The following is a 54892-nucleotide window of genomic DNA, read 5'->3' as shown; positions in this document are numbered from 1 at the left end:
CTGATGTACGACTCGCGGCTCAACGGCGAGACGAACGTCGTTGTCTTCGACAGGGCTTTACCAAAGCTGGTGGCGGTCGCGACGCCACGCCTCGTCGATTGCCGCGGCGATCTTGCGACGATCCTCACGGATTTGGATCTGGCCATCATGTGAACTGCGGGCTCTGTGACTTACCGACTGGAGCCCACGCCCCATGATCAGAAGCCTTCTAAGGTTGTGCAACCGGTGAGCGAACCGTCGCGCAATGGTGCTTTGTGACCATACCGCTCCGATTCGGTTCATGACCAACTCGGCTTGTCCCACAAGCTGAGGAGTCTTCAATGCTCATGGTCATTCCTGGCTCGGACATCAGTCGGCACGCCTCGCTGATGGATCGAGTCTTCCGTTTCCGTCATTCGATCTTTGTCGACGAGAAGGGCTGGATGGACCTGCGCCAGCCGGACGGCCTGGAGCGCGACCGCTTCGACGATGTTCATGCGATCCACCAGATCTGCCTTCGTGGCGACGAGATCGTCGGGTATCAGCGTCTTCTGCCGACAACGAGGCCGCATCTCCTCAGTGACGTCTTGACCGATCTGTGTCATCGCCGGCCGCCGCGCGGTCCGCGCGTCTTCGAGTGGACGCGCTTTTGTGTTGCCCCCGGCAGCCGCGAGATGCGGCCGCGTGCGGATGGCCCCTTTCTCGAGCTCGCGCAAGGCGTCGTCGAATGGGGGATGGCACACCGGGTCGACACTGTCACGGTCGCGATCGATTGGCGTCTGATGGTGATCGCCATGCAGTTGCGGTTCTTCGTACGACCTCTGGGTTTTCCCAAGCGCATCGGCCGCGATGAGGTGGTCGCGCTGCGCATGTCCTTCAATCGCGAAACGCTCGCTACGATCCGCCAGGCACGCGGATGTGACGACCCGGTGCTGCCAGACCTGCTGCCTTCGGCGGCTTAGCGCCGCGCGTCACGTCGCATCAAGAAAGGATAGGAGGAACGTCAAGTGATTCGAACCGCCGATACAAAGATCGTCGCTCAGGAACTCCTCACGCGATACGACCATGCACGTGCTGTGACGCTCATTGGACGAACGCTACAGAAAGCCTTGTTCGCGGGGCGCTCCGATGAAGTCGTCTTCTGGGCCCTTGTCCATGCGCATTATCGCGGCGGCGATCTTTGCGCGCCAATGGAAGAGCAATTAAACGCCTTCTCGCGCTTTATCATTCGCGATCCATCCGAAACGAACTGAAGAGAGGCAACATACTAGCGATCGATAGCGTCAGTAGCATCAAACCTGGGAAGGGCTGACGACGATGTTTGCCTGATCGGCGGTTGGAGCATTCGAAGCGAGACCGGTTGTTGTCGGAAAGTCGCCTGGGCCGTTGTTTGCACAGACCGCGTTCGAGCAATTGGCAAATGTGTTCGGGTTATTTTGCATAGCGAGCCGGGCTTTGTCGCCCATTGTGCAGACGTTGACATGATTATCGCCACCCTGACCGAGGGCGGTACTACTGCAGCCATTTTTGATCGCGGCAGCGCAATTCCCCGTGCCCATTTGCATGCAGGCTATGACCGTTTCCGTGTCGACTTGATGGCCTCCGAGCGTCTGGCCATTGGCTTGCATATTCTTCAGCGTTTGTACGCTCGGATCATTGGCAAAGCTCACATTGACATATTTCGCGTAGACGTCGATCTGCTGCTGGGGACTCATGGCGCCGTATTCGGCGCGCGTGCAGCCACAGATGTCCGGATTCCTCAGATTACCGGTATTGATCTGCATCAGGCCGGTGCAGCATGACCCGTTGAACGTTCCCGTTTGGCCGTTCGGGTCCTCCACGAAATGCGACATGGCCGCGAAGTCCTGGGCATGCGCGTTGAGATACGGATCGCTCGTGTTCGCAAAGGCGTTCGACACGTCGCACGGACTCGCCTGGGTGCTGCCTGGAAACACCGACGCAAATGCGCCGGCCGAGATACCGGTAACGATCAGGATGATGAGCATCGCGAACGGCGCAAGGCGGCGAGGTGAGAGAACGAGCGAATTCCGCATGGGTCAGCCCCGGGGATGAGCGTTAAAAGGGAACGGTCACGGCGCACTCGGGCTGTGCGTGATCCGACTGCAGGGTGGAAACAGCAATGCTGTTGCCCTTCGTGATGAGGTTGGAATAGGTGCCGGTGGTTTTTGGATCGGGCCCGGCCGGCGGCGGATCGAGGTCGAGCACCGATCCGGGGCGCGCATCTAGGAAACAGGCCTTGGCGTTCTTGACGGTCTGGATCTCGGCACCCGAAACCACCGCGACGCGGAGCGGACAGCTCGCATAGAGCGCGGTGCTGGTCGCGCTGTTCGGACCCGCATCACAGAACTGGTTGAGGAAGATCGTCGAAACCAGGATGGTGCGGCCGGCAGAACTGTATTCGTTGAAGAGAATGCTTTCGGGCGGATTGCTGTGACCCGTGCTGGCGAAATGCTCTTCGTTCTTGTTGATTAGATCGGACCACAGCTTGTAGAGGAGCGGATTGGATTGCCGTGCTGTTTTGACGGCGACGGCCTGCATCATCACAGGCTTGCCGAATTCGGCAGACAGCGCCGGCGAAGCAAGCGCCAGCGTGATCGAACCAGCCAGTGCCGCAAGCCGAAGATTGATCATGGGACGCTCCTAAAGAAATCTGATACCGATGCCGGCGTCGGTACGTGTGTCGACGGTCGCTTCATTGCGGATAGAGCGGGATGGACTTGGAACATTCGTCCACAGCCTGATGGTTGACAATCATCCCGATCTTCACCGTCTTGGAAGCGATGTCGTAGGACGCGTAAGCTGCGGATGCTTCTCGATCGGATAGTGGCCCGCCTTCGAGTTCGAGGAAGCAGCCGCTTCCGCCATCCATTGTGCGCACCTGCAATCCTTCATAGATCGCGATCCGCATCGGGCAGAGCTTGACGGTTGCGCCTGCGTCAGGCGCGACCTGCTTGATCGAACACGCGATGGCTGTATTGAGGACGCTGAGAACGACCGAACGACCGGAGCTCCAGATCACGAAATGGGCTTCCGAGACGGGGGCGTTACCATCGGAGAATCGCTGGTCGCCACGCGCCTTGTAAGCGCGATTGTTGGCGTCGATAGCGTCTTTCCAGATGTCGCTGTAGGTCGCGCTCTGCGGTGAAGGCTTCTGGAGGTTCGCATACGACATCGGCCGCCAAGTTCCCGGGTCGGGCGTGAGCGATTGAGCGTGAGCGCCTATAGAAAGATTGGCCATCATCATCCCCGCGATCAGAGCGCTCGCGCAGCACCATCCAGCCTGCCAGCTCCGCCTCCGCGCGTCAACGTAACATCTAATATATTGTCTTTGCCTTGTCGACGCCAAGTCGCCACGCACCACCCGCCTCCTATTCGTAGCGGGGCCGGCCGGGGACCCACCACCAGAAGTCCTTGGGCGACCGCTCGCGATTGCGCCACGGGACGGCGGTATGTGGCGGGTAGACGGGCTGCATGTTCCACACGGCCCCATAGTAGTAGAAGTTCGCCGTCTCGCGCCGCGAGCGCCGCCCGGAGCCGTCCAGGAAATCCGTCGCGCAATGGACCACCGGGCCGCGGTAGCGGGTCACGCGCGCGGTCTGTTCATCGAGCGCGCCGGGCTTGCAGCCAAAAAGCCAGATCGAGGCGGGGTAGGCGCGATCCGCCGGCGCTGCTGCGAGCAGACGACGATAGGCGGCGTTCGCCTCGGGCTGTGTCGGATACGGAAATCGTTCGGTCAGCACCGGCGCGAAGGTCGATTTATCCGGCGCATATTCGAGGCGGCCGGGCTTCACCTGCTCGGGGCTGTAAAGCGCCTCCGGTATCGGCGGCCCATTGTCGACCACGGGCGCAACCGGGGCGGCGCAACCGGCGAGCGCGATCAGCAATGGTGTCACCAGATAATGTCGTCGCCGGATCATGGTGTGGCCTCGCCGCGCGCCATCGGCTGCCGCTTGACGTCACGGCCGGCGCGCCACTCCCACGGCATCTGGAAGGTGCTCGACCACAAGCCGCGGTACGCTTTGCGCGCGTCCTGCTCGGCTAGCGCATAGCTGCGAATCCCAGGGTCGTCTTGCGTAGCCGGGATCGTCACCGCCACGCCTTCACGGACCATGTCGGCGGCAATGTCGGGATGACCGGCGGAGGCGCAACGCACCAGATGTTCGCCGGCGTCGTCGCGCAGGGTGGCGCAGGCAAGCCATGTGTTGAGCGTCGCGGTCACGAGCCATGCCGTCGCCATCGTGCCGCAGGGCCAGGCCTGGCGGCCGAGGCGTGCGGATTGATCGGGCGCACAGGTGTCGATTCCGTAGAGCCGATAGGCTTCGTGCGTTTCAATATCGCGGAAGCGCGTGCCGTCGATCACCTCGACGCGCAACGGCGGCGATTGGACGGCGGCCTTGGGAGAATACACGCCTGGTGAGGCGGAAGGCGTTTGAGCCACCCCCGCCTGAGTGCTGAAGATCGCGAAGCCCCACACCATCCCAACGACGAGCTCACGCTGCCGCATCGTCGCGCGATCCGAGATCGAGCTTGTGGAAGACGTTGGCGATGATGTCGGTCGTGTAGACGGTTTCACCATCTTTCTTATAGGAACCGTCCGCAATCCGGCATTCGGCGTAGACCGCGTCACCTTTGGCGATGTTCGCGATCGCCCATTCGGCGGCCTTTTCATTGAGGATCGTGACCGTCACCCAGTCCGTTTCCTCGCGCCGCTCGCCTTTGCCGTCGGTCCAGGAGCGGTCAGTCGCGACGTTGATCTTGGCCGCCTTGTTGAAGGCTTTCGGCGCCTGGCCGACTCGGCCGCGCAGGATGAACAGGTTTGTTGTTCTCAAGGTTCGTCTCCTTCATTGCTGGTGCTGGCGGGACTCTGCGGAAGATTGCGGTTGCGTCGGCTGCCCCGCCTGCTCGTGAAGCGCGCGCAGAATGATGGCGTTGGGCTCGGGCAGGTCAGCAAATGCCCACAGGCCGGCCTTGGCGCGCTGCGCAACGAGTTGAGCGACGAAATAGGGCTCGTGGACAGGCTGACCGTCCGGCTTCAAGGCTGCGAAGGCGAATCCGGTCGCGATCAAGGCCGTGCCGAGATCGATCCGCGATCCCGCGCCCGCCCCGATCACGCGGGTCGCGACACAGAAGACGAAGACGGTCTTGGTCTCCGGCTGCTCGGCGGCGTCGTAGCACTGCGGCCGCAGGTCGCGGGTGAGAGCCACCAGCATCGCAAGCGAGGCCTCGCCGCAATCGCGCGCGAGGCCGTGTGCGTTGGTGAAGCGCGTACCGCGAAGGCAGGACTGCACACCGTACAGTCGGTAGGTGACGCCTGCGTCAGACCAACTGTCGCCGGTGAGGTAGCGCGCGCTCGCCGGCACCGGAAACCAGCGGGAGGCTGGCGCTTCCGCGAACGCCGCGTTGAGCGTGAGCCACGGCGCGACAATTCCGGCGAAGACGTGGAAGCGTCTCATCTCAATAGCCCTGCAGGGAGAAGTAGAAGCGCTGCGCGCCATTCGCCGAGTTGATGTCGACGAAGTAGGGATCGCTGCGCGAATCTCGCGCCGATGTGGGATAGGTCGTGGCGCAGCCACCATCGCCGCCAGAACAGACCTGCTGCGGCTTCGAGAGATCGGCGCAGAGATTCCCATTGGGCGCGGCGGAGACGCCAACCCGGCCGTCCGACCCTGACTGGACCGGTGTCAACCCAGTCGGGCACGCCTGATAGGGCTCGTAGCCAACACCGCTGGCATTGCCCTCAGAACAGGATGGCCAGCCGCCCCCCTTCGCCAACTGGCGGAACAGGATCTGCATAACCGGCACGCAATAGGGGATGCCCGACCAGCCGGGCGCGCTCGCCGCCGCGCACAGCAAGACCTTGCACCCAAACGACGCATCCTGCGCGTGCGCACGTTCGGCGCCACGCGCGCACAACAGGCCGACGGCCACCAACAGAGCTGCACTACGCTTCATCCATCCTCCGGACGTGAGAGCAGGGGACGCATCGCTTATCCTGTTGCCAAGGTATCAATATCTAATATATTGTCTATTGGAAAATGGAGGCGGGTGGCATGTCGATTCGCATTACGGCGATCGGGTTCAGCGTCCTGGCGGCTCTCGGCTGCGCCCATGCGCAGGATGCCGGGAAGCCGGCCCGCCTGGCTGCCGTCGATGCCTCGGGCAGGGTGCTGCCGATTGAGTCAGCCCCGGATTCGATCGAACGCATCGACAGCGCCTTCGCCGCCGCCGCGCCCTGCGCGGGCGTCAAAGCGATAACGCCGGACGACGCGCGCGTCCTCGTCGTGCGCATTGCCACGGAGGAGAATTTTTATCCCGACTTCGTCCAGGCGGTCGCCAAGAACGAAAGCCACTTCAATTCGATCGCCCTCTCGGACAAAGGCGCGTTCGGGCTGATGCAGTTGAAGCCGGAGACGGCACGACGCTTCAAGGTGAACCTCTGCGACCCCGCCGACAATGTCCGAGGCGGGGTTCGCTTTCTGCGCGCCCTGCATGAGAAATACCGGAATCCGCTCTTCATCCTCGCCGCCTACAACGCCGGCGAGGGCGCGGTGGAAGAGAGCCGCGGCGTCCCTCCCTTTCCCGAAACCGTGCGCTTCGTGGCGCAGGTCATCAACGACTTCTACGTCTGGCCCGGGCCACGCGGCCGAGGCCGCCGCGATGAGCGGAGCCCGATGGGCGAGCCGGATCTGATCGAGCCGGGAGCGCAAAGCGCCACCGCGGCTTCGCCGACGAAAGCCGCGCCGCAGGCGCGCTGGAACGACGGGTTTGTCATGCATGTCGACTGAAACGGAGGATCGGATGAGGAGATCGATGTCGCGTTGGCCCATCGCCGGGACGCTCTTGATGATGGGCATCGCCGACGCGTCAGCGCAGTCCAGCGGCGGAACGCTGCAACCGGTGCAGTCGACGTTGACGCAACTGGTGTCGGCGCTGACCGGGCCGATAGCGACCGCGCTTGCGACACTTGCCGTCATCGCCTGCGGTTTCTTCGCCTGGTCCGGTCGACTGACCTGGGGCATCGCCGGCAGCGTCATCTTCGGCATCGTGCTGGTGTTCGGCTCAGCGCAAATCGTCCAGTTCTTCCAATCGGCGGTCGGGCAATGACAGAAGACGACCTCGAGGAACCGCTGATCACGCCGCTCGTCAAGGCGTTGACGCGCGCGCCGACGCTGATGGGCGTCCCGTACATGTATTTCATGTTCAACGGCGTGGTTTCGAGCGTGTGCTTCTTGATCTCTCACAATCTCTTCATGCTGCTGGTGGCGATCCCGCTGCACCTGTTCGGCTTCGTCATGACGCTGCGGGACGACCGCATCTTCGAAATCCTCTTCGTCAAATCCACCAAATGTCCGCCCCGGTCGCGCGCCTTCTGGGCCGCGGACAGCTACTCTGCGTGAGGAAACGGCATGGTCGCGCGTGCTCTGCTCGATGAACTGACCTACGGCGGCGTGTCGCGGCGCGAGCGCCCCGTGGCGTCGCACGTGCCCTATACGCGCCACGTCGACGACAACATCATCAAGACCCGCGACGGTCTCGTCCTCACCATCCTCAAACTCGACGGGTATTCGTTCGAGACGTCCGACATGAGCGAGGTCAACGCGCGCCTGCTGGGCCGCAACGACGTCATTCGCACGCTCGCCAACTCCCGGTTCGCGCTCGCGGCCCACATCGTGCGGCGGGAGGTGCAGCCCCGCATCGAATCGACCTTCGACAATCCGCTCTGCCGCGAACTCGACGAGCGCTACGACGCGGCGCTTTCGCAGCGGCGCATGTTCGTCAACGATATCTACCTGACCATCGTGCGCCGCCCTCTGCAGGGGCAGGCCGGCACCTTCGACGTGATGCTCACCAGGCTGCTCGGCCGCAAGGACGAGGCCGGCGAGTCGGTCGCCGTGCAAACCGCCCTGACGGAGCTTCGCGACGCCGCGACGGCAGTCCGCGAAAACCTGGCCGGATACGGCGCCCGCCAGCTGGGGGTGGTGCGGCGGGAGGGGGTGTGGTTCTCCGAGCCGCTGGAGTTCCTGGTGCAGCTCATCAACGGTGGCCTCCCTCGCCCGATGCATCTGCCGCGCATGAACATCGCCGATGCGCTGTCGATGAAGCGCATCTTCTTCGGCCGCAACGCCATCGAAATCCGGGGCGCGGGACCGCAGGACACGCGCTTCGGCGCCATGGTGTCGATACGCGATTACCCGGCGCAGACCGGACCGGGCTCCTTCGACAATCTCTTGCGCGTGCCGCACGAGTTTATCGCGACGCAGACCTTCGCCATCGTCGATCGGCCCGAGGCAGCCAAGCAGATCGACCGCGTCTCGCGCCAGGTCGACATGTCGGACGAGGCCGGCTCCATCGTCGCCGAGCATCTCGACGGCGCGCGTGACGAGCTGCTCGCCTCGGAGGCGATCTACGGCGAGCACCACATGACGGTTATGTGCCTCGGCCGCGATCTGCCCGAGGTGGGGGCGGCCGTCACCGCGGTCGGCGCGGCGTTGACCGATCGCTCGGTGATCTGGACCCGGGAAGACCTGAATTGCGAGCCCGCGTTTTGGGCGCAGCTTCCCGGCAATTTCCAATACATCGCCCGCAAGGCCGTGATCTCCTCGAAGAATTTCGCCGGCTTCACCTCGCTGCACAACTATCCGAGCGGCCGGCCGGACGGCAACCACTGGGGGCCCGCGATCTCGGTCTTCGAGACGACCTCGCAGACGGCTTATTATTACAACCACCACGTCCGCGACATCGGCAACTTCACCGTGGTCGGCCCGACCGGATCTGGAAAGACGGTCTTCCTCTCCTTCATCGCGGCGCAGACGCAGCGCGTTCAGCCGCGACCGAAACTGCTGTTCGTCGACAAGGATCGCGGCGCCGAGATCTTCATCCGGGCGCTCGGCGGCCAGTATGAGACCTTGGTGCCGGGCGAGCCGACCGGCTTCAACCCGCTGTCATTGCCCGACAGCGCGCCCAACCGCGAATTCCTCTACCAGCTGTTCGCCTTCATGCTGCGGCCTGCGAACGGCGCGGACCTGACCGCGTCCGAGGAGCAGGTGATCCGCAACGCGATTGCCGCGGCGCTCACCGGCGGCCCGGCGGGCCGCACCCTGAAAGCCTTCTCGACTCTGTTGCGAGGGCGCATCAGGGCAGGGGAGGGCGATCTGCTGGCACGCCTCGAAAGCTGGATGCGCCCCGACCAGCGGGGTTGGCTGTTCAACAACGAGGAGGATCAGTTCTCGTTGTCGAGCGTGTTCGGATTCGACATGACGCGGGTGTTGGACGATCCGGCGATCCGAACCGCGGCGCTGATGTACATCTTTCACCGGACGGAGGAGCTCCTCACCGGCGATCCCGTAATGATCTTCCTCGACGAGGGATGGCGGCTCCTCGACGACGACGTCTTCGCGTTCTTCATCCGCGACAAGCTCAAGACGATCCGCAAGCAGAACGGCATCGTCGGGTTCGGCACGCAGTCAGCAGCCGACATCGTGCGATCGAAGGCGTCGAACACGCTGATCGAGCAGACGAGCACGAACATCTTCTTTCCGAATCCGAAAGCCGACGACGAGAGCTACCAGAAAGCCTTTCGCCTCTCCGGACGCGAGGTCGCCTGGATCCGCGGCACGGTCCCGGAGAGCCGCTCGTTCCTGATCAAGCACGGCCGCGACAGCGTCGTGGCACGGCTCAATCTCGTCAACCAATATCTAATACACTGAATGTTAGACACTCAGCGCATGAAGGCGCTTGCGTCCAAAAAAGCTGTCCGAATGAACTCTCCAACCTTCTGGCGCGCAGTGCCATCCACAAGCTCCTGATTGCGGCAAGACCGCAATTCGGCAAGACGGTAACGCCGGAGAACGGGAATGCCTCAACACCGTAACAACCTCATCCGACATCCCGGCAACGCGGCATCACCGCATTCGCAAAATCACCGATTAACGAACCAGTGCATTGCGACAAAACCGCAATCACGATCTACCGAAAAGAGATATTGCGTGATTGCCGCAAGTTCATTATGTTGTATGTTGTCATTCCGCCGACGGAGCTCACCGCCTAAGGAGGACCAAGTGCCGAGCATCTTCGCCGTGGCAAACCCGAAAGGCGGAAGCGGCAAGACGACCGTCGCGATCATCCTCGCCGGCGAGTTCGCCAAGCACGGTTACTCGGTCGCCATTGTCGATGCCGATCCGCAGGGATCCTCTTACCAATGGCATGCGTCATCGGTCGCGCGGGGCTTGAGCCCGCAGGGCGTCGACCTCGTGCGCGCGCCTGATGAAAAGGCTCTCGCCCAGGCGATCGATCGGCTGGACGGCTATGACGTCGTCGTCGTCGACACCCCCGGCTATTATGGCGATGTCTTGATCCAGTCGGCGCTCCGCGCCGACCTCGTTGTCCTTCCTTGCAAGGTTCACACCTTCGACGCTTCCCAGGTCGTGCGCACCATCCGCAATCTCGAACAGCATGCTGCCAGCTCAAAGCTGCCGATGAGCCAGCATCGTGTTCTGTTCAACGAATACGACAGCCTCGACCGCAACACCCGGCCCCTGAAGGAGGTCGTCGCCTATCTCGATGCAGAAAAAGTTCCCGTTTGCGCCAACGCGCTGTACCGGCGCGTCACCTATCGCACCATGACAAGCGGACACGGCACGTTGTACCAGATGAGCGACAAGGACGAATCGGTCCGCAAGGCCCGTTACAACGCCGATCAGGTCGTCCGCGAATTGCTCGCTGCAAGCCAAGGTGCCGACCAGGGCGACGCCGCATGACGGATCCCGACTCTGCACAGAAACCGGATCGCCCCGCCCTGCCCCGCGACGCCTTCCGCGCTCATCGCGTGAACACGGCGCCGATCGATACCCCCGCGGCAAAGCCGGTCGTGGTAACACCCGCCTATGAAGATCAGGTCGCTGCGCCAGCAGCACATCCGACCTCGACGGAAAGCGCGTCGACCCGCAAGCCATCACGCCCTCAGAAAGCCCGCGATCGAAATCCATTCGATGTCTACGGCGAACGATCCTCATCTCGGCCTTACGCGTTGCGCTTCCCCGATGCGATCGACCTTGTGGTCCGTCAAATGGCCGCCGAGGAGCGAACACAGCCGCTTCGAATCATCGACCGCATAGTTTACGACCACCTCAAACGGATCGGCCGGCTGCCGCCGTCGCACGAAACCTGACAGAGATGTCCGCGCTGAGGCCGCATGTTCGCGGCCACGCGACGCACCAAATGAGGGAAGCGACACAAGCAGGATCACCTTTACGAAAAGTCGTCCGGGAAGGAAGATGAGGGTGGGTCTCTGTCACGGGCAGCTTGCCCTTGCCGCCGAAGCGCCATCAGCATCGGCCAGACTGAGAATTTGCCCGCTGCGGCGCGCCGGGCCAGGATTCGGAGATAGCCTCCTGGATTCTTGATGGCGTTGCCCCGTTGCAGAATGGCCGAGAGCACTACACTGGCTTGTCCATCGCCCATTGCGATGCGGGCTTCCTCCCAGGCGCTTGGACTAATGCCGAGCATGGAACGAACGGTGGATGCGGTCGTAATGAGATCCTGCGGCGTGCGGATGCCACTGCGCGCATAGTCGACGATGTCGGGACAGAGTTCGACCACCATGCGAATAGGGATTGCGCTGGCCGTTCGAGCGTTGCTGGGGTCAGCCATCTCATGGGCGCCCGGTGCCGGGTCAGGTTCGGATGAACTAGGCTCCTCCGGGCCTGAGTTCTGAGTCCGATCGGCCGATGAAATTGGCGGGACGGGCTCGATCGGATCAAGGTGTTGTTCGAGAGCTTTGACGATCGCTTTTGCCAAGCTCACTAGTTCGACAACGATGGGCTCAAGAATCTCACATTTCGGGACGCGAGGAAGCCGGGTCAGGATCTCTCGGAACGTCCGATGATAGGAGGCCCAATCGGCGGCGACACCCTGCTCCACACCAGTCGCAATCATCTTGGCGATGTCACGCCGCGCCAAGGTCATCCGTTCGCGAAGAATGCCGAGCGCCTGGCGCTTGGCGATGGCGGCTTCGGCCGCGGCAGCGAATTCGTCGGATCGGGCCACGATCGGTCCGAGATCGAAGCCAAACGCCTGTTCGATATCGCCGGAAGGCGTCTTGCGTGCGTAGCGTTTGCCATTCGGACTATCCCTTCGGAGAACGAGTCCGTGATCGACAAGCGCCGCAAGATGGCGGCGCAAGGTCGAGGCTGCCATCCCATGCGCGCGCAAGGCAAGAAGCCGATTTGAGGGAAACACGACCAGATCGGTCGCGCCGGCAGTCAATACTGTGTCGGGATGAAACGAGAGCAGTGCGTTCAAAACCATAAGCGCGCGATCGGAGATGGCGAGCGATGCCCGCGCCTCACAGATGTTTCGGAACACCTGCCATTTGTGCGCGGGCTTGCCCTCGGGGAATTCTCTCACGCCGCGTTGCGCCTCGACGGTACTGAGCGACAGCGGTCGCCGCCCAAACGGCGTAATCGGATTTTGGTCAAGCATCTCCATTCGCGTCCTCTCGTTAGCGAGAGCGCGGGCAAACAAAGACCGTGGCGTAAAAACGCGAGTCCCCTTGAACTGTCGGATGGCGCGGGCTAAAATGCCTCTATGCGATAGGGGCATTGTTGGCGATTGGCGTCGCCAGCCCGTTCATCCTCATGAGAGACCCGGCTCTGCCGGGTTTTTCTTTGTCCGAACGCACCTCTCTTGGTTGAATCGAATCCGTCTATTATATTGAATGTTGACCGGCCGTCCAACATGGAGGCTTGACCGGCGGAGCGGCGGAACCGTTTGCGTTTGGAACTGCGAGGAATCAGCGATGGGTGAGAAGTGTTGCCGCCGAAAGGCAGCTCACGCAGCGCAAGGCAGCACCTTGCGGAGTGCGTTCCACGCAGGATTGGAAGCGCTCAGGCTGGAATCGGGGCTGAGCCGGCGGGAATTCGCGGAGCGGCTTGGCATTCCGCGATCGAGTTATTTCCACTTGATGACATCGGCAGCCAATCCCAGCCTCGATTACATCGAGCTCATAGCCGAGCGGGCGGGTATCGACCCGCTGAGATTGCTTCACCGGCAGGTTAGCCCCACGGCCGGACGCCGCGCGGACATCAGGGATACTCGGGCGGCAAGATGAGTCGTTTCAAAGATTTGCCTGTAAAATTCTCCAACGTCCAATATACTGGACCTCGGGCTTGGTGTATGTTCCCCGGCGTTTCTCCCGGTGGACCCGAAAGCCAACCTACCATGTCACCAGTCCGCAAACCCCAGGCGACCGATCATTCTGTTCTGAGTGAAATGCTTGCAGCCCGGCTCCAGCAACTCGAAATCGAGAACGGTGGGACGGAACGCTTCCAGCGAAAGCTAGGCCTTGCGCGCGGCACCTACTACACGATGGTGCGTGGTAGAGGAAATCCGACGCTCCGAACCATCGAACGCATCGCATCGAGCCTCAATATGAGTGTATTCGAATTGCTTGGCTTCAACGATACCGATGCCCGTCGTGCGCTGAATAAAAGCGGTATCGATTACGATGAGTTGGTTTCCGCAATCGAAAAGAAAAATCAAGCCGAGCGTAGCCTTGCGCGTCAGACGCGATCACGCAAATTGCCATACTGAAATTAGCACAACCGGAAGGCGGAAAGCGGCGGGGAGGCCAAAACCTCCCCGCCGATCCGCTATGCGGCGACGCGCTCGCTGGCTTGCGCCAGCCGGCCCAACTCCAGACCGATGAGATCGACGGTGTAAACCCGCTGGCCGTCGCGCTCAAAGCTGTTCTGCCGAAGTCGCCCGCGGACGTGGACCAAGTCTCCCTTGCTGATGTGCTCGTTCACGTAAGACTGGATCGCCTTTGTGAAGATTGTGACCTCGTTCCAGTGCGCGTCGTCCTTCCACTGACCTTTGTCGTCCTTGAACGGGTAGTTGGCGCAGATGCTGACGCGAACAGTCTTGCCGACCTGCTTGATGGTTCCGACCCGACCGATGAGAGTGAATTCGGCGATATTGCGCATTATCTTTCTCCATCTTGTGGGGCTGTGCCCCGTTGCGATGGCGATCCGTTCATGGCCGGGAAGACGAAACAGAGCCGGAGCCGCCAGAGGCGAGCGGAGGGCAAGCGCAGCGCTGCGCCCCGGCCGGAGCCACGAATTTTGGCGCTGCAGGCGCATGCGCGAGGAATGCTGGTCGGGGTCCCCGCTTGCGGGGGAAACCGGCAGGGGAAAATTCTTGGCTCCAGGGGCCGACGTGCCGTCGACGGCCATAGGAATCCAGCCATGCAACCGGGAGCGACAGCCCGAACAGGGGAAAGATCTGCGATCGTCGCCAGCGCCCGGATCTTCGGCGGACGGATCAAAAGGGACGGCCATGTGATCGTTGCGGCGTTTCGCACATTTGCCGACGGACGACATTTCGGAAGCGCCGACCTGTCCTGACGAGTACGATCGTCTTGGCGATTCCCAGGATGCGTGCGGCCCGCGCGGAGAGACCGAGCACTGCGGAACGGCCGCGCAGTTTCAGTTTTCCGCGACCCCCGGGGCGCTCGATCACCTGCTCGCAGCCAAGTGCGTCCATGGCTAAAGCTCAAGAATGCCAGGCAAAGCGAGGAGGTGAAGATGAGGTCGACCATTACGTCACGCCCGCCGCTTTTCGCTGAGACGCGAATTGATCTGCGACATCAAAATCGGGCCAAGCGAAAACTCTCCGGCCTCCGCTTTCCGGGTCAGTCCGCGGAGATAGCCGCCGGCGGATCTGATCGCAGCGCCGCGCTGCAGGATGCAGGCGACGACAATCGCAGCCGGCGTCTCGCCCAGCACAGTTTGCGCCTCTTCCCAGGCGCTCGGACTGATCCCCAGCATCGATCGAACCACTGCGGCGGTCGCGAGCAAATCCCGCCAGTTCGAAATCCCGCCCTTGGCGTAATCCACGATGTCTGGGCAAGCGTTCAGCACCATTCCCAACGGATACGTCCCTTCCGCCACCCTCGGTGGTTGAGGTTTGGGCTCCGCCCTCGCCGCCCTGCCTTCTCGAAGGCTAGGTTCAAGATCAATTAAGGGATCTGTATTTGAATTCTGTATGTGGCGCTCAGTATGGGACTCATTGGCGCTTGAATCAGTGGATTTGATGTGTGTTTTCAGAAGATTGAGGACGTCATCTGCAAGCTGTGACAGCTCTTCGGCGATCGGCTCGAGTTCTTGCCTCGTTGCGGTGCGTGGAATCTGATCGACGATCGAGCGGAAGGCGGCATGGACTTCCTGCCAATCGGCCGGCCCCTGCCCGTCTCGACGTGTCGGAACATCTTCCTCGATGCCGGTGGCGATCATCTTGGCAATGTCCCGCCGGCACAGCGTGATCCGCTCCCGGACAAGCTTGAGCGCCCGCGCTTCTGCCTCGATGTCGGCCGCCAGGCTCTCGAACTCCTCCGATCGAACAACCAGTGGCGAAATGTCGAAACCAAACGCCAGTTCGATCTCGCCGGCGCTGCCCTTCCGCGCATAGCGCTTGCCGTTTGGACTATCGCGCCGAACGACCAGGCCGGCGTCGACGAGAACCGCGAGGTGACGCCGCAGTGTCGATGCCGGCATCCCATGCGCCCGCAGCGACAACTGATGGTTCGACGGGAAGACGATCAGGTCGTCTTCGCCGGTAAGCGCGGTCTCGGGGTGGAAGGTCAGCAGCGCGTTCAAGACCGATAACGAGCGCTCGGAGACGCCCAGGCGCGGCCGCGCCGTGCAGATGGCATGAAATATCTTCCATTTGTGCACGACCTTCTCGGGCGGCCGCGCGGTGGCCACCATTTGGCTTGCCACATGGGCAAGCGTCAGCGATCGCCGCCCAAAGGGCGTCGTTGGGGAGTGTGACTGCATGTCTTTGCCTCAGCCGGGCAAAGAAAATCCGCTCGCCGAAACGACGATTAAATCGCGTTGAGACTCTTGACTGCGATTCGCGAAAGTGATTCTCTCTCAGTCGCCAAACTTGAAGAGAAGGCTTCCGGAACTCCGTTTCGGGGGCCTTTTTTCTTTTGCCGTGTTGCTCCTAGTAGATGGTTGATGGATGAGGCAGTTACGCCTCGTTGGCCTCCTTACGCTCGCTCGACTTGGAGAAGGTGTCGAACAAGTGCGGGAGCTGTTCGACGAGAAAGTCCGCGAATGAGGCGGGCACCTTCTTGTCGATGGAGAGTTTCAATTCGCGGTCTGCACGTTGAACTTGAGCGATTCGCTGTCCGTTAGCAGCCAGTACCGCAGCCGCGCGTTCGGTCCGGGAGGCATGTTTCGCGGCAGAGCGGCTAGCCGCAGAAAATGCGGCGAGAAATCTCCCATCCGAATCTCGGCCGGCAAATGCCGGGTCGCTGATTGTAGCTCTGATGCGTTTGACCACCGCGGGGTCCGCAAGCAGTTCCGAAAAGGTTTGCCATCGGCCACGACCGATTTTCGGAGCCTTGCCAATCGCGTCGACAATGTCGTGCGGGATCGCCTTCGCAACGGTGATCAGCTTCGACGCCTCAGCTCTGTCGATGGCGAGTGCATCTTGAACCACCGAGCGCTTGTGTCCGGCGTCTTCGATGTGCATCGCAAACATTGCGCGCTCGACGAAACTCAAATCTTCGCGCGGACCGTTCTCAAGGCCCTGGGCCACCACGAGCTCTTCATCCGAGAGGGGCTTGAGGATCGCTTTCACGAGAATGCCTAGCTCACGCGTAATACGAACGCGACGATGGCCATACGCGCTTTGATATCGCCCGGGCGCCGTCGGATGCTCACGGACGAGGATCGGTACTTCCTGCCCCCTTTGTGCAATCGATTGCTTTAGAACCTCGTCGGAGCTGGCGTCGTCGTCTCGAAAACGATCAGCGACCGGAGAAGGATCGACAAGGAGCGGGTTGATCTCGATGATCGTCGCGCCCGCGGCAATTTTGTCCCGGAGTTCTTGGTTTTCCTTTTCGACCTCCGAAAACGAATCCTTCAGCGATCGCACGGCGCCGGCTGAGACTCGCGCTGGCGCTGCGGAAGTTTTGTTGTCAGCAGACAACGGGACCGTGTGAGGGGCGGTGAAGAGGCTTTTGATTGTGTCAGTGCGCTTGCTCATCGCCCCCACACCTTCTTTATGAGTTGCGTGATCTCACCGTTGACAGCATCCACCGATTCCAGGGCTCGGTCGTATGCCCCTCTGCCTACGGATCCGCGATCTAGTTCGTAGAGTGACTGTTTGGTTAGGCCTGCGTTGGCGACTGCCGTCGACTTCCACACCGTCGCTTGCAGTACGTCCGACCCGAACAGGTTTCGTAGGAGCGCAACGATCTGGGCCTCCGGCACGTCATTTGGATCGTGGCGCGTGATGACGTAGCGAATGAAATCATGGTCGAGGCGGCCGCCCGCTTCCTCGATGACCGCCATCAGGTCGGAGGTCATAAGCAGAAACTGGCTCATCGAAGCGACATCCACCATTTGGGGATGGATTGTCACGAGCATCGCGGTGGCGGCGTTCAGCGCCCCCATCGTGAGGTATCCGAGCTGGGGCGGGCAGTCGATCACGACGACATCATAATCGTCTGCCACTTGATCAATCGCGGAAGCCAATCGACGGAAGAATAGGTCATGTCCCCGCTCCCGACGCTCGATCATCGCTCGGGGCGTATGGTGCTCGAACTCCATGAGTTCGAGATTTCCTGGCACCAAGCCAATTCCTTCGAAATATGTGGGGCGAACAACCTCACGCAGGGGCCGGCGCTGATCGTCGTAACGGATGGCCCCATAGATCGTCTCGTTTGGGCCGATATCAAATTCGGGTTGATAGCCGAACATGGCCGAGAGAGAGGCCTGGGGGTCGAGATCGAGAGCCAGTACCCGAAAGCCCGCCAGTGCGAGATACTGAGAAAGATACAGAGCTGTTGTCGTCTTCGCTGAGCCACCCTTGAAGTTCGCAACGGTGATGATCTGCAACTTTTCGTCGTCCCGGCGGCGCGGAAAAAACTCAAGCCGTTCCCGCGGACGCGCCTCGGCAAGGTAGGCGCGCAGCTCATTTATTTGCGCCAGTGTGTAAGACCGCCGCCCGCCATGACCGGTAGAGGGGATCGGGCCTAGGCCGTCCAACGAGAGCTGCCTGAGATATCCGTCCGATACGCGGACGATTTTGGCGACCTCGCCTGAGGTGAAAGAGCGGAGTGATTTGCTGGCTGCTGGAGGGAATAGCGTGGTGCTCAGCGAACGGAGCTGACCCGAGAGGATGCCCGCGTGTCGCGTGATCCGCGCGCTCGCCGTCTCATTTTCCTCGTCAACGATGCTCATTATGGCGACTCAAGACGGTTTCTCTGCGTCAGACGGTATTTGTCCGTCTTGAGAGAAGACACAATTCCCGAGTCGCCGCAACAAATTAAGGGTTAACGAGACCTTAACGTCCGATAGGTCACGCGAGGTCGACAGCATTTGTTGTCAGCAGACAACATCCGACTTCAGACGGGACGTTGTCTGCTGACAACGTTCTTTGGCCGCTCCGGGGCCTCACCTCTCTACCGAATATAGGCGAGATGCCCTGCCCTGGGCTCGCTCGGCGTCATTGTAGTAGCTCGCCGCCTGCTGCACCGACCGGTGCTGCGATTGCTGCATCGCTTCTTGCAAGGCCACCCCCTGGCGGGCCGCTTCCGTCAGATATCCTGACCGTAGCCCGTGCGCGGAAAACTCCCGCGGCTCGAGACCCGCTATCGCACAGCGCCGCTTGACGATGAGGTTGACCGATTGCGGTGTCAACGCCCGCTCCTCCAAGGCCTCCCAACGGTCGATAGCGCGGAAGATCGGCCCCTTGCCGATATCGGCACGCTCGAGCCATTCGCGCAATGCTTCGACCGGCGGACCGACCAAAAACACCCTGCCCGCCTCGTCCGCGACCCCGGTTTTGGTCCGGCCGAGCTGGATCGCCACGCACGGCAAAGTTGGGGAATGCGGATCCTTGGGGTCGAGCGGCACCGCGGGCTCGTCGGTGATCTGCTCGACCCGGAGTCGCGCCACCTCGCTCCGTCGGCGTCCGCCCGAGGCGAACGCGAGGAGCAGGATCGCCAGATCGCGGGTGTCGACGAGCCGGTCGGAGCAACATGTCGCGAGCAGCCGGTCGAGCACGTCGCGGGTCACCGCCCGCTTGCTCTTGCGCTGGCGCGGCCGGACGCTGGCCCGGACCGCGAGCCGTAAGGCCGCGCGAAGACTGGGGGCGTGGAACGGACCCTCCTGCCCTTTCCAGCGATGCAGCGTCCCCCAGTTCGCCAGCCGGCGCTTGACCGTCGATGGCGCGTGCGGTCCCTCAGTGCGAAGTAGCAACGCCGCTCGCAGCTCTGCCGCGACCTCGGCCGGCATGCCGTGTTGCGGGTCGGTTTCGCGCGCGGAAGGATCCCAGAGGTGATGCGCCACGTACTTCAGGGCCAGGCTTTCCGGCGCCGGCCACGGCAGCGGTGCTCCGGTCGCGGCCCTCGCCCAGCCCTCGAGGTAAGCCAAATCGGAGGCGAGCGCCCGCAGGGTATTTTCGCCCATGCCCTCGCGCGCGAGATGTTTCAGGGTCGCGACGTCGTCGTCGGTCAGGAGCTCGGCGAGCCGATCGCGCCGCTCCATCGGCAAGATTGCCGAGAGCGCGTCGAGCTGCAGGGCGCGCCGGGCTTCGGGGTCGGAGACCAGCACGCGGGAAGTGATGTCGTCCATCGGCGGCGCTCCGTCAGAAGCCGTAGCTTCGATCTGCCCAGCGCAATAGCACGCGGGCGTCAGGGTCGGGCAGGCGGACGCGCTGGGCCTTCAGGCCCTCAGCGATGGCGCGTCCGACATCGGGGTCAACCCAGTGGCCGTGGGTCATCAGGAAGAACCAGCCGAAGGGCAGGCCGATCGCGCGGTCCACGGCCTCGATCCGGTCCATCAGAAGGTGAACCGAAGCTTTGGGCGTCATGAGCAGCCGTTCCTTTGGTGGCTTCAATGGCCGCGGGATGAAGCCGACATCGCGCTCGTCCTTGTGCGTATAGTCGCGGGCGTCGAGCGCCCAATGGGCGAAGACGCGCTGCGGCCTGGCGCTCGATTCCTCCCAGTCCTGAAAGAACCGCAGCTCTCTTGGGACAAAGCCAAAATAGTCCGGAACCGCCTCCAAGAACGGCGTCTCGCGCGTTCCGCTCGGCCCGCTTTCGCGAATGACACGCCGCTCCAATTCGGGCCGCTTGGCCTCCCGCTTCTCCCGTTCAACGCGGCCGCAGCGATCGAGGAAACTGCGGACGTGTATCACCGCGCCGCCGGCGCGGCCGAGGAGCCGGTAGACCGGGCCGGACAGGCGATCGGAGTCCGGAAGCTGATCGGTCCGAGGCCAGCTCGGATCGAGCAGTTCCGATTCTCCCCAGGGTCGATAGTCCGGGTTGACGATCGGGCCGGCGCGCCATTCGATCTCGCGGCCGAGCGCTATCTGAAGATAGTCGGCCGCGCCCGGCCCGGTCGGTGCCGACACAAAGGCGCCGGAGCCGCGCCACTCCGTGATCTGCAGATCGGTCTCTTTCAGGCGCGACCAGACCGCCTTGATGTCGCCGCCGTCCTTGGCAATTTCGGCCGTCATCCACGGCCGTAATTCGCCGAGCCGCGTGCCGTCCGGCTGGAGGACCGACCTTGTGTCGCGCCAGTAATCGTCGTCGACGGGGGCGAACCCGAAGGCAAAGCCCGGCAAGGCGGCAGCCAGCGCCGGGAAGAGGTCGGCGTCGGCCGAGGCCGGATTGAGCCCGGCCAGGACGGTTTCGAGCGAGGCGGCATCCGGGAGGCGGGCAGGGGTGGTCATGCCGGCGCTCCTTCATCGATCCAGGGGTTCAGCAATGGCAAGCCCAGCGGCGCAAAATCCTTGGTGTTGCGGGTCGCCAGCACCAACTCGCGGTCAAGAGCGGTGGCGGCAAAAAACCCGTCCATCACCGAAAGCGCAAAGCCGCTGCGGCGGGCCTGCGCCATCAGATCGCCCCAGCGTTCGGCGATCCCCGGATCAATCGGCAGGATCCGCCCGGCGAAGCGCGCCGGCAGATCCTCCGCGAGCCAGGCGGTCAGCGCGTCCCGGCGGCGGCCATCGTCCATCAGGGCGATGCCGCGCCGGAGCTCGGCGATCGACGCCACGCTGATGAAGGCCCGGTCCTCGTCGATCGTATCGAGCCATGCGAGCACCTTGGAGTCCGGCGCCGGCCGGCGAACCTCCGAGAGCACGTTGGTGTCGAGCAGGACATTCATAGATCGAGGTCGCGCGGCTGGTCGCGGACCCGGTCGAGGTCGAGATCGGCGTCGCGCAGCGGCGAGGCCATCAGGAACTCGGCCAGCGTGCCCTTGCGGACGGTCTTGCGCGACCATTCCTCGGCCGAGACGATGACGACGCTCGGCTTGCCGTGGCGGGTGATGATCTGCGGGTCGCTCTGGGCGCGCTCGATCACTTCGGAGAGACGCGCCTTGGCGCCAGCGACCGTCCAGTGATCCGATTCGTGAGCAGGGGTTTTTCGGGGGATTGTCATGACTTGCTCCTGTGACCATAATGACTATCGTGACTATATGGCGAATCGCGGCGATTTTCAACGGGCGGTGTGCGGGGAAGACGTCCTTGCGCTAGTATCGGGGGCGAACGGAGGGAAGCGTCATGGGCGGTCACGCGAAACAAAACCAGCCGCGGCCGGCGCCGGCCGACGAAGCCAGTACTACCGGGCGCAATCGTCGGGCCGTTCGGACCGTCGATCTGACCGAGGAGGACATTGCCGCGATTGAGGCCAGCGAAATGGCACCCGGCTTCGAGCACCTTAACGCCGAGCTTGAGCCGGAGCCGGCCAAGGCTTTTCGCGACAATCTCTACGACGAGCCTTGAGCTCGGCCGACACGGATGTCGATCAGCGCCACGACGTCTGACGCGCCCAGCGAGCCCGTTCGGAGGAGGGGAGGGGGCTGGCAGCGGTCGTGTCCTCTCGTCGATCGGAGCCCCGGCGGGGTGATTTGCCGGGCTGAGGGCGCTCAGAATCGCTGATTTGCGCGGTGCCGTCCATGACTATCGATAAGAGGTAGTTATCGATAGTGAGAAGCATGCGCCAGAAGGCATCGCTATGACGGAAGCCAACGCCGTGATAGCTTCCGTTTCACCGATTCACGTTAAGGTTATCAAGACCTTGCCCTCCGCCTACCAGATCCCGGATCCGCTACCTTGGAGCCAGATCGCCGGCCCGCTCGCGGCGGCCGAAGACGCGCTGGCCCGCCTCGACGAGCGGCTGGCCAGGAGCCCGGTCCGCGACGGCTGGATCGCCCGGACCCACTTCTCAGACGCCGCTGCCGCCCTGTGGCTGGAAGGCGAGCTCGTCCATCTCGACGATCTCGTCCTCCACGACGCCGGCATGGACGTCCGCGCCCCGACCCACGAGCTCACGCGCGCCCACGCCGTTCTGCGAACGCGACGGCGCATCGCCGACGCCAAGCCCGACTGGGCGCTGTCGGTGGCCGGCCTGGCCGGGCTGCGGGGCAGGGGAGAGCAGGGCGACCGGGAGGAGGAACGCGGCAACCGGAATGAGGAAGAGGATGAGGTGCGCGATCGCGAAGACGAAGACAGTGAGGCGGATGCGCCCGAGCGGTTTCGCGTGGCCCCAGCCGACGACCGGATGGCCGACATCTTCGCGGCCGTCGACGCCGCGATCGCCCAAGCCGACCGCACGCTGGCCGGCGAGACAACCGATCGGCGCCCGAAGCGACCCGAGCGAGACCCGCTGGTCTACGATCTCGACTGGGACGAAGATGAACGTCTCGACGCATGGCGAGCGGTCGTGGACCAGACACGCAACCTGCCGCCGGCGCTGGCGACGGCGATCGCCGCCGACGCGTGGCACGCGCTGGAACCGCTACAGCACGCGCCATGGCTCGGCCGGCTGCTCGCCGCCGCGCTGCTGCGGGCGCGGGGAAAGGCGCGCTCGCACCTGCCTTGCCTCCATGACGGCCTCAAAGCGATCCCGCGCGAGCGGCGGCGGCCACGCGACGCGGCCTCCCGCCTCGCCGTTCAGTTGGAGGCGATCGCGGCCGCGGCCGAGGCCGGGCTCAAGGATCACGACCGCTGGCAGACCGCCCGCACGCTGCTGGCCCGCAAGCTCGACGGCCGCCGCTCGACCTCCCGGCTGCCGGCGCTGATCGACTATGTGCTGACCCGGCCGATCGTCTCAGCGGCCATGATCGCGAAGGAATTGAAGATCACGCCACGCGCCGCCCAGAATCTGGTCGCTGAGCTCGGCCTGCGTGAGGCGACTGGAAGAGGAAGATATCGTGCCTGGGGAATCCTGTAGCGACGGAAGCTCGCGCGGGCGAGATGGGTTTCCCACGCGCGATGTGCGCGCTCCAAGGAGCACTTGATCGACACGCGGCGAAAGGTCTGATAGCCATTTCTTAAAACAAGATCGGGTACGTTACCCGATCTGAGGGAGCGATCTTGCGCTACGTCACAACGCCTCACGCCTGCCAGCTCACCGGTCTTTCCACCGAAAGACTTCGGGAATGGACGAGCCGCCGCGCCTTGATTCCAGCCGACGTGAAACCCAGACGGAAGGGGTCTCCGGCCGAGTATACGTGGCAAACCATCCTTATTCTAAGGCTCGCAGTGACCCTGCGGGAGCAATTTCATATCGAACTCCAGGCTCATAAGAGCCTTTTCAACAGCCTGCGACGGGAGCTGCGCACCAAGTCGTTTATCGCCCTCTGGGGACAGAACGTGGCGCTCCTCGGCGGCGATCGATGGACATTCGTAGAGGACGCAGCCGATCAACTTCCGGCAGGCGACGTGCTGCTCCTTCGCCTGAACGCTCACCTGGATGTGTTGTCGGCGGGATTCGCATTGCCAAGTCCGGCTACCGTTCCCGGCCAATTCGATCTCTTCCCGGTCCAGGCCGTCGCTGGCTTGCCAGTCAAACAAGTGCGGCGGCGAGCCCCGAGCAAACTGACCGTTCTGGCACGGAGGCGTTCGGCATGAGGCGCGCCATTGACCGGGACAACCCGGGTTGCTCGCCCTCAGACCGCTTCACCACCAACAAATGTTCATGATATGTTCTCATTCTCGGGGCATGAATATCGGAAGGGACCAGCGTGACAATTTCGGCCCTGCAGAACTGGCTTGAAAGGCTCGGCTATGCCGCCGAGCCCGCCGTGCTGCATCGCCGGGGTGAGGACGTTCCGGAAGTTCACCCCTATGCACTGGAGATCAAGTCCCTTCTCAAGCCGGATGGGGTGATTCGCGCCCAGGCCGTCTTTGAGGTTGAGGGCGTCCCGACGGTGGTCTTTGTCGGCGATACGGACGAGCCACTCACCGCCGCCGCTTTGGACGAGATCCGCAAGCGGATATGGAACCAGAATCTCGCCACGGTGGTGATCGAGATCAAGGGCGAGACGGCAGTTGCCGTGCCGGCCCGAAAGCTCCGCAACGCGGAGGAAAGGCTGACGCTCGGCGAAGCGCGTCCCGATGGGCCGTTCTCGGCGTTCGACATCGCTTCGGCCAATCTCTCCCGCCGCGCACCCAAATGGTTTGACATCAAGGCGCGTGTCGATCGCAAGTTGCTCGCCAATCTCTCGAGCACCGTACTCAAGATGTCGAAGGTCGGATTCCGGGCAGCCATCGACGCATCGCTGCGGCGGCGCCACGCCGAGTTGCTGATGGGGCAGGTGCTCTTCATCTCATATCTCGAACATCGCGACATTGTCGGTGCGACCTATCGTCAGAGACGTGAGGTCGATCAACTCCATGCGCTCGTCGGTCAAGCCAACCGCAGTGGTGTCCGCAGCCTCATCGACGCGCTTCGTCAGGATTTCAACGGCGATTTCTTAGGGGGCGATCGGCACGATCCTTGGGCGGCGTTGAATACAGAGGGGTTCGCGCTGCTCGATCAATTCCTGCGCCGGACCGACATGACCACCGGGCAGGGCGATTTCTGGAATTACGATTTCAGCTATATCCCGGTTGAGCTGCTATCCGGCCTCTACGAATCTTTCCTGTCTCCCGACCAGAAGGCAAAAGACGGCGCTTACTACACGCCGCGTCACCTCGCGATGCTGGCGGTTGATCAAGCGTTCGTCACCTCGGCCGATCCTCTTTCCGAGACGATCTTCGACGGCGCTTGCGGATCTGGAATTCTGCTTACCACGGCCTACCGCCGTCTCATCGCGCTATCGGAGGCGCGCGACGGCCGCCAACTCAGTTTCAAACAGCGTCGAGAGCTTCTGGTCAAACGCATATTCGGCGCCGACATCAATCTGATGGCTTGCCGCGTCACGGCCTTCAGCCTCTATCTGTCGTTGCTGGAAGGTCTCAACCCCGCCGATATCATGGAGGCGCAGGAGCGCGAAAACGAGAAGCTGCCACCGCTGGACGGCAGCAATCTGCGCCACGGCCCAACGGCCGACTTCTTCGGACCCAAGCACGGGTTTGCGGACAAGCGCTTCACCCTCATTATCTCCAATCCGCCATGGTCGGAGCCCGAAGGCGAAGACGTCACGTCGGCCGACGTTTGGGCGGAGCGCGCTGGCGCCCCATTCGTTCGACGCCAGATCGCCGGCGCATACGCGCTGAGAGCGAGCGACTTTCTTGCCGAGCAAGGGCGCGTCTGCCTCATCCTGCCGATTGGACAGTTCTTAGGACCGTCCAGCGCATCCTTCGTCGCGCGCCTGTTCAGCCTGTTCCAGCCTGCGCGTCTTATCAACTTCGGTGATCTTCAGGGACTGCTGTTTCCGACCGCCGAGAACACCTGCCATGTATTCCTCGGGCAACGCCGCGCCGTCGAGGCGCAAATTCCATTTGGCGAGACTTTCGATTACTGCGTCCCGAAAGCGGACATGAGCCTGGCCTTCGGCCGCCTCACCATGCAGTCCGCCGATCGACACGTTTTGCAAACCCGCTCCGTCGCCCAGGATCCGCAGCTTCTCGTCACGCTGATGTGGGGCGACGCCAACGATATGACTCTGTGGACGCGCCTGACGGCGCGCGGAACGTTCAGCGACTTCTGGAAGGGGCCGCAACCATTCCGGCGATGGGTCAATCGCAAGGGCATTCATCTTAACGACAAGAGCCGCACGGAAGTCAGCGCCGGCCGGTTGCGCAAGATGCCGTTCGTGCCGGTGCCCGCGCTCAGCGCGGGGTCGCCCGTGTTGCATCCCGATCTCTTGAAGCCGTGGCCGAGGACGCAGACGACAGTCGTTGGCCTCAACGACGAGGTGATGGCGGTTTTCGACGGTCCCCGCGTGCTTTTCCCGGACGGGTTCTCGAAACTCGAACATACAGTCCGCGCGGTCTATTACGATGGCCCGGCCACTTTCACGCACAGCATCGGCGTCATTTCCGGGTCGAGCGAAGATGCGGCGCTGCTCCAGTTCGCCGCGGTCTATCTGCGATCGAAGCTCGCCCGTTACTTCCTCATGATGCGCGGCTGGAAGATGCTTTGCGAACGCAATGGCGTCCATCTGTCAGATGTCGAAACCTTCCCGTTCTTTGACGTCGACGCGGCACCCGATCCGAAGGCCGCTAAAGCGGCGCTCGCGAGGGTCGGCACTTATATGCAAAAGCTATCCGATTTGCCGGAACTCGATCAACGCCGCCGCTACGGCGAAATCCAGATTGCCCTCGACAAGGCCGTCTTCAAATATTTTGGCCTGCACGAGAGCGAGCAGGCGCTGGTTCGCGAAACCGTCGACATCCTGATGCCTTCGATCCGGCCGCGAAGTTTCAAAAGCCTCGACACGCCGGCTCAGGCCACCGCCCATCTGGAGGATTTTCGGACATACGGCGACGCGCTGGCTGCCTCCTTGACCACTTGGCGCGAACGGACCGGTGGCGGCGGACGGTTTCATGTCGCCGTTGTCGCCAGTGATCCGGCTCGCCAAGGCCCGTCGGGAATCGTTCGGGTGAGCTACGCCAAAGAGACAACTGCGCCGGCCACTTCCAGCGCTCAGCTTAATGACGATCTGGTCATCACGACGCTCGCTCAGCTTCGCGCAGCGGGGCTGATGGCGATTTCATCGGGCGATGCGCTTCAACTTGTCCCCGATGCACATGTTTGGATCGACGGGTCGCTCTATCTGGTGCGCCCGTTGTCTCGACGCAGTTGGACCGTACGGCAAGCGCTTCGCGATGCCGAGCACATCGTGATATCTGTTCAGAGCCGGTTGTCGCCCGTGATCCGTTCGGAGGTCGCGTGACAACCGGACATGATTGGCTTTCTGCCTTCCCGATCCGACCAGCAACCGACGCGGTCGATGCTTTACGAGAGAGTTGGCGGATTCTCGCCGAACAGCCGAGAGCCCATTTCCATCCGGGGATGAAGGAGCCCACGCTCACGAAAGCATTGAAGGCTTACGTCGAGAACGTCACCGCTCGGGAGCGAGGCTTGCTAGGTATGTGGGCTGCTGAAGGGGTCCTCCACAATATTGATATAGAAACGGCGAAACTCACCCAAGAACGCCGCACCGATATCGTCTACGGATGGAACGATGATACGCGACGGATCGAGCTGGTTTTCGAGTTCAAGAAGGTCGGCCGGCAAAAGAGCCACCGCACGCATTACCTTCGTGACAAGGGGTTGGGTCGTTTTGTCACCGGCATCTACAGCCGACGGCAGGCTGTCGCTGCCATGGTCGGTATCCTGATCGACGCGGAAGATGAGGTGGTCCCGCCGTTGCGCGATGCGCTCGCCGACAAGAAGCTCGTTACAGAATTGAGGATCCGGGCAAACGCATCGGGCAGTTCATATGAGCGTCCATCAGTATTATTTTCAACTGCGGACTTCGACACTGAACACGAACGTGACCCAGATCTTGCACCGAGCCACGGTACGATTCGCGTAGCCCATTTCTTTCTCGCTTTTGGTTATCCCACGAATACAAAGAAATCGGCAAAGCCTCGCGAGTGAGAATTTTCCGCTCTCAAGCGGATGAAACAGCGCGGCCGAAAATACCAGCTAATCCCTCGTACCGACCAGATGGAGGGTCCGGCAACCTTAAGGAGCACTTTAATTTTTCCTTCGTCAGAAGCAACCCAAGCCCCAGCGATCGAGGGTGATGGTTTTCTTTTTGCCGCAGACACCGCAAGAGGTTGAAGCGGCACAATCGATTCTGTTGACTCTCCCTGCAGGAGAAGGTCGCGGTGTGCGAAACGGACGTGCACAATATGCTTGGCGTTCCCCACTATGCCAGTGGCACAGTGAAGACGATCCGGAAGAAATCGTCGCGGCGAACAGCCGCCTCCGCGGGCATCTCGTGTGTCACCTTCGTTTGGGCGCTTGCGATGAGGTTGGGCTTGACTTACAATGCAAATGCATTGCATCGGCTAACATGACGACGCAAGGAGCCGGTTATGGCCAAAACGGCTGAAATCCTCGAAATCCCCGCGACCATCACGGAGCGCGGTCAGACGACCGTGCCCGCGGCCATCCGCAAGATGCTCGCCCTTGGCAAGCGCGACCAAGTGGTGTTTCGCGGGCTGGCTAACGGCACCGTCGTGATCGCGAAGAAGTCGGCGGACGACGGCGATCCGGTGATCGGCACGTTCCTCGCATTCCTGGCGCGTGATATGGCAAACGAGCCATCGCGAATTCGGCCGGTGCCGAAGTCGCTGGTCGCGCGCGGCAAGTCCCTCGTCAAGGGCGTCAAGGTCGATCTGGACGGGGCTCTGCCGGAAGATGAGGCGTGAGCAACGACACCTTCGCGGTCAACGGTTGGACGATCTACGCGCATCCGCTGTTTCTCGACCAGCTCGAGGCGATGATCGCCGCAGTCGAGAAGGGGCGCAAGAAAGACCCGAAGGGTTATAAGAAGAAACGCGCTGCAAAGCTACTCGCGGCCGTCTTGAAGGTGGCGTTCGAAGATATCCCAGGTGACCCGACCCGCGACGTGTATCGGCAGGGCGGCACGCTCGGCGACGACTACAGGCACTGGTTCCCCGCGAAATTCCTGCAGCAGTTTCGGCTGTTCTTTCGCTATCAGCAATCGGCGGATTCCAAGATCATCGTCCTTGCCTGGGTGAATGATGACTCGACGCTGCGCGCCTATGAAAGCGCCAACGACGCCTACGCCGTGTTTCGGAAGATGCTAGACCGCGGAAATCCGCCAGACACCTGGAAAGAACTCGTGGCAACAGCGTCGAGTGATGACGCCAAACGACGTTTGTCCCGCTCAACACGCGGGAGATAAAGATTGGGTCTCGCCCAAAGGCTGGTGAGTGGTGACAATCACAGCGCAAGCAGCATTCGAGCAAGAGCTGGAAATCTTCCGCAAAGAGGAGGAGACGGCGCAGCAACACTTTTATGCCTATCTATCCGTGCGCGAGCTCGCAGCCTCCGACTTGGCGGTTCTCAGGGCAATGAACACGACGCCACTGTTCTGGCTGACGACTCATCATGCCATGCTCATATCGGCCTTCATCGCGCTCGGTCGCATCTTTGATCAGAATTCCGCTCACAACATCAATAACCTGATGGCGCTCGCTTCAAAGGACCTTTCGGTCTTTTCGAAGCCAGCTCTGGCGAACAGGAAAGAGAAAGCCGGTTTGACGACGGGCGAAGCCGCAGCGTATGTTAGCGACGCGTTCGAGCCGACAGCGAGCGACTTCAGGGCGCTGCGCAGGGAGATCAAGGCGCAACGTGTGATTTACGAAGCGCGGTATCGGAACATTCGCGACAAAGTATTCGCCCACAACGAAATCTTCGATCTCGACGAGACCAATCAACTTCTTGCAAACACCCGCGTCGACGAGATGAAAGCGCTGTTCGGCTTTCTGCACGCACTCCATGAAACTCTGTGGCAACTCTTTCAGAATGGCCGAAAGCCGGGATTGAACGCGAGAGCGTTCGTGCTACCGCCAACGTCGATGACAGGTGCTCAGATGCTGCCCGGGGAGAAGGTCTTTCGAGAAGGCCAACGTGTCCTCGCGCATGTCGTGCGGGGCCTCGAAGCCGAAACAAAAAGCAGCCGATCCATGTAGCCCAAAGGAGACGGTGCGACATGCCAAAGATCCAGCTTTCTGCAACCCCGAAAGGCAATGGCTATCAGGCGACCGTGACATTTCCCGACGGAGTGTCGATGAGTTCAGAGGAAACCTATCCGACCATCGCCGAAGCCGTAACCGCCGCGGCGATCAAGCTGCTCGCCATGCCCGAACGTCTGGCGGCATTGGATCGAACAGGTGCGTGATCAGCGCCTCTTGGCAGGTTCCACCAGCACGTCGCCGTGGCACGCGAGCGGTGCGCACCAGCAAACGAGGTCGCGGCTGCGCAGCTCGCCGAGCGCATTCATCAGCGCGGGCTGCACGACAATCCAGGCGCGATATTTCGCGATGACCTCGGCGCGCGACCCATCGCGCCCGATGACGAACGGGTTGCCCCATTTGCTCGGGCGCCCAATGTAAACCTGCGTCGCACTCGAGCGCTTGCCGACAGCGCGCGCGTTCAAGACCTTGCACATGATCGTTCTCCTTTCTGCTCACGCGGGAAGGCCCCGTCTCGCGGCGGGACCTTCTGCGCGGCGTCTCAATCGCGGTTCGGACGAGACCAGATGAGCGAGTGGCCTTCCTCGCCTTCCACCTCGACCAGCGTGGCGTAGATCGGAGCCGCGAAGCTCGGGTCGTCCAGCTTGACCGAGAGATAGTCCCGGTTCTGCTCCTGGGACTTCTTCTTCCACGCGGCGCCGAACTCGATAGTTCCCGCGAAGATCCGGTAATCAGGGGCCTTTTCCGAGGTCCGCTCGGCCGGAACGATCTTGGCCTTCACGGTGCCGAGGGCGAGGGTCTTGACGGTGCCCACGAAGCCGTTGCCGTTCACGGTGAAGTTGCCGATGGTAGCCATGTTCGTGTCCTCTTTGGTTTCTCGGGCCGCGACCATCGCGACCTCGATGGCTGTCGTTGACCGGAGGCGATCGGACCGCTCCCGAAGGGCCGCCATGCAGTAGAGGGCGGCCAGGGCGAGGCTTTCTTGTCTCGCGAGGAATGGGCGCGCAGCGGCCAGGGGAAGAAAGCCGAGAACGGCCGTTGCGGTCTTGTGATCGAGGCGGAGCGCAGCGACGACGGCCTTCGGTTAGACATGCCAAATCGAGGACGCATTGGGCGCGTCAGGCCAAACGACGGGGATACGACTGAGCGACCGGCACGCCACGCTGCACGACGGCGGTACAGGGCGCGTTTGTGAGAGAGACTCGCACGCACCGCGTAGGCTTGTCTCCGGTCCAGCGGCCTCGACGGCAACCCGGGCGTCGCGTGATGACATCAGGCTCGGCCGCTGCAGGAAGGGCGTTGGCCCAAGGAGAGACCGGCATCTCGGACAGCCAGGCTCACCCGCCCGGCGCATCTGGCCTATGCGGCTCGATCAGGCGATGGACAAGCACCGCCATCCCGGTCGCCGGCCATTTCGCATGATGATGCACGCAAGAAAGGCCAGCCGCGAGGCGGGGCCTTCATCTTGTCGCGAAAGGTGAATTATGAAGCGCAGGGCATCCAAGCCGCGGATGGGTGCGCCTCATGCCGCTTGGTCGATCTCGGCCGACTTGGGCTGAAGCTCGTGCAGGTAGATCGCCGCGCGTTGCGCGTGCGCGGCCGCCGAGAAGATGTAATGCTTGTCGTTGGACAGTGCCTCCAAGCCACGATGCAAGGTAGCTCGCGCGATCCGCGCGCGGCTTGAGCTCGGGCACGATTGCCGAGGTCGGCGCTGAGGAAACACGCGCCAAGCTCGGCGCGTTATCTGAACAGCCAAGCTGTCTCAGTCGAACTCGCGCGCTGAAAGGCCGGATTTTCCCGAGCTTCCGACGGATGCACGTTCGTGAGACAGATCTTGTGCTTAACCAGCGCAGCAGGACAGCTTGGCGACATCCTTGCCGAACGACAGCGCCGCGAGCTTCAGGCCCTCGACGGTGGTGAGATACGGAAAGATCGTATCCGCGAGGTCCTCGACGGTAAGGCCCTGCCGGATCGCAAGCGCCGCAGTCTGGATGCTGTCAGCCCCTTCCGGCGCGAGGATATGCGCGCCGAGCAGCCGGCCGCTGCCGGCGTCTGCCACGAGCTTGATCAGCCCGCGGGTGTCACGAGCGGCGAGTGCGCGTGGTACTTGGTCGAGACCGATCGTCGATACGCGAATCGCGTGTCCGGCCGCGCGCGCGGCGGCCTCCGTCAGCCCGACGCTCGCCACCTGTGGATCTGAGAACACGATGGCGGGCATGGCGCTGTTGTCATAGCGCAGGCTGTCGCCGTTAAGAGCATTCTTGGCGGCGAGCTTGGCGCCGTAGGCGGCCATATAGACGAACTGGTCGCGGCCGGTGACGTCGCCGGCGGCATAGATGCCGGCCCCGGTGGTACGCATGCGGTCGTCGACGACGATGCCGCCCTTCGGCGAGACGGCGATCCCGTGTTCGGTGAGCCCAAGGCCTTCGATGTTGGGCGCGCGCCCGGTGGTGATCAGCACCTGATGGGCGTCAATCGTGGTGTTCTGTCCGTCGCGCGAAATATCGAGCGCAATGCCGTTCTCGGTCTTGCGGATCGCACGGTAGGCGATGCCGGAGATCACGGAGATCCCTTCGTCCTGGAAATATCCCGTCAGCGCCGCGCCGATCTCGGGCTCGGCCTCGGGGAGCAGACGAGACCGGCACACCAGCGTCACCTTGACGCCCGCGCGGGCGAACATCTGGGCGAGCTCCGCCCCGATATAGCCGCCGCCGATGACGAGCAACGATCGTGGTAGCTCCTCACGATCAAGCGCGGTCGTGCTGGTGAGATACGGCACGGCTTCGATGCCGGGGATGGCGGGTATCGCCGGCCGCGCGCCGGTCGCGATGATGATCTTGCCGGCGGGAATGCGCGCGCCGTCCACCTCGACACCACCTTCTATGAGGCGCGCCGCTCCTTCGCGATAAGCAATGCCGTTATAGGCGGGCAGCAGATTCGTGTACTTGGCATGGCGCAGTTCGGAAACGAGGATGTCCTTCTGACGAACGGTGCTGCGCCAGTCGGTCAGTTCGGCCTCCGCCGCGAGGCCGGCAAAACGTGCTGCTACGCGCGCATTGTGAAGCGTCTCGGCGGCTCGGATCAGAGTCTTCGACGGCACACAGCCGATATTGACGCAAGTGCCGCCGATGGTGCCGCTGCCGATGAGCGCCACCTGCGCGCCCTGATCGGCAGCTGCGATGGAGGCCGAGAAGCCGGCCGAGCCGGCGCCGATGACGACGAGATCGTAGGCGCCGCCATTGCGACAGTTCGTGCGAAAGCGGTCCACCACGACAGCGCGCTTCGATGTCGAGCCGACCGACCACTGTGCCGCCGTATCGAGGCCGGCGAGGCTCGGCCCGAACAGAGCGCGGCCAGCCTCGAGCCCTTCCTCGACCGACAGCCGAAATCCGGCCTCGTCCGCGGCCTGTTCACGGCGCCAGGCGGAGAGATGGTCGTCCGAACAGAAGAAGGCGGTCGTCGCGCACAGCGAGTTCGCAGCACACGCGCCTTCGTAGCGAACGCTTTGCCACACGACAGCGGTCCGCGGCTCGATCTGCGCCAGCGCCCGCCCTTGGTCCCGCGTGGCGATCCGGATTTGCGCACCGCAATGGCGGCAGCGCGATGCAATCGTGATATCGCGATCAGTCATGGCGCCAATGCCGAGTGCGTCGACCGCACACATTGCGTTGAGAACACGCCCGTCGAGTGTGACCCGGTAGCCCGCGTCCCTATCGGTGAAGGGATAGGAACCGACGATCCGCTCGCCGTCGAGCACGACCAGGTCGCGACGGCGGAGCTCTTCAAGCAGTGTCCGGACGGACGTCTCGTTCAATCCCGCTCGCTCCGCAAGCGCGCCCGTGGTCGGGGTTCGTCCATCTTCGGAGTAGAGTTCGAGCAGCGCAACGCGAACCCGATCCGTGGCGGGATCGTAGCCACTCCAGCGATCGAACACATGGTCGGACCCGACCATCGCTTGCAGCGCATCCTTGACCGCTGGTGATTTAACCACAGACCAATCCGGAAACGTCACGCCCGGCCGCACGGCGTAGCTCGGCAGTGTCTCGGGCGTAAGAATGACAGCCTCGATTCGCGACGAGGAGGAGGCACAACAATCGTTCATGGCTTCACGCCTTCCTTGTGAATCGTCGTCTCGCAATGGGCGGCCTCTGCGTGGCGACGATGGATCCAGGCGATGAGGCCGAAGCTCGCAGCCATCAGCGGAAGCACTACAAGGCCCTTACCGGCTAGCCACGCGCCAAGGCCCACAAAGGACAGGCTGACGGCAAGGAGCGGCGCGGCGCAGCGGATCGCGACCAGGACTGCACCGGCCATGCCTATACGGCTTGTAGTGCGGTCACTCATCTTAGCTGCCCCGCTGCCTCAGATGGGCTGGATAGCCCGCGTTCGTGCTAGCGGCCGCGATGGCGTCCGGGTTCGTCTTCGCGTCGTCGAAGGTCACGGTCGCCGTCTTTGCCTCGAAGGAGACGGTCACGTTCGCTACGCCCGGGACCACCGCCATCGAGGTCTTCACAATGTAAGGGCACGAGGCGCAGGTCATGTTGTCGACAGCGAAGGTGATCGTGCGTTCTCCGGCGAATGCGGTCGACGCCGTCATCATCGAGGCGATCAGGGTGAGTGCGCTCAAATATTTGTTCATTGGACGGGTCTCCTTTTGGTCTCAGGCGCCAAGCAGCAGCGGGGCGATGTAGTCGAAGGCGAAGGCGGCGATCACAAGTGCGGTTGCGATCCAGAGCGCGAGCTGGACGAGACGGTTGGAAATGGGGCGCGCGCAAGCGGCGCCCTCAGCGCAGACTCGCCGCGGCTTCCAGTAGACGAGATAGAAGCCGTAACCGAGAAGGCCTGCGGTTCCGGCGACGAAGATCGGTTTGTAGGGTGCAAGCGCTGTCAGATTGCCAATCCAGGCACCACCGATACCGACACTGAACAGGATCAGCGGCACGATGCAGCAGGACGAGGCGGCGAGCGCCCCGAAGATACCGCCAACGGCGATCAGACGCTGCCGTCCAACCTCCCTGCCTTCGGGCGCGGAGGGATCCGCCGCACGAGGCGCCATGCTTGCCGTTCCGGATCGCGATGCGACCATGTCCACTCTCTTCCTTGTCGAAATCCTAAGCGTGCCGTAGCATGCGGTCTGTAGTCGCTACAGGGTCAAGAAGGATTTTGCGATGCGCGATCACGCCGGGGTGAAGGGGCTGCAGCGGGCGGAACTCGCCCAGCGAACGGGCTGCAATCTGGAGACGGTGCGTTATTACGAGAAGGTCGGCCTTCTGCCCGAACCGCCGCGCACAACGAGCGGCTACCGCAGCTACGACACGTCGCATGAGCGGCACCTTCGCTTCGTGTTACGGGCGCGCGAGCTCGGCTTCTCCCTTGATGAAATCCGTGAGCTGCTGCGTCTCGTCGACGAGCGCAACCAGCCCTGTGCCGAGGCGCGCGCGGTCGCCGCTGCACACCTTGAGGACGTGCAGGCGAAGATTGTCGATCTGAAGCGCATGGAGCGGGTGCTCAAGAAGGTTGTCGCGCAATGTGCTGACGGCACGTTGCCGGAATGTCCGCTGATCGAGACGCTGTTCCGGGAGGGTGCGGTCAGCTGATCGCACCCGGTGGATTCTTTGAAACGGTCCGCTGAGGGGGCGCCTATGCGGCGCCCCTGACGTCGTGCCCATGAGCATTGGCTTGCAGGGCGTGCATCCAGTCGGTGATCTCTTGTGCCTTGCTCGCCGCGGTGAAGATGGCGCGCTTGTCGGAGCGCAGCACTTCGAGCCAGGAGGCGATGTAGCGGGCGTGGTCGGGTCGTGGCTCAACACTGAGGTTGAGGTCGGCGCAGATCATGGCGCTGAGAAGTTCGACCGTGCATTCTTCCATGGCGTAGGCGGCCGAGCCGAATCGTCCGGACAGATCGCGGTCGAGGCGATGTTTGGCGCCGGAAGCGTGACCGCATTCGTGGAGCAACACGGCGTAGTAGGCAATCGCATCCCGGAAGCAGGCGAAGTCCGGCATCTGCACGCAGTCCTTCGATGGGATGTAGCAGGCCTGCGATCCGCCGTGGCGAATATCGATGCCGAGGGCGGCGCAGAAGCGCTCCGCGTGTTCGATCCGCTCGACCTCGGGAAGCACCGGCAGCTCGGGCGGTGTGTAGCCGTCGACCTGAGCGGCATTGAAGACGATATAGCCGCGAGCAAACAGGCGCCGTGCGGGCTCGTGATGATTGTCGTCGCCATCCTGACGGTCTGTGTCGCTGCTGCGATCCGTCGTCTTCCAGAACACGACGAGGTGGCCGCGCTCGCCCTTGCGGACCTGCGCGCCGAACTCCTGCCATTGGCGATAAGTGCCCCAGATGCCGGCGGCATAACTGGACGCCTGCGCCGCAGCCCAGAGCGAGAGGATGTTGACGCCGCGATAGGCCTTGCGAGAGGCGACGTTGACGGGCGTGGTGATGGCCGATCCGTCGTGATGCCAAGGCATCCGGTACTTGCCGGCGCCAGCCTCAATGGCGGCGATGATCTGGTTGGTGACGCGCTCGTAGATATCGTTGCCGGTCTGGGCTTGGCTGCTGCGATCTGTGGTCATTGGTGCCTCCTGTGCTCGCCCTCTCCGTCGAGGGCGAAGTGGCAGGGGCAGATGCGGCGAGCCGGGCCGTCACACCCTGTTGACGGTCGCTGGTGCGGAACAGGGTTGACGGGCCGGCAGCGTCTGCCACAACCGAGCCCCTGCCTCGACGGGCGAGCACAGGAGACGTCGGCCATGACCGATTGCCGCAGAACTGGCCGGCGGTGAGATCTTGCGTGGCTCTCAGCCAGCGCCGTCTCGCGGCGAGCGCCGCAGCGGAACGACCTTGGCCTCATTCGATCGCACCAGTTCATCCTGGCCGGCAATCACCTCGTCACGCTCGGCAACCTCAACGTCAGCACCTGGATGTGTTGCGCGAGCGCGCGGGTCACCATCGATCAGAGGTGGGGTCAGCCAAGACGTTTGCGTTCGTTGTCACGCGTAATGGCCGCGCGCTGCAGCGGCAACAGGCGCAGGCGAGCAGGGCTTCGCCCTCCGCGATCGAAGTTTGCCAAGGCGCGCGACGACGCTCTATTCCGATTCATTCCTGTTTGCTCTTTCTTGCCGTCCCGCCGAGCGACATGACAAAAGGCCGGTCCCGAAGGACCGGCCGGCATCGGACGGTGAAGAAGATGGCGGGGCCGAAGCCCCGTCGGCGGCGTCAACCGAACGCCGCCATCTGAACCTCGGCCGCCTTGCGGCTGACGGTCTCGCCGGGTTGTTCGGGCTGGCGCTCGAACGGCTTCCAGCTCTCCCCGACGATGTGCTCGTAGGCGGCGACGGCGCCTTCCGCCGCCATGCGCAGTGCGTGCGCCTGGATGCTAACCTCGGCCGCGAATTCGCGCTTGCGCTGGGCCGCGGATTCGAACCCGACGGGTCCGTCGAGGTCCTCGTCGCGCGTGTCGTTGGCGAGCTTCGCTGTTGCCTGTCGCGCCTCGGTGACGGCGCGGCTGTAGAACTGGCCGGCGCCGTGCGCTGAGCCGACATAGGAGCCGACGATGCGTTGCAGGTGGATCTGCATGGCGCGTTCGTTGAGGCCTTCGTGGAGGGCATCGGCGGTCTCGGTGATGAACCGTTGGTGGAGATCGCGGATGCCGTCGCTGTCGAGGACGGGGAGGCCGAAGCTCTCGGCGATGCGGGTGGCCTGGGCGGCGTCCGGGCAAACGAGCCGGACCATTTCGACGGTGGTGCCGCGGCGCAGCGGGACGATGCGGGCGCTGGTGCGGGGTGCGCGAGCGGTTTTGGTCATGGTGAAGTCCTTTCCTGGGTTTCGCCGTCGGGTTCGATCCGGCCCCTGCCGGCTCCCCCTTCGGGTGCGGTCGCCCAGCGCCGCCGAGACGAGGGCCGCTTCAAGGTCCGGGGACCGCCAGGCGAGCGAGGTCCGGTTGCGGACAAGCGGGGTTCCAGCCTGCTGGAGCCCTGCGCCGGACGCGGCCGGACCTTGGCGAGATCGGCGGAAACCGGTCGCTTGCGACTTGGCCTTGAAGCGGACCGCCGGGGGCGCAGACCAGCAAACCCGAAGGGAGAGCCGACAGGGTGCGGGCCGGGTTGGCGATGCCGGAAAGATTCGCCCTGCCAGACCGCCGTCGCCGCGCCATGCTCGAGACGTTGGCTCAAAGCGCGCCGCGAGTTCAGGCACGGTCCTATTATGCCGCCGCGCCCTGCCGCTTTCCCGGGCGACACTCGGCTGGGCTGCGACAGTCGTGCGGGCGATCCGCATCTTGCGGGTTGTCACGAGCCTGACCGGACGCCGAAGCGTATCGGGCCCGCAACGCTTCGATCGCGGCATCCTGCCGGGCGAGCTTGCGCGAGAGGGTGTCGATCTCCGGCTGGCGCTCAGCCGTGATCGCCGCAAGGTTCGAACGGTAGCGCTCAAGGAACGCTGTCGAGTCGGGCGGCTTGCCGCGATGGTATCCGGACCGCTTGCGACCGAGCTGTGGAATCAGCGCCGTCATGCGACGGATGATCTGCCTGTCGATCATGTCGAGCTGGCGCTGCGTCTGGCGGCGCGCTTCCTCCATGCGTGAAAGCTGAGCAAGGCGTTGGGGAACGGCCGTCATGGCGACGTCCTCCCCTGCCAGGCGATGAAGCTCGACGGCCCGGAATAGACCGCGTGGCGGGTCTCATCGACGACGAAACCGAAGCGACCGATCCGGTACTCGTCGGATGGGACGAGAAAGCGTCGCTCCTCGGTGCCGGCGCCACGTCGGCCGCCCGGCGTGGCGACGACCTCGACGAAATCGGGGTGCTGGTCCGACGTGATCGCCGACGCGACGATCCAATCATCGGCGTGCTCCTGCTCGAAGGCACGCCGATCCTTCTCGCGGGACTCGCAGGGGCGAAGCACAGTGCCGAAGATCACCTCCCAGGCATCGGGCCAGCTATCCTTGATCGTGCGCTCCGCGCAGCGTCGCTCGTAGCTGGTGAACAGATGCGGGAAAGTGACCGCCACGATCGCCCAGCCCTCGTCTTCTTCATACCAGCCGCCCCGCGCGCGCAGCATCGAATGGACGCTGCGGTTGCGCGCGGCCGCGAGATGAAAGCCGCCATGACCTGCGGGCGAATGGCAGACGACGCCTTCTGCGTAGATGGTCGCGTGCTGGGAGCGGCCCCACGGCGTACTCGCCGTGGAACTGATCTCGCGGCGGCTCAGCGCGCGATTCTCGCGCTGATGCTCGGCGTTTTCCGCGATTTTGGCGCGGAAGGCCGCCTCGTCGGCGAGCTCGCCGGCGTGACCGTAAAAGTCGGATCGCTTCCACTCGGCCATCGGGTGGCCGATGCGCCACCCGGTGGCGAGATAGTGCCGGCCGTCGCGCACCGGCAGCATGGCGAAGGCGGTGTCGGCGACGCGAGCGACGAGAATACCGTCAGCCGCGCGGCCGAACTCGATCTGCGGAAATGCGATCGCGGATTCCGCGATCATCGTGGTGGAGGGAGCGGGCGTGCTCATGTGGCCGTCCTCCCTTGGAGGGCGGCTTCGTCCGCCGAGATCGCGCGCAGGACCGCGTTCGGATAGCCGTGCCGCGTCAGCCATTCTTCGGCGTCGGCGCGGTGACTTCCGAGATAGACCAGCTCGGCATCGTCGCCGGGCCGATCGAGCACGCGCACCGCGCCGACTTTCGGGCATTCTGTCACGACGAAGGTCAGGTCGCTGTCGACCGAGAAGGTGCGGTGGACGCGAAGCACCACGACACCGCCACCGCCGTAGTCGCCGGCATGCAGCGTGATGCTCGCGCTGATGACAGTGTTACCGACACGGCGTTCTGCCTGCTTGCGGATTAGGCGGCCGCTGCTGTTGCGGTGTTCCCAGGCCGCGAGCTTCTTGCGATGCCGCTCCGGCGGCCGCGGTATGCCGTCGGAAAACCGGATGATCGCCCCGAGCGGGGCGAGGTCGTAGATCGACTGTGCGGACATGACGTCCTCCTGTTCGTGGGAGTGGAAACGAAACCGCCGCCGGCTGAGCCGGCGGCGGGATGTCATTCGGATCGTTGGGTGGGGGCGGACTATTCCGCCGCCTCCGGGAAGGCCTCGGCGTCCGAAGCGTCGTCGCCATCGCCGTCCGCGGCTTCCGGGTCCTCGACCTGGTCGTCGGCCTCGTCCTCTTCGGCGACGGCGTTCGTCGCCAGCCAGGACGACACGGCGGCCTTGTCCGGAGCGAACAGCGCGGCCGCAGGCACGAAGCGGCCTTCCTTGAAGTGCTCGACCAAGGCCGTGCGGGTGTCCTTCACTTTCTGGCGGGGAAGAACCGGCGTGTCCTTGCACGAGCCTTCGAGCGCGGTGCGCGACAGGCACGACAAGAAGTCGTCGGTGCCCATGTTCGGCAGGAAGTTGTCCGCACCGACCACGTCACCGGCGACGCGGGCGACGATGCCGCTGTCGGTGCGGTTCTCCCGGCACGAAAGAACCTCGGCGAGGATCGAGCGCGCCGCGACGCGCAGCGTATCCATATCGAGGACGAGCTTGCCGTCCTGATCGAACAGCGTCACGGCATGGCGGGCGATGCGCCGGTTGCCGTAATAGGTCCCGCCGCTGCCGGAATCGACGGAAACGTTCTGGCCGGCGAAGGCGAGGATCAACAGCGCGATCAGCGTCTCGTCCTCGATCGGCGCGCGAGCCAGCGCCTCGTGCAGGGCGTCCGTCCGGAAGTCGCCGATCATCTCGAGGCCCTTGCGCGTCACGTCCGGACGCGGCTTCGAGACGGCGGCGGTCTCATCCGCAGTGTCAGTGCCGGCAGACCCGTCCTTGCCCTTCGGCTTCTTCGCCGCGGGCATGCGGTAATGCACGCTCTGCACCCGGCCGTCGCGGTCGAGATACATCGCCGTGCAATCCGACTTCGACGGCTTGCCGTAGACGCGCTCCGCCTTCGGCGGCAGCTTGACCTCGCCCCAATTCGTCGTCTCGGCGATGATGCCCTTCTTCGGCAGGTTGGCGGTCATCCACTCCTGCTGCGCGCCGAGGAACGCCTCGACATCCGTGGTGTAGCGGCTGTCCTCGTCCGCCGGCGCGAACAGGTCCTCGACCCACTGGATACCATAGGCCTGGGCAAGCTCGTCGCCGAAGCTGGCATGACGCGCGTACATGCGGGCCTTGGTCAGAGCCTGCGCCACGCTAAACCACGACACCTGCGGATCCGCCTTGGAGGGCTTGTGCTTCTTCCAGACCTCCTTCTGCTCATCGAGCGAGGCGGACGCGATGGTGCGGAGCTGCCGCTCGTCGGGCATGTCGCCCTTGACCATGTGATCGAGCATGACGGGCAGCACATTGGCGAGCAGACGGAGCTTCCTGATCAGCCGGACCGGCAGGGCCAGCGCAACGCCGATTGCTTCCTCGGTCCAGCCGAGCGCGACGAGGCGTTCGATCGCACGCCACTGGTCGACGGGATTGAGCGCTTCGCGGGCGATGTTCTCGATCATCGAGCGCATGGCGCCGTTGTCGTTGGCGGCCTCCTCGACGAGCACGTCGATCTCCTCGAGGCCGGCGGCGATCGCCTGCTTCACACGGCGATGACCGGCATTGATGACGTAGCCGTTGCCGCCGCCAGTCTCAGGCGTGATGACGGGCGGCTGGACGATGCCGACGGCCTTGATCGTCGCCAGCAGCAGGGCGTCGGCCTGCGGCGTCGACTTCGTCTGGCGCATACGGTCCGGATTCTCCTTCAGCGCACGCGGATCGACCTTGATGAGATGCATGGGATTTCTCCTGTTCGGGGTTTGCGGACCGCGCCTCGCGCGTCCTTCGTCTTCTTTCCGAAGACACCCCCCGGGCCGCGGAGCGGTCGGGCCGGAACAACTGCGGCCGAGCATCCCGCCTGGCCGGACCAGCAGGGCTTGCGAGCCCTGCGCAGGACGACGGGCCGGGATCGCGCAGGCGGCGGTTGAGCGTCAGCGCTGCCGGGCTGGCCGATCTGCGAGCGGGTTCCCTCTCCCCCAGCTTTCTTCTTGAACTCCGCTACTCTTGACGCTATATTGCGTCATAATAATTGGCATCGAGAAGGAAGTTTGAGCGATGGGTCTCGCCCAATATGCGGATAACGGCGTCTTCGCGCCGCGCAGAATTGCGGAAGCTTTCCGGACGACGAGCGAGGAGATCGCTCGCACAGCTGGATTGGGCAAGGACGCGATCCAGCGTAAGGATCGGGTTCGATCGGACAAAACCCAGCGGCGTCTGCGCGAAATGATCGAGGTCATCAACAAGGTTGAGTCGCGCTTTGGTACGGCGCTAATGGCTTATGCGTGGTACCGCTCCGAGCCATTGTCCGGTTTCTCGGGCCAGACCGCGATGCAGCTCGTGCGCTGCGGTCGGGCCGACGACGTACTCGACTATATTGATGCAGTCGACGCCGGCGTGCACGCCTGACCGTGCCACTCCGCTACGAAGGAAAACTCTATCGGGCATTGAACCCAATCTATGCACGCGAGCCGCTGTCGGGACTTGGCGCTGAGCTCTACGGTGGTCGGTTCAATCCAAAAGGCGTGCCAGCGCTTTATTCTTCACTGTCCATAATGACTGCGCTGAGGGAAGCCAACCAGGTCGGCAACCTGCAACCGACGACACTCGTCTCCTATGACGCGGAGATCGAAAATATCTTCGATACCCAAGACGAGGCCGCACTCATGGCTGAGGGGGTGGACGCCGCCACGCTCGCAGACGCGACGTGGCGTGATCAGATGAAAGCGAACGGAGAGGCGAAGACACAGGCCTTTGCAAGGCGACTTATCACCGCCGGATTTAACGGTCTGCTAGTCAAAAGCTTTGCGACAGGCGCGAGCGCAACGGATCTAAACCTCGTGCTCTGGCGATGGAGCGGCAACGCCCCGGCCCGTCTCGTCCTGATCGACGACGAGAACCGGTTGTCGCGATAGAACGCTTACGCCGCGATCCAATCGTTGCGACTTTCTCTATCATTCGCAAGGTCAGCTTGCACCTCCGCCAACTGGCGGCGCTTCTCGGCGAGCTCCGCGGCGAACGCGAAATCGCCGTCCTCGCGCGACCGGTAGGAGGCAAGTCGGCGATGCGCGTCGGCGAGACGCTGGCGATAGCGCTCCCGCTCACCCTCGAAATCATCGAGCGCATGCTCGAGGCGGGAGATCGCGCCGAGCGGCGTCACGGTGACGGGCAACTCGATCTCAACCTCGGCGCCGGTGCGGATCAGGGCGGTGCTGTACCGGTAACCGTCGCGGCAGAAGCGCTCGCCGGTATAGTCGAGGTCAAAGCCGCCGATCACGGCAATGGTGCTCTCGCCCTCCTGCTGAAGCTGCACCAGGGTCAGGATTTCCTTCATCAGCGCGCGGCCAGCCTCCTTGCGCTCGAGATGGCGCTTGCCGGCGATGCTCGCGGCGAAGGCATCGCCCGTTGTGGGAACGCGGCGCTCGATATCCTCGCCGACTTCCGCGATCCGCCGCGTCGCGAACTCGATGTCGCGCTCGGCGTCGCGGATCTGCCGGCGAACCGCGTGCTGGTCGTCGATATGCGCGGCGCGCAGGCGCTCGAACCGGGCGATGTCGGCCTCTAACCCGGCCTTCTGCATCAGCCGCTGGTCACCGCTGGCGATCGCCTTGGCCATGGCGAACTGGTTGGCCTGGCCTTCGCCGAGATCCTCGAGCCGGCGGATCGACGTGTCGCCCGAGAGCGCGGCGGCGATGAAGCGGGCCTTGCGCTCATTGTTCTGCCACATGCTGGCGTCGAGCGAGCCCTCGGTGGCATAGGCGAAGATGTCGATGACGTCGTGCTGATTGCCCTGCCGCTCGATCCGGCCCTCGCGCTGCGCGATCTGCGACGGCAGCCACGGCACATCGAGGTGATGGAGCGCCTTCAGCCGAAGCTGTGCGTTGACGCCGGTGCCCATCGTGTCGGACGAGCCGATGAGGAAGCGGACCTTGCCGGCGCGCACATCGCCGAACAGGCGCTGCTTGGCCTCGGACTTCTTGAAGTCCTGCATGAAGGCGATCTCGGACGCCGGCACGCCGAGGCGGATGAGCTCGTCTCTGATCCAGCGATAGGCCGAGAAGCCGCGTGTCTTCTCGACGTTGATGGTGCCGAGATCGGAGAATATCATCTGCGCGGCGCCGGGCAGCTCGTAAGGCTTGCCGTCGGCGCGCACGTAGCTGTTCGCCGACGTCTCCTGCCAGATGCGCAGGGCGTTGGCGACGAGCAGGTTCAGCTTGTTGTCCGGCTCGTTGTCGTTGTCCGGATCGACCAGACGCAGGTCGATCGCGGCATGGCGGCCGTCGGTGATGACGGAGAGCAGGATGTCGTCGCCCGGTTGCGGCGGCCCATCGCGCATCTCGATCGCCTTGATCCGCGCGTCGAGAACAAGCTGGTAGCGCTTGAAGGCGGACGTCGGCTTCGCGGTGAAAATCTGCCGCTTTCCGGTCGAGATCGCCGGAATTTTGACGCACTCGCGCAGGTCCTCCGGTATCACCACGTCGGCGAAAGAGCGGAACATGGCGATCAATTCGGGGACGTTGACGAAGGTCGCGAACCGCGTGACCGGCTTGTACTTGCCGTTGGGCTGGAGCTCGAGCTCGGTCGAGACATCGCCGAAGGTCGAGGCCCAGGCGTCGAACTCGTGCAGGCCGCGATCCAGAAGCGCCGCGTAGCCGAGGTAGCGTTGGACTGAGAACATCTCGCCGAGCGTGTTGGTGATCGGCGTGCCGGAGGCGAGGACGAGTGCGCGGCCCGGGTTCTTCGTCTCGATGAAGCGGGCCTTTACGTAAAGGTCCCAGGCGCGCTGCGAACCATTGGGATCGACGCCCTTCAACGTCGACATGTTGGTGGCGAAGGAGAGTTTTCTGAACTCCTGCGCCTCGTCGACGATGATCTGGTCAACGCCGATTTCCGAGATCGTCAGCAGATCGTCCTTGCGGGTGGCGAGCGCTTCGAGCCGCTCCTTCAATCCCTCCTTCAGCCGTTCGAGCCGCTTGCGCGAGACGCGGTCGTCGCCTTCCACCTTGGTCAGCAACGTCTCATAAAGCTCCAGCTCGTCCTGGATCATCTGCTGTTCGAACGCCGACGGAACGCCGACGAACCGGAACGCCGAGTGCGTGATGATGATCGCGTCCCAGCTGGCGGTCGCCGAGCGCGACAGGAAGCGATGCCGCTTGTCCTTGGTGAAATTCGTCTCGTCGGCGACGAGGATCCGGGCGCCCGGATAGAGCGCCAGGAATTCGCGCGCCGCCTGCGCCAGACAATGACCGGGCACGACGAGCATCGCCTTGGCGATCAGGCCGAGCCGGCGTTGCTCCATGATGGCGGCGGCCATCGTCATCGTCTTGCCGGCGCCGACGGCGTGGGCGAGATAGGTCGCGCCCGAGGCGATGATGCGCCAGATGCCGCGCTTCTGATGCCCGTAGAGGACAAAGGCGCCTGAGGCGCCGGGCAGCTTCAGATGCGAGCCCTCGAAGGCGCGGGGCACGATGTTGTTGAAGCGGTCGTTATAGACCCGCGCCAGGCGATCGGTCCGGTCAGGATCGGACCAGATCCAGGTCTGGAAGGCAGTCTTGATCTTTTGCAGCTTCTCCTTCGCCGCTTCGGTGTCGACGACGTTGAGAACGCGGCGCTCGCTGTCGCCGTCCTTGATGGTGTCGAAGATCTGCGGCACCGCGGAATTGAGCGCATCCGACAGAAGTTGCCCGGCGTGCCGTCGCTCGGTGCCCCATTCCGACGTGCCGGCGGCCATCCAGCCGAGCTGGCGGGCCTCGACAGTCCACGACGCCAATTCCGGCATGTGATGGATCTTGATCTCCGCGCCCATCGTCTCGTGAACGAAGGCGATGATGTCCGCGGCGGGAATCCACGGTGCGCCGAGGCGCGCGGTGATGTCGGATGGCCGCAGATCGGCGGGCTGCACGCCCTGCAACGCCGTGACGTTGCGCGCATAGGCGGGGTCGAGCGCGGCGGCAGCTTCAGCCGCCACGAGCTTGGAGCGAACCGCGCCGGAGAGATAGGCATCGGCCGTCTGCCACGCGCCGTCGGTCGGATCACGGAAGATGGCGCTGCCGAGTTCGGCGATGACGTCGTCCGCATCGCGATGCAGGAGTTCGGCGATATGGTCGGGATCGACACGGCCCCGCTCGTTGAGCACGACGGCGAGCGCATCGGCAGCGCTGGTGATGAGGGGCGACGCGGGCGGGGCGATCACCCGTTCGGTGAAGATCGGGCCCGGCTTCGCCGTGTCGGTTTCGAGATCGTAGTCTTCGATCGAAGCGACGAGCCAGCAATCGGGATCGTCGAGGAATGGCTGCAGGTTGGGCCGGCGATGCGTTTCGCGCACTCCGCCGGTTTCTGCGTCTTCGCTCGTCGAGACGACGGTGCTGTTGATCGGCCCGAAGGCGCGGACGAAGTTCGACCAGGCGATGCGTAAGCGGACCTGCGCGTCCTTCCACGGCCGGTCAAACTCCTGGCACTTCAGCACCTCGCGAACCGCGTCGCGGATCGGGATCAGCTTCTGAATGATCCGGACGTGTTTCTCCGGAACGCCGTCGGCGCTGCGGCCCTTGCGCACCGTGATGGCGGCGGGCTCGCCATCAAGGATCTGCATCAGGCCGCGGGCCTTGTCGAAGAAAAAGCTGCCCTCCCGCACATGGCGATCGGCATTCACATGGACGGATGCCTCGTGGTCTACTTCCTCCACGTCGAACTCGATCGGCTCGGGCTCGCCGTTATAGATGCCGTCCGGAAGGCGGGTAATCGCCTCGTCCAGCGCGAGGCGGAGATCCTCGCTGGGTTTTGGAAGACAGGTGTAGGTCTCGCCGAACGGGCCGGCGGTCAGCGCATGCATCCCGAGCACAAGCCCGCGATGGCGCGTGAACCAGCGGTTGACGCGAATGGCGCCCTCGTCCTCGGTTGCCGGACGCACCTCCTCGAGGTCGAGCCAGGACAGATCGCCTTCCGGCTCGCCGGGCTTGCGCCGGCGGAAGAACAGGATGTCGATGACGACGTCGGTGCCGGCATCGGCGCGAAAGCTGCCTTCCGGCAGACGGATCGCACTGACGAGATCGGCGTGCTGCGCGATGAGCTCGCGCGCCGCCCCGTCGGCCTTGTCCATGGTGCCGTGCGACGTGACGAAGGCGGCCAGCGCCCCCGGCTTCAGCAGGTTGATCGCCTTGACGATGAAATAATCATGGAGGCGAAGCCTGAGCGAACGCAGCGCGCGGTCCGATCGCACGGTGCGATCGGAGAAAGGCGGATTGCCGATCGCCAGATCGAAGCGTGGCGGCAGCTCGGTGCGCGCGAAATCGCTGCTGACGATGCGCGCGCGCGGCTGCAACAGACGCGCGATGCGGGCGGTGACCGGATCGAGCTCGACGCCGGTCACGTGCGAGACCTCGCGCAAATCCTCGGGCATCAGCGCCGGAAACAGACCCGTGCCGATGCCGGGCTCGAGCACGCGGCCGCCGCGCCAGCCCAGACGCCGCACTGCAGCCCAGATCGCCCGGACGATGAACTCCGGGGTGAAATGGGCATACTGGGTGCAGCGTGCGAGCGAGGCGTAATCCGCGTCGTCGACCGCATCCTGCAGATCGGCGCCGATCTCGTCCCAGCCTTGCGCGAATTCGGTTTCGCCCGGCCGGCGGAAGACGCCATTTGCGAGCTCCGAGGCGCCAAAGCCGGTGAAACGGATGAGTTGTCGCTGCTCCTCGATCGTCGCAGACCGCTGCTCCGCATCGATCTGCGAGGCGAGCCGGACCGCCGCGATGTTGTCGCGGGCGCGCTGCTTCCAACCCTTGGCGAGGCCGCGTTCGCCGGACAGATAGAAATTGTCGCCGCGCTTGCCGGGACCGGCCGCGGGCACCCGCGCTGATATGACCGGCGGTGTCGCTAGAGCCGGCGTTGACGGTGGTAGATCGTCGTCATGGTCGTCATCGCTGCGGGAATCGGCGAACGCGGTGACGCCGAGGCCGAGGCCTGACGAGAGCGCGGTGTTGCCGAACAGATCGAGGGTGAAGGGATCGTCATGCGCCATGGGGAATGTCCTTCTGTTGGGCGCGCGCAGCTGCCCATCGGCGCGGGCTGCGACGACGGCACGGCGTTGCGGAAGTGAGAGGAGGTCCCGGCGCAACGCCGGGTGCGGAAAAAGCGAAGCCCGGCGCGTGGCCGGGCTGTTCGCAAGTCGGAGAGGGAGAGGACAGGCTAGGCCGCGATCGTCTCCGGCAAATGGCGGAGCTGGACTGGCAGTTTGGCCGCTATCTCTGCGTCGGTGAGCGCGTCGAGCAATTTCAACACGGTGCCGAACCGCCCAGCATAGACGAGCACGGTGCGGCGGCCATGCATGGACGCGGGCCAGCGCTCGCCGGCATAGCCGCGATAGTCTTCATGCGTGCTCGACCAGATGTGCTCGAGCCGCTCATCGCGAGTCATGGCGCGAACCGGCCGCGACTCGCGCTCGATGATCGCTGCCTTCATCCGTTCCGGCGAAGTCCGATCCGAGAGATCGCAATAGCCGTGAAACCAGCGTCGCCGTCCGTCGATGGCGAGCGCGAAGAAGACACTGGTGACGCTGCCAGTCATGAACTCACGCATCGCGAATAGATCGCCGCGCAGGAACAGCGGCGGCAGGATGTCGAGCATGTGATCGTGCTCGGCCTCGGCGATCTCAAACCACTCACCGGCGAAGAGATGCGCGGCGTCGCCGGCAGCCCAGGTCGGATCGCCACGATGGCGGTTGAACATGCGATACATCTCATGGCGCGTGGCGACGCCCTGGAAGATCTTGCGGATTGTCGGGAGGGTGTGCATGGCGGCTCCTTTCGGCCTGGCGAACTGAGGCGCGAGCGATCCGCCTGATCCCTCGTCACTTCAGCCCTTCATCACCCCTCCGGCGGGCCGCCTCTCCGGTCCGGCGGGTCAAGGGCCGCGGCACGCGGGCGAAGCGCACCCTTGACGCGACGGCCGGGCATGCGGCATCGCGCCTTCAATTCTTTTGCTCTCTCCCATCCTTTCCCGCTCTTCAGCGAGGCGCCGCTCGGCATTCGCGATCGCCGCAAGCGCCGCCTTGAACACGGCCGAGCCGCGCTCCTCCGCGAGATCCGTCGATGCCACGACGGCAACGCAGGCGGCGTGGATATCGTTGTCGCTGACGGCATCGGACGCGAGTTTGGTCGCGGCGCTGTCATGGGCGATGACCTCGCCGACCGTCGTTCGTACTTCGGCCTCGTCGAAGCGGAGCAGGACGTGAACGCTGGGCGCGGCCGCAGCCGCTGCCGCTTCGCGGAATCCCGCGAGCATCTCGTCGGTCGCGCCTGACCTGATCGCGTCCGCGGTGATCAAGACGGCCATGCCGCCGAAGCCGTCCGGTCGCATCTTCGAGCAGGTGAAGGCGGAAGAGACGGCGACCTCATCGAGCGTCGGGGAGCGGCGCACGATGTCCTGAAAGATCGTCGCCCAGGAGATGACGGTCAGATCGAGTTCGACATGAGTCTCGCCGGCTTCTACCTCGGCCAGCCGATCGGCGACGATGGCGATGAGGACACTGTCAACGTCGGCCGAGGCGCGATACGCGTCGCGCAGCTCCGCGACATCGAGCTCGAGGCACTCCGCCGGACTTTCCTCGGCGAAGAAATAAAGGCCGTCGCTGTCGGGTTCGGCGCTGAAGATATGAGACAGGACGAGCCGCTCAAGCTGCGTCATGTCGCTGTCGGGAATCGTCGTCTGCACGACGGTCGGAACGTAATAGCTGGCCATGTCCGGCTCCTGAAAATGCAAAAGCCCGGCAAGGCCGGGCGGGATGTGCGGAGGGAAGGATGTGCGCCGGCGGATCAGTCGGGATCGCGGGCGCCGGCGAGGATGGCCTCGGCCTTGGCGATGGCCGGCAAGGCGCGTTCGCGCCAGTAGGCGCGATCGAGCGCCTCATCGTCGCCGCTCAGCACCTTCACCAAACCGAGCAGCACCTCGAAATGATCGGCCTTGCGCTGCAGCGTTTCGCGATAGTGCGACGGCACCGGCACGGATGGACCGCTATAGGCGGTGTCACGGCCTTCCCAGGCGCCGGTCACATAGGTTTCGCCGGCAGTTTCATAGTCGCGCTTCTCGTTGTCCCAGTCGTCGTCCTCGATAGCGAGGCGGCAGGCCTTAGCGAGGCTCGCCGCCACGTAGCTGCGCTGGCGATAGACCGGCAGGCGATAGGTGGTCTCGATCGTGAAGATGGGCATGAGGGTCGTCCTTCCCTTCGGGTGTTGCAGACACCCTCGGGCCGGCCGCATCGAAGGGTCCGGCGGGTCAAGGGCCGCGGAACGCGGGCGCAGCCTCCCTTGACGCGCCGGCCGGGCGTGCGGCAGCAGGGTTCATCCGGCTGCTGCTACCGGCTCCTCCGCCAATCGGCCGACGAGGATCTTCAAATCATCATTCCAATCGCCGGCGCGCGGCCGCGACCGCGCGTAGGACGCGCCCGTCTCAGCAGCGATCACGCGCAGGCGCTCGGCATAGACATCGCCCTGCCGATTGTTGTCGGTCGCGGCGACAAGTCGGGCGTCTGCGCGCATAGCCAGACCGCGGATGGCCTCCTCGCTTGCCGGGGACCAGCCTCCGCCGGTGCTGACGAAAAGCGTGTCCGGTCGCAGAACCTGGATCGCGGCGAGGCTGATGGCGTCGATCGCGGCCTCCGTCACGCAGACCCGGGACGCGGCCGCAGGACCGAAGCGGAACAGCTCCTTCGCTCCGCCGGTGGCGAAGCCGCGCCATTGCGATCCGCGCTCTTCCCAGCCGACCAAAGCCCCGTCGACACGGCGGTGCGCCGCCCACATGCTTCCCTGCGGCCCCTCGCGGAGGAGGCCTTGTTCGACCGCGACTGCCACGATCGTGTCGGGAATGCCGCGTTCCACCGTCAGGTAGCGCCAGGCCGGCGAGCCGGGGCGCGGAATGCCGCGGCGCATCCAGCGATCGGCAATGGGGTGCAGCGTCGTGGGGCGGGGCTCGCGCTGCCACGCCGGCGGGCTCGGAACGAATCCGATAAGCGAAGCGACATGGGCGCAGGCCTGGGCGAAGCCTTGCGCCCCGAGATGCTCGGCCAAATCGAACACGTCGCCTTTCGCGGTCGACAACGGGTCGAACCAGCCGCGATCGTTGTGAATGACGATGATGATCTTTGCGTCGCGGCGGTACTTGACCGCCCGGCGCGTGCTTTCCTTCAGATCGACCTTCCAGCCGTCCTGTTGGAGCAGGGCGGCGCATCCGACCCTGGCTCGTAATTCTTCGATTTCACTTTTCTCCATGACCTTCACCGGGCGCACATCCCGCGCCACCCGGTCCTTTCTTCAGTTGACGTCCCTTCGCCCTATCGCGAAGGCACGCCACCCGCCCGCCGCGAAGCGTGCCGGATGCAAGGGCGCGCTGACAAGCCGTCCAACATGTCGGACTCCGGCCGCGGCGAAGCTTCCCTTGCGGCCGGTACGGCGCCAGCGGCAGCGGTCACCCGGCTCAATGAGCCGGGGACCACGGATCGTATTCGTGCTTATGCGGATATCGACATAATCACGATTATGACCCGTTCGAGATTATGGAGAGCTGACACCTTAGACAGTCGGCCAATCCGCCAAAGCGCCGGGCGCTCAGCCCGGCGCTTCTCCTGTCGACTGCACATAATCAAAGGCTTTGGAGGAATGCCATAAGCTGATCTGGCGGCCGATAGCGGGCTGGTGCAGCGTTCACGGGCTGCAATCGACTGAGCGCGACTTCTTTCATTGCTAGGTCAGCTTCCAGATACATGTGGGTTGTCGTCGGGCTTTCATGCCCGAGCCACAGGGCGATTACGGTGATGTCGACGCCCGCCTGAAGGAGGTGCATCGCCGTCGTGTGGCGGATCGTATGCGGCGAGATCGCTTGGCCGGCGAGCCGAGGATGTTGTTGAATGGCATGCTTAACCGCCAGAGCGAGGCGTTGTGTTACGCTCGAGCGTGACAACTTCCCGCTCGCGCCATTTGGAAACAGGAAGTCGGAATCTTCGGCCCTGGCGAGCTGGCGCTTCCATTGTCGAAGAGTGCTGGCTGTTGTTTTCCAGAGCGGCATGCTCCGCCTCTTCCTTCCTTTCCCATGGAGATGTGCCACAGGCGATATGTCCAAGATGACGTCGCCGACCCGTAGATTGATGGCCTCCGATACTCGTGCGCCGGTGTTGTAGAGCAATGTGAACAGCGCACGATCCCGCCGCCCAACCCAACTTCGCTGATCGGGCGCCGCGATGATTGCCTCCATCTCTGGCTTGGTCAGAAAGCCGAGCACCGGTTTGTCATGACGCTTCGACGGAATTGCTAGGCCGTGCTCGATGGTGGCCAAGGCCGAGAGGTCGTGATGGGCAGCGTACTTCAGGAACGATCGGATCGCCGACAGGCGGGCGTTGCGGCTACGTACGCTGTTGCCGCGATTCCGCTCGAGATGATCGAGGAAGCCAAGGATCAACGTCGCATCCAAATCTCGGAGCGACAGACCGGTTGGCGACTTGCCGATGGATTTCTCCGCATAGAGCAGGAGCAATTTGAACGTGTCGCGGTAGGCTGCGATCGTGTTCGGGCTGACGGCCCGCTGTTGGTGCAAATGGTCGACGAAGAAGTGCTGCAACAACGTCGGAAACGATGAATGTAGGCTCGCATCAACCATGATCCACCTCCCCGGTCATGATTGCTTGTGCCTCGAAGCGTGCGCCGGCGACAGCCATCAACTCCGGCACGGCCTGCAAATACCAATAGGTATCCCCCAGGTTGACATGGCCCACATAGGTGGAGAGCGTCATCATGGCGTTGTCGACATCCGTGCCGTTCTCCTGCCACAGCATCAGGCGTCGACAGATGAAGGTGTGCCGGAGGTCGTGAACGCGTATGTAGCGATGGCCGCCGCGGGGAATGATCCTCAACTCGGCCGCAAAGCGAAGAAATACTCCTCGCACCTCGCTGTACCGAAGCACGCCCCCTGTCTTCTCGGACATGAAGAGCGGCGTGGTGATATTCATTGAACCATATCTGGCGCGTGCGCGCAGATAGCGTCGCAACACCTGGGTCGTGGTCGAGTGCAGGGGAACGAGCCGAGTCCGCTGGAACTTTGAGTGTCGGACTGTGAGGTGCGCCCGCGTGCCGTCAATGTCGCCACAGCGTAGGTTCAGTGCTTCGGATATCCGCAGGCCCGTAGCGGCCAGCAAACCAAAGAGCGTCGTGAAGGTTGCCGGCGTCAATCCTCCTTGTGGCGAGAGACGGCTCGCTGCTCCGATCAACGCCTCGACTTCCGCTGGTGTATAGATATGCGGTGCGAGCCGGCGTTTTGAACGACCGAAAGGAAAGCCGGCTGGAAACTCGGTGTGTGGATCGAGATCGGTGAGATAGCGTGCGAACGGGCGAAGAACGTCGACCCGTCTGGCCCATGTGTAAGGGTCATCGACCTGCGCTTCTTCCTTCGCCCATCGGAGAACTATGGCGGACGTCAAAGGCCCCTTGTGACCGCCCGCGTCCGCAAAACACGCGAAAGCCAATATTTGACTGCCTGGTCGTTTCAACGCGAAGCCGAGGCGACGGCGCTCTGCGAGGTAGGCTTCCGCCCGCGATAGCATGGTGTACGGAGCGCTCATGCCACGCTCCCCGGCCAGCACAGCGCGACCGCCGTGAGGCGCGAACTGTCAACACGGGTGTAGGTGGCCGACGTCACGATGCTGCGGTGACGCAGAACATCGGCAATCTGCTTCATTGGTGTCCCGGCATTGACGAGCCGAGTGGCCAGGGTGTGTCGCAGGATGTGAACGCGTGTGCGGTCCCAACCCAGCCGTTGATAGGCGGCATGAACGGCTTTCTGGACCACGCGCCGACCAACCGGCTCGCCCAAAGGGGCAACATGTCGAACGAAAATCTGGCGACATGTCGTCTTCGGCCGCTCGTGAAGAAGATAGTCGGCGATGGCCTCACCTGTCGCCCTTGGGAGCGGCAGCACGTCAGCTCGGCGGCCTTTGCCCGCGGTGATCCGGATGGTGCCGGCTTGCCAGTCGATGTCGTCTAGGCTCAGCCGGACGACCTCGCTGCTTCTGAGACCGAGATCGGCAAGGCATCGGACCATCGCATAGCCGCGCCGTCGCGATGGACAGGCCGCATCGAACGACCGGAAAAGCTGTTCCAGTTCGTCCCCAGAAAGTGCCTCGGGCAATTTGGTTTGACCCCAGCACGCTGGTTGAGGCACAGCGTGCATCAGATCGGTGACGTTGTCGCCGAGTAGTTTGCGATGGCGGAGATAGCATCGAACCGCGCCCGCCATGACGCGGATCGTACTCCTGCTCCATGTAGCGTCATCTAAAACGAAGCTTCGAATCGCCGATGGGCTGATGGATGTTGGATCGATTGGTCCCGATCCGAATTGAGCTTTGAGCAGGCGCCTGATGATCCGGCATCGGTGATCGCGCGTGCCTTGGGCCAAGCCCCAGACTTCCGTCATCTTCTCGTCGAACAACGCGAGTTCACGCGTGATCGGGTCGGCGACAGGACGGCGGATGATCCCCTTCGCGTAGAGGATGTGGATCAGGTGATTGAGGGCGGCCCTATTGATGATCGGGTTGCGCTGAACGGGGCGTGGACAGGTGCAGTTGGGCAAATGATCGGAAATGAATCGGCCGACGACTGCTTCGTCGACATTCTGGACCGCCCAGTCTTCCGAACGCAGCCAATCCCCGAAATGGAAGACGCTGGCGACATAACGGCGAACGCGTTTGGCCTGATAGCGCCTTGCTTCGAAGTGCTCGCGATAGTCTTGGACGATCGGTGCGAGAACGTTGGCAGGATCGTCAGGGCGGAGTTGAAGTCTGAGAGATGTGGCCATGCTTGATCTCCTCGTTGGTGGGAGATCATTCTGAAGCTGAGGATTATGTGCAGTCGACAGGAGAAGCGCCGGGCTGAGCGCCCGGCGCTTTGGCGGATTGGCCGACTGTCTAAGGTGTCAGCTCTCCATAATCTCG

General features: G+C 63.5%; 60 protein-coding genes and 1 pseudogene (1 of these 61 cut by a window edge). 23 read left to right on the top strand and 38 right to left on the bottom strand.

Features of this window, described 5'->3' with window-relative positions:
* The 3 genes from HMPREF9697_RS19790 to HMPREF9697_RS19780 all read left to right on the top strand — a co-directional run.
* Positions 1-153 carry the 3' portion of an RES family NAD+ phosphorylase gene (locus HMPREF9697_RS19790; RefSeq protein WP_040308446.1) on the top strand. 474 nt of this gene lie to the left of the window's left edge, so 153 of the gene's 627 nt are visible here — the last part of the coding sequence; its start codon lies beyond the left edge, outside the window; the stop codon is at positions 151-153.
* Between the two features lie 167 nt (positions 154-320).
* Complete coding sequence (locus HMPREF9697_RS19785; RefSeq protein WP_002719039.1) at positions 321-941, top strand: acyl-homoserine-lactone synthase; 621 nt, start codon at positions 321-323, stop codon at positions 939-941.
* A gap of 45 nt (positions 942-986) precedes the next feature.
* Positions 987-1232: a hypothetical protein gene (locus HMPREF9697_RS19780; protein WP_002719038.1), complete on the top strand. Its 246-nt coding sequence runs from the start codon at positions 987-989 to the stop codon at positions 1230-1232.
* A gap of 39 nt (positions 1233-1271) precedes the next feature.
* On the opposite strand, the gene HMPREF9697_RS21340 is transcribed toward HMPREF9697_RS19780, so the two are convergent.
* From HMPREF9697_RS21340 to HMPREF9697_RS19740, 8 genes are all read right to left on the bottom strand, one after another.
* Positions 1272-2033, bottom strand: a complete 762-nt coding sequence (locus HMPREF9697_RS21340; protein ID WP_002719037.1) for a hypothetical protein — start codon at positions 2031-2033, stop codon at positions 1272-1274.
* A 22-nt stretch (positions 2034-2055) separates the two neighbouring features.
* A complete protein-coding gene (locus HMPREF9697_RS19770; RefSeq protein WP_002719036.1) occupies positions 2056-2631 on the bottom strand; it encodes a hypothetical protein in 576 nt (191 codons plus the stop codon).
* Between the two features lie 61 nt (positions 2632-2692).
* The gene (locus HMPREF9697_RS19765; protein WP_002719035.1) at positions 2693-3172 is read right to left on the bottom strand and encodes a hypothetical protein; all 480 of its coding nucleotides are present in this window, start codon (positions 3170-3172) and stop codon (positions 2693-2695) included.
* Positions 3173-3368: 196 nt separating this feature from the next.
* Entirely contained in the window at positions 3369-3917 is a 549-nt protein-coding gene (locus tag HMPREF9697_RS19760; RefSeq protein WP_002719034.1) for a hypothetical protein, read from the bottom strand.
* Positions 3914-4504 (bottom strand): thermonuclease family protein, encoded by a 591-nt coding sequence (locus tag HMPREF9697_RS19755; RefSeq protein ID WP_002719033.1) that lies wholly within the window; start codon positions 4502-4504, stop codon positions 3914-3916. The genes HMPREF9697_RS19760 and HMPREF9697_RS19755 overlap by 4 nt, the downstream gene beginning before the upstream one ends.
* The gene (locus HMPREF9697_RS19750; RefSeq protein ID WP_002719032.1) at positions 4491-4829 is read right to left on the bottom strand and encodes a single-stranded DNA-binding protein; all 339 of its coding nucleotides are present in this window, start codon (positions 4827-4829) and stop codon (positions 4491-4493) included. Before HMPREF9697_RS19750 ends, HMPREF9697_RS19755 begins: the two co-directional genes overlap by 14 nt.
* Before the next feature lie 12 nt (positions 4830-4841).
* Positions 4842-5453: a thermonuclease family protein gene (locus tag HMPREF9697_RS19745; protein WP_002719031.1), complete on the bottom strand. Its 612-nt coding sequence runs from the start codon at positions 5451-5453 to the stop codon at positions 4842-4844.
* A gap of 1 nt (position 5454) precedes the next feature.
* A complete protein-coding gene (locus HMPREF9697_RS19740; RefSeq protein ID WP_002719030.1) occupies positions 5455-5952 on the bottom strand; it encodes a hypothetical protein in 498 nt (165 codons plus the stop codon).
* 98 nt (positions 5953-6050) lie between these two features.
* Here HMPREF9697_RS19740 and HMPREF9697_RS19735 point away from each other — a divergent pair, with 98 nt between their 5' ends.
* The 6 genes from HMPREF9697_RS19735 to HMPREF9697_RS19710 all read left to right on the top strand — a co-directional run bounded on the left by HMPREF9697_RS19735 (position 6051) and on the right by HMPREF9697_RS19710 (position 11167).
* On the top strand, positions 6051-6785 hold the full coding sequence (locus HMPREF9697_RS19735) for a lytic transglycosylase domain-containing protein (RefSeq protein WP_002719029.1): 735 nt from the start codon (positions 6051-6053) through the stop codon (positions 6783-6785).
* 13 nt (positions 6786-6798) lie between these two features.
* Positions 6799-7104: a TrbC/VirB2 family type IV secretion system protein gene (locus tag HMPREF9697_RS19730; protein ID WP_002719028.1), complete on the top strand. Its 306-nt coding sequence runs from the start codon at positions 6799-6801 to the stop codon at positions 7102-7104.
* Positions 7101-7397, top strand: coding sequence for a VirB3 family type IV secretion system protein (locus tag HMPREF9697_RS19725; RefSeq protein ID WP_002719027.1), 297 nt, complete (start codon positions 7101-7103; stop codon positions 7395-7397). The genes HMPREF9697_RS19730 and HMPREF9697_RS19725 overlap by 4 nt, the downstream gene beginning before the upstream one ends.
* 9 nt (positions 7398-7406) lie before the next feature.
* Positions 7407-9707, top strand: coding sequence for a VirB4 family type IV secretion/conjugal transfer ATPase (locus HMPREF9697_RS19720; protein WP_002719026.1), 2301 nt, complete (start codon positions 7407-7409; stop codon positions 9705-9707).
* A gap of 351 nt (positions 9708-10058) precedes the next feature.
* Positions 10059-10757, top strand: a complete 699-nt coding sequence (locus tag HMPREF9697_RS19715; RefSeq protein WP_002719025.1) for a ParA family protein — start codon at positions 10059-10061, stop codon at positions 10755-10757.
* On the top strand, positions 10754-11167 hold the full coding sequence (locus HMPREF9697_RS19710) for a hypothetical protein (protein WP_002719024.1): 414 nt from the start codon (positions 10754-10756) through the stop codon (positions 11165-11167). The genes HMPREF9697_RS19715 and HMPREF9697_RS19710 overlap by 4 nt, the downstream gene beginning before the upstream one ends.
* 80 nt (positions 11168-11247) lie before the next feature.
* On the opposite strand, the gene repC (HMPREF9697_RS19705) is transcribed toward HMPREF9697_RS19710, so the two are convergent.
* Positions 11248-12480: a plasmid replication protein RepC gene (repC, locus tag HMPREF9697_RS19705; protein WP_040308457.1), complete on the bottom strand. Its 1233-nt coding sequence runs from the start codon at positions 12478-12480 to the stop codon at positions 11248-11250.
* Between the two features lie 235 nt (positions 12481-12715).
* Here repC (HMPREF9697_RS19705) and HMPREF9697_RS19700 point away from each other — a divergent pair, with 235 nt between their 5' ends.
* Both HMPREF9697_RS19700 and HMPREF9697_RS19695 read left to right on the top strand, forming a co-directional pair.
* On the top strand, positions 12716-13108 hold the full coding sequence (locus tag HMPREF9697_RS19700) for a helix-turn-helix domain-containing protein (RefSeq protein WP_347329882.1): 393 nt from the start codon (positions 12716-12718) through the stop codon (positions 13106-13108).
* Complete coding sequence (locus HMPREF9697_RS19695; protein ID WP_002719021.1) at positions 13105-13590, top strand: helix-turn-helix domain-containing protein; 486 nt, start codon at positions 13105-13107, stop codon at positions 13588-13590. The genes HMPREF9697_RS19700 and HMPREF9697_RS19695 overlap by 4 nt, the downstream gene beginning before the upstream one ends.
* Before the next feature lie 59 nt (positions 13591-13649).
* On the opposite strand, the gene HMPREF9697_RS19690 is transcribed toward HMPREF9697_RS19695, so the two are convergent.
* The 8 genes from HMPREF9697_RS19690 to HMPREF9697_RS19650 form a co-directional block, all read right to left on the bottom strand.
* Positions 13650-13982, bottom strand: a complete 333-nt coding sequence (locus HMPREF9697_RS19690; RefSeq protein ID WP_002719020.1) for a single-stranded DNA-binding protein — start codon at positions 13980-13982, stop codon at positions 13650-13652.
* Between the two features lie 618 nt (positions 13983-14600).
* Positions 14601-15833: a plasmid replication protein RepC gene (gene repC / locus HMPREF9697_RS19680; protein ID WP_002719018.1), complete on the bottom strand. Its 1233-nt coding sequence runs from the start codon at positions 15831-15833 to the stop codon at positions 14601-14603.
* A 196-nt stretch (positions 15834-16029) separates the two neighbouring features.
* A complete protein-coding gene (gene repB, locus HMPREF9697_RS19675) occupies positions 16030-17052 on the bottom strand; it encodes a plasmid partitioning protein RepB (RefSeq protein ID WP_002719017.1) in 1023 nt (340 codons plus the stop codon).
* Complete coding sequence (repA, locus tag HMPREF9697_RS19670; RefSeq protein ID WP_002719016.1) at positions 17049-18251, bottom strand: plasmid partitioning protein RepA; 1203 nt, start codon at positions 18249-18251, stop codon at positions 17049-17051. The genes repB and repA overlap by 4 nt, the downstream gene beginning before the upstream one ends.
* A gap of 213 nt (positions 18252-18464) precedes the next feature.
* On the bottom strand, positions 18465-19646 hold the full coding sequence (locus HMPREF9697_RS19665; RefSeq protein WP_002719015.1) for a site-specific integrase: 1182 nt from the start codon (positions 19644-19646) through the stop codon (positions 18465-18467).
* Between the two features lie 13 nt (positions 19647-19659).
* Positions 19660-20748 carry a hypothetical protein gene (locus tag HMPREF9697_RS19660; protein ID WP_002719014.1) on the bottom strand — a complete coding sequence of 363 codons (1089 nt, stop codon included), beginning with the start codon at positions 20746-20748 and terminating at the stop codon, positions 19660-19662.
* A complete protein-coding gene (locus HMPREF9697_RS19655) occupies positions 20745-21182 on the bottom strand; it encodes a type II toxin-antitoxin system VapC family toxin (protein WP_002719013.1) in 438 nt (145 codons plus the stop codon). Before HMPREF9697_RS19655 ends, HMPREF9697_RS19660 begins: the two co-directional genes overlap by 4 nt.
* The gene (locus tag HMPREF9697_RS19650; protein ID WP_002719012.1) at positions 21179-21457 is read right to left on the bottom strand and encodes a type II toxin-antitoxin system Phd/YefM family antitoxin; all 279 of its coding nucleotides are present in this window, start codon (positions 21455-21457) and stop codon (positions 21179-21181) included. The genes HMPREF9697_RS19655 and HMPREF9697_RS19650 overlap by 4 nt, the downstream gene beginning before the upstream one ends.
* A 122-nt stretch (positions 21458-21579) precedes the next feature.
* Between HMPREF9697_RS19650 and HMPREF9697_RS19645 the strand changes: the two genes are divergently transcribed.
* The 9 genes from HMPREF9697_RS19645 to HMPREF9697_RS19605 all read left to right on the top strand — a co-directional run bounded on the left by HMPREF9697_RS19645 (position 21580) and on the right by HMPREF9697_RS19605 (position 30131).
* Positions 21580-21801, top strand: coding sequence for a hypothetical protein (locus tag HMPREF9697_RS19645; RefSeq protein ID WP_002719011.1), 222 nt, complete (start codon positions 21580-21582; stop codon positions 21799-21801).
* A 232-nt stretch (positions 21802-22033) separates the two neighbouring features.
* Positions 22034-23251: an RHE_PE00001 family protein gene (locus tag HMPREF9697_RS19640; protein ID WP_002719010.1), complete on the top strand. Its 1218-nt coding sequence runs from the start codon at positions 22034-22036 to the stop codon at positions 23249-23251.
* Between the two features lie 143 nt (positions 23252-23394).
* Positions 23395-23931: a MerR family transcriptional regulator gene (locus tag HMPREF9697_RS20685; protein WP_002719009.1), complete on the top strand. Its 537-nt coding sequence runs from the start codon at positions 23395-23397 to the stop codon at positions 23929-23931.
* A gap of 113 nt (positions 23932-24044) precedes the next feature.
* A complete protein-coding gene (locus tag HMPREF9697_RS19630) occupies positions 24045-27143 on the top strand; it encodes an N-6 DNA methylase (protein WP_002719008.1) in 3099 nt (1032 codons plus the stop codon).
* Positions 27140-27853 (top strand): hypothetical protein, encoded by a 714-nt coding sequence (locus HMPREF9697_RS19625; RefSeq protein WP_002719007.1) that lies wholly within the window; start codon positions 27140-27142, stop codon positions 27851-27853. Before HMPREF9697_RS19630 ends, HMPREF9697_RS19625 begins: the two co-directional genes overlap by 4 nt.
* Positions 27854-28296: 443 nt before the next feature.
* Positions 28297-28632, top strand: a complete 336-nt coding sequence (locus HMPREF9697_RS19620) for a type II toxin-antitoxin system PrlF family antitoxin (protein ID WP_002719005.1) — start codon at positions 28297-28299, stop codon at positions 28630-28632.
* A complete protein-coding gene (locus HMPREF9697_RS19615) occupies positions 28629-29132 on the top strand; it encodes a type II toxin-antitoxin system YhaV family toxin (protein ID WP_002719004.1) in 504 nt (167 codons plus the stop codon). The genes HMPREF9697_RS19620 and HMPREF9697_RS19615 overlap by 4 nt, the downstream gene beginning before the upstream one ends.
* A gap of 28 nt (positions 29133-29160) precedes the next feature.
* A complete protein-coding gene (locus HMPREF9697_RS19610; RefSeq protein WP_002719003.1) occupies positions 29161-29922 on the top strand; it encodes an AbiU2 domain-containing protein in 762 nt (253 codons plus the stop codon).
* Between the two features lie 20 nt (positions 29923-29942).
* Positions 29943-30131 (top strand): hypothetical protein, encoded by a 189-nt coding sequence (locus tag HMPREF9697_RS19605; protein ID WP_002719002.1) that lies wholly within the window; start codon positions 29943-29945, stop codon positions 30129-30131.
* Here the strand turns inward: HMPREF9697_RS19605 and HMPREF9697_RS19600 are convergent, their stop codons facing one another.
* The 7 genes and pseudogenes from HMPREF9697_RS19600 to HMPREF9697_RS19575 all read right to left on the bottom strand — a co-directional run bounded on the left by HMPREF9697_RS19600 (position 30132) and on the right by HMPREF9697_RS19575 (position 35011).
* Positions 30132-30401, bottom strand: a complete 270-nt coding sequence (locus HMPREF9697_RS19600) for a DUF4326 domain-containing protein (RefSeq protein WP_002719001.1) — start codon at positions 30399-30401, stop codon at positions 30132-30134.
* A gap of 65 nt (positions 30402-30466) precedes the next feature.
* Positions 30467-30817, bottom strand: coding sequence for a DUF736 domain-containing protein (locus HMPREF9697_RS19595; protein WP_002719000.1), 351 nt, complete (start codon positions 30815-30817; stop codon positions 30467-30469).
* Positions 30818-31447: 630 nt separating this feature from the next.
* A pseudogene (locus HMPREF9697_RS20680) lies at positions 31448-31662 on the bottom strand (zincin-like metallopeptidase domain-containing protein); the annotation flags it as partial.
* Between the two features lie 103 nt (positions 31663-31765).
* Positions 31766-34027, bottom strand: a complete 2262-nt coding sequence (gene merBA, locus HMPREF9697_RS19590) for a bifunctional organomercurial lyase/mercury(II) reductase MerBA (RefSeq protein WP_002718999.1) — start codon at positions 34025-34027, stop codon at positions 31766-31768.
* Positions 34024-34269 (bottom strand): hypothetical protein, encoded by a 246-nt coding sequence (locus HMPREF9697_RS19585; RefSeq protein ID WP_040308437.1) that lies wholly within the window; start codon positions 34267-34269, stop codon positions 34024-34026. Before HMPREF9697_RS19585 ends, merBA begins: the two co-directional genes overlap by 4 nt.
* 1 nt (position 34270) lies before the next feature.
* A complete protein-coding gene (locus HMPREF9697_RS19580; protein WP_002718997.1) occupies positions 34271-34564 on the bottom strand; it encodes a heavy-metal-associated domain-containing protein in 294 nt (97 codons plus the stop codon).
* A 21-nt stretch (positions 34565-34585) separates the two neighbouring features.
* Positions 34586-35011, bottom strand: coding sequence for a mercuric transporter MerT family protein (locus tag HMPREF9697_RS19575; RefSeq protein WP_040308436.1), 426 nt, complete (start codon positions 35009-35011; stop codon positions 34586-34588).
* Between the two features lie 82 nt (positions 35012-35093).
* On the opposite strand from HMPREF9697_RS19575, the gene HMPREF9697_RS19570 reads away from it, so the two are divergent.
* A complete protein-coding gene (locus HMPREF9697_RS19570) occupies positions 35094-35522 on the top strand; it encodes a MerR family transcriptional regulator (RefSeq protein WP_002718995.1) in 429 nt (142 codons plus the stop codon).
* Positions 35523-35565: 43 nt separating this feature from the next.
* On the opposite strand, the gene HMPREF9697_RS19565 is transcribed toward HMPREF9697_RS19570, so the two are convergent.
* From HMPREF9697_RS19565 to HMPREF9697_RS19540, 6 genes are all read right to left on the bottom strand, one after another.
* Positions 35566-36498 (bottom strand): ArdC family protein, encoded by a 933-nt coding sequence (locus HMPREF9697_RS19565; RefSeq protein ID WP_002718994.1) that lies wholly within the window; start codon positions 36496-36498, stop codon positions 35566-35568.
* A gap of 640 nt (positions 36499-37138) precedes the next feature.
* Positions 37139-37726 (bottom strand): hypothetical protein, encoded by a 588-nt coding sequence (locus tag HMPREF9697_RS19560; protein ID WP_002718993.1) that lies wholly within the window; start codon positions 37724-37726, stop codon positions 37139-37141.
* A 397-nt stretch (positions 37727-38123) separates the two neighbouring features.
* Positions 38124-38537 (bottom strand): hypothetical protein, encoded by a 414-nt coding sequence (locus HMPREF9697_RS19555; protein ID WP_002718992.1) that lies wholly within the window; start codon positions 38535-38537, stop codon positions 38124-38126.
* On the bottom strand, positions 38534-39427 hold the full coding sequence (locus HMPREF9697_RS19550; RefSeq protein WP_002718991.1) for a DUF7007 domain-containing protein: 894 nt from the start codon (positions 39425-39427) through the stop codon (positions 38534-38536). Before HMPREF9697_RS19550 ends, HMPREF9697_RS19555 begins: the two co-directional genes overlap by 4 nt.
* The gene (locus HMPREF9697_RS19545) at positions 39424-39891 is read right to left on the bottom strand and encodes a hypothetical protein (RefSeq protein ID WP_002718990.1); all 468 of its coding nucleotides are present in this window, start codon (positions 39889-39891) and stop codon (positions 39424-39426) included. The genes HMPREF9697_RS19550 and HMPREF9697_RS19545 overlap by 4 nt, the downstream gene beginning before the upstream one ends.
* An 89-nt stretch (positions 39892-39980) precedes the next feature.
* Positions 39981-41666 (bottom strand): ParB/RepB/Spo0J family partition protein, encoded by a 1686-nt coding sequence (locus tag HMPREF9697_RS19540; protein ID WP_002718989.1) that lies wholly within the window; start codon positions 41664-41666, stop codon positions 39981-39983.
* 316 nt (positions 41667-41982) lie between these two features.
* On the opposite strand from HMPREF9697_RS19540, the gene HMPREF9697_RS19535 reads away from it, so the two are divergent.
* A complete protein-coding gene (locus tag HMPREF9697_RS19535) occupies positions 41983-42333 on the top strand; it encodes an antitoxin Xre/MbcA/ParS toxin-binding domain-containing protein (RefSeq protein ID WP_002718988.1) in 351 nt (116 codons plus the stop codon).
* Between the two features lie 2 nt (positions 42334-42335).
* The gene (locus HMPREF9697_RS19530) at positions 42336-42839 is read left to right on the top strand and encodes an RES family NAD+ phosphorylase (protein WP_002718987.1); all 504 of its coding nucleotides are present in this window, start codon (positions 42336-42338) and stop codon (positions 42837-42839) included.
* A 5-nt stretch (positions 42840-42844) separates the two neighbouring features.
* On the opposite strand, the gene HMPREF9697_RS19525 is transcribed toward HMPREF9697_RS19530, so the two are convergent.
* From HMPREF9697_RS19525 to HMPREF9697_RS19490, 8 genes are all read right to left on the bottom strand, one after another.
* Positions 42845-47941 (bottom strand): DEAD/DEAH box helicase family protein, encoded by a 5097-nt coding sequence (locus HMPREF9697_RS19525; RefSeq protein ID WP_002718986.1) that lies wholly within the window; start codon positions 47939-47941, stop codon positions 42845-42847.
* A 167-nt stretch (positions 47942-48108) separates the two neighbouring features.
* The gene (locus HMPREF9697_RS19520) at positions 48109-48714 is read right to left on the bottom strand and encodes a DUF1419 domain-containing protein (protein WP_002718985.1); all 606 of its coding nucleotides are present in this window, start codon (positions 48712-48714) and stop codon (positions 48109-48111) included.
* Positions 48715-48822: 108 nt separating this feature from the next.
* Positions 48823-49659: a hypothetical protein gene (locus HMPREF9697_RS20225; RefSeq protein ID WP_002718984.1), complete on the bottom strand. Its 837-nt coding sequence runs from the start codon at positions 49657-49659 to the stop codon at positions 48823-48825.
* A 74-nt stretch (positions 49660-49733) separates the two neighbouring features.
* The gene (locus HMPREF9697_RS19510; RefSeq protein WP_002718983.1) at positions 49734-50126 is read right to left on the bottom strand and encodes a hypothetical protein; all 393 of its coding nucleotides are present in this window, start codon (positions 50124-50126) and stop codon (positions 49734-49736) included.
* Positions 50127-50258: 132 nt separating this feature from the next.
* Positions 50259-51185, bottom strand: a complete 927-nt coding sequence (locus HMPREF9697_RS19505) for a DUF3991 and toprim domain-containing protein (RefSeq protein ID WP_040308433.1) — start codon at positions 51183-51185, stop codon at positions 50259-50261.
* A 370-nt stretch (positions 51186-51555) separates the two neighbouring features.
* Positions 51556-52566: a tyrosine-type recombinase/integrase gene (locus HMPREF9697_RS19500; protein WP_002718981.1), complete on the bottom strand. Its 1011-nt coding sequence runs from the start codon at positions 52564-52566 to the stop codon at positions 51556-51558.
* On the bottom strand, positions 52559-53524 hold the full coding sequence (locus tag HMPREF9697_RS19495; protein WP_002718980.1) for a tyrosine-type recombinase/integrase: 966 nt from the start codon (positions 53522-53524) through the stop codon (positions 52559-52561). The genes HMPREF9697_RS19500 and HMPREF9697_RS19495 overlap by 8 nt, the downstream gene beginning before the upstream one ends.
* The gene (locus HMPREF9697_RS19490) at positions 53521-54756 is read right to left on the bottom strand and encodes a tyrosine-type recombinase/integrase (RefSeq protein WP_002718979.1); all 1236 of its coding nucleotides are present in this window, start codon (positions 54754-54756) and stop codon (positions 53521-53523) included. The genes HMPREF9697_RS19495 and HMPREF9697_RS19490 overlap by 4 nt, the downstream gene beginning before the upstream one ends.
* Between the last annotated feature and the right edge of the window lie 136 nt (positions 54757-54892).

Origin of the sequence: Afipia felis ATCC 53690, assembly GCF_000314735.2 — a bacterium.
GTDB classification, from domain to species: Bacteria; Pseudomonadota; Alphaproteobacteria; order Rhizobiales; family Xanthobacteraceae; genus Afipia; species Afipia felis.
Note: the sequence above shows the minus strand (reverse complement) of the source record. Positions and strands in the feature narration are given on the sequence as shown.

Coding starts and splice junctions, on each gene's coding strand:
- HMPREF9697_RS19745 (WP_002719031.1), bottom strand. CDS start 5,453: ATGAGACGCTTCCACGTCTTCGCCGGAATTGTCGCGCCGTGGCTCACG.
- HMPREF9697_RS19765 (WP_002719035.1), bottom strand. CDS start 3,172: ATGTCGTATGCGAACCTCCAGAAGCCTTCACCGCAGAGCGCGACCTAC.
- HMPREF9697_RS19595 (WP_002719000.1), bottom strand. CDS start 30,817: ATGGTCGCGGCCCGAGAAACCAAAGAGGACACGAACATGGCTACCATC.
- HMPREF9697_RS19640 (WP_002719010.1), top strand. CDS start 22,034: ATGACGGAAGCCAACGCCGTGATAGCTTCCGTTTCACCGATTCACGTT.
- HMPREF9697_RS19700 (WP_347329882.1), top strand. CDS start 12,716: ATGTTGACCGGCCGTCCAACATGGAGGCTTGACCGGCGGAGCGGCGGA.
- repB (WP_002719017.1), bottom strand. CDS start 17,052: ATGAGCAAGCGCACTGACACAATCAAAAGCCTCTTCACCGCCCCTCAC.
- HMPREF9697_RS19645 (WP_002719011.1), top strand. CDS start 21,580: ATGGGCGGTCACGCGAAACAAAACCAGCCGCGGCCGGCGCCGGCCGAC.
- HMPREF9697_RS19550 (WP_002718991.1), bottom strand. CDS start 39,427: ATGAGCACGCCCGCTCCCTCCACCACGATGATCGCGGAATCCGCGATC.
- HMPREF9697_RS19690 (WP_002719020.1), bottom strand. CDS start 13,982: ATGCGCAATATCGCCGAATTCACTCTCATCGGTCGGGTCGGAACCATC.
- repC (WP_040308457.1), bottom strand. CDS start 12,480: ATGCTTGACCAAAATCCGATTACGCCGTTTGGGCGGCGACCGCTGTCG.
- HMPREF9697_RS19785 (WP_002719039.1), top strand. CDS start 321: ATGCTCATGGTCATTCCTGGCTCGGACATCAGTCGGCACGCCTCGCTG.
- HMPREF9697_RS20225 (WP_002718984.1), bottom strand. CDS start 49,659: ATGGCCAGCTATTACGTTCCGACCGTCGTGCAGACGACGATTCCCGAC.
- HMPREF9697_RS19655 (WP_002719013.1), bottom strand. CDS start 21,182: ATGAATGTCCTGCTCGACACCAACGTGCTCTCGGAGGTTCGCCGGCCG.
- HMPREF9697_RS19665 (WP_002719015.1), bottom strand. CDS start 19,646: ATGGACGACATCACTTCCCGCGTGCTGGTCTCCGACCCCGAAGCCCGG.
- HMPREF9697_RS19585 (WP_040308437.1), bottom strand. CDS start 34,269: ATGAGTGACCGCACTACAAGCCGTATAGGCATGGCCGGTGCAGTCCTG.
- HMPREF9697_RS19570 (WP_002718995.1), top strand. CDS start 35,094: ATGCGCGATCACGCCGGGGTGAAGGGGCTGCAGCGGGCGGAACTCGCC.
- HMPREF9697_RS19535 (WP_002718988.1), top strand. CDS start 41,983: ATGGGTCTCGCCCAATATGCGGATAACGGCGTCTTCGCGCCGCGCAGA.
- HMPREF9697_RS19740 (WP_002719030.1), bottom strand. CDS start 5,952: ATGAAGCGTAGTGCAGCTCTGTTGGTGGCCGTCGGCCTGTTGTGCGCG.
- HMPREF9697_RS19495 (WP_002718980.1), bottom strand. CDS start 53,524: ATGAGCGCTCCGTACACCATGCTATCGCGGGCGGAAGCCTACCTCGCA.
- HMPREF9697_RS19510 (WP_002718983.1), bottom strand. CDS start 50,126: ATGCCCATCTTCACGATCGAGACCACCTATCGCCTGCCGGTCTATCGC.
- HMPREF9697_RS19520 (WP_002718985.1), bottom strand. CDS start 48,714: ATGCACACCCTCCCGACAATCCGCAAGATCTTCCAGGGCGTCGCCACG.
- HMPREF9697_RS19755 (WP_002719033.1), bottom strand. CDS start 4,504: ATGCGGCAGCGTGAGCTCGTCGTTGGGATGGTGTGGGGCTTCGCGATC.
- HMPREF9697_RS19600 (WP_002719001.1), bottom strand. CDS start 30,401: ATGTGCAAGGTCTTGAACGCGCGCGCTGTCGGCAAGCGCTCGAGTGCG.
- HMPREF9697_RS19620 (WP_002719005.1), top strand. CDS start 28,297: ATGGCCAAAACGGCTGAAATCCTCGAAATCCCCGCGACCATCACGGAG.
- repC (WP_002719018.1), bottom strand. CDS start 15,833: ATGCAGTCACACTCCCCAACGACGCCCTTTGGGCGGCGATCGCTGACG.
- HMPREF9697_RS19500 (WP_002718981.1), bottom strand. CDS start 52,566: ATGGTTGATGCGAGCCTACATTCATCGTTTCCGACGTTGTTGCAGCAC.
- HMPREF9697_RS19575 (WP_040308436.1), bottom strand. CDS start 35,011: ATGGTCGCATCGCGATCCGGAACGGCAAGCATGGCGCCTCGTGCGGCG.
- HMPREF9697_RS19580 (WP_002718997.1), bottom strand. CDS start 34,564: ATGAACAAATATTTGAGCGCACTCACCCTGATCGCCTCGATGATGACG.
- HMPREF9697_RS19725 (WP_002719027.1), top strand. CDS start 7,101: ATGACAGAAGACGACCTCGAGGAACCGCTGATCACGCCGCTCGTCAAG.
- HMPREF9697_RS19545 (WP_002718990.1), bottom strand. CDS start 39,891: ATGTCCGCACAGTCGATCTACGACCTCGCCCCGCTCGGGGCGATCATC.
- HMPREF9697_RS19710 (WP_002719024.1), top strand. CDS start 10,754: ATGACGGATCCCGACTCTGCACAGAAACCGGATCGCCCCGCCCTGCCC.
- merBA (WP_002718999.1), bottom strand. CDS start 34,027: ATGAACGATTGTTGTGCCTCCTCCTCGTCGCGAATCGAGGCTGTCATT.
- HMPREF9697_RS19555 (WP_002718992.1), bottom strand. CDS start 38,537: ATGACGGCCGTTCCCCAACGCCTTGCTCAGCTTTCACGCATGGAGGAA.
- HMPREF9697_RS19660 (WP_002719014.1), bottom strand. CDS start 20,748: ATGACCACCCCTGCCCGCCTCCCGGATGCCGCCTCGCTCGAAACCGTC.
- repA (WP_002719016.1), bottom strand. CDS start 18,251: ATGAGCATCGTTGACGAGGAAAATGAGACGGCGAGCGCGCGGATCACG.
- HMPREF9697_RS21340 (WP_002719037.1), bottom strand. CDS start 2,033: ATGCGGAATTCGCTCGTTCTCTCACCTCGCCGCCTTGCGCCGTTCGCG.
- HMPREF9697_RS19735 (WP_002719029.1), top strand. CDS start 6,051: ATGTCGATTCGCATTACGGCGATCGGGTTCAGCGTCCTGGCGGCTCTC.
- HMPREF9697_RS19490 (WP_002718979.1), bottom strand. CDS start 54,756: ATGGCCACATCTCTCAGACTTCAACTCCGCCCTGACGATCCTGCCAAC.
- HMPREF9697_RS19565 (WP_002718994.1), bottom strand. CDS start 36,498: ATGACCACAGATCGCAGCAGCCAAGCCCAGACCGGCAACGATATCTAC.
- HMPREF9697_RS19720 (WP_002719026.1), top strand. CDS start 7,407: ATGGTCGCGCGTGCTCTGCTCGATGAACTGACCTACGGCGGCGTGTCG.
- HMPREF9697_RS19505 (WP_040308433.1), bottom strand. CDS start 51,185: ATGGAGAAAAGTGAAATCGAAGAATTACGAGCCAGGGTCGGATGCGCC.
- HMPREF9697_RS19730 (WP_002719028.1), top strand. CDS start 6,799: ATGAGGAGATCGATGTCGCGTTGGCCCATCGCCGGGACGCTCTTGATG.
- HMPREF9697_RS19695 (WP_002719021.1), top strand. CDS start 13,105: ATGAGTCGTTTCAAAGATTTGCCTGTAAAATTCTCCAACGTCCAATAT.
- HMPREF9697_RS19540 (WP_002718989.1), bottom strand. CDS start 41,666: ATGCATCTCATCAAGGTCGATCCGCGTGCGCTGAAGGAGAATCCGGAC.
- HMPREF9697_RS19770 (WP_002719036.1), bottom strand. CDS start 2,631: ATGATCAATCTTCGGCTTGCGGCACTGGCTGGTTCGATCACGCTGGCG.
- HMPREF9697_RS19760 (WP_002719034.1), bottom strand. CDS start 3,917: ATGATCCGGCGACGACATTATCTGGTGACACCATTGCTGATCGCGCTC.
- HMPREF9697_RS19525 (WP_002718986.1), bottom strand. CDS start 47,941: ATGGCGCATGACGATCCCTTCACCCTCGATCTGTTCGGCAACACCGCG.
- HMPREF9697_RS19605 (WP_002719002.1), top strand. CDS start 29,943: ATGCCAAAGATCCAGCTTTCTGCAACCCCGAAAGGCAATGGCTATCAG.
- HMPREF9697_RS19650 (WP_002719012.1), bottom strand. CDS start 21,457: ATGACAATCCCCCGAAAAACCCCTGCTCACGAATCGGATCACTGGACG.
- HMPREF9697_RS19560 (WP_002718993.1), bottom strand. CDS start 37,726: ATGACCAAAACCGCTCGCGCACCCCGCACCAGCGCCCGCATCGTCCCG.